The 57,671-nt window shown below is 39.8% G+C and carries 54 protein-coding genes and 3 pseudogenes (2 of these 57 cut by a window edge); 25 read left to right on the forward strand and 32 right to left on the reverse strand.

Annotated features, from left to right (window positions below):
• The 8 genes from leuS to CDG59_RS00600 all read left to right on the forward strand — a co-directional run.
• Positions 1-1,756, forward strand: partial view of a leucine--tRNA ligase gene (leuS, locus tag CDG59_RS00565; protein ID WP_087542911.1) — the 3' portion only. Its footprint begins 869 nt before the window's first position; only the last 1,756 of its 2,625 coding nucleotides appear in the window; its start codon lies off the left edge, out of view; it ends in the stop codon at positions 1,754-1,756.
• A gap of 89 nt (positions 1,757-1,845) precedes the next feature.
• Positions 1,846-2,355: an LPS assembly lipoprotein LptE gene (gene lptE, locus CDG59_RS00570; RefSeq protein ID WP_005218406.1), complete on the forward strand. Its 510-nt coding sequence runs from the start codon at positions 1,846-1,848 to the stop codon at positions 2,353-2,355.
• Positions 2,356-2,364: 9 nt separating this feature from the next.
• A complete protein-coding gene (gene holA, locus CDG59_RS00575) occupies positions 2,365-3,360 on the forward strand; it encodes a DNA polymerase III subunit delta (RefSeq protein WP_087542912.1) in 996 nt (331 codons plus the stop codon).
• Between the two features lie 24 nt (positions 3,361-3,384).
• Positions 3,385-4,215, forward strand: coding sequence for an SIR2 family NAD-dependent protein deacylase (locus tag CDG59_RS00580; RefSeq protein ID WP_087542914.1), 831 nt, complete (start codon positions 3,385-3,387; stop codon positions 4,213-4,215).
• Positions 4,216-4,323: 108 nt separating this feature from the next.
• Positions 4,324-5,658: a MacA family efflux pump subunit gene (locus CDG59_RS00585; RefSeq protein ID WP_087542917.1), complete on the forward strand. Its 1,335-nt coding sequence runs from the start codon at positions 4,324-4,326 to the stop codon at positions 5,656-5,658.
• Between the two features lies 1 nt (position 5,659).
• Positions 5,660-7,651 (forward strand): MacB family efflux pump subunit, encoded by a 1,992-nt coding sequence (locus tag CDG59_RS00590; protein ID WP_087542919.1) that lies wholly within the window; start codon positions 5,660-5,662, stop codon positions 7,649-7,651.
• Positions 7,652-7,662: 11 nt separating this feature from the next.
• Positions 7,663-9,063, forward strand: coding sequence for an efflux transporter outer membrane subunit (locus CDG59_RS00595; RefSeq protein ID WP_087542921.1), 1,401 nt, complete (start codon positions 7,663-7,665; stop codon positions 9,061-9,063).
• Positions 9,064-9,303: 240 nt separating this feature from the next.
• Positions 9,304-11,055: a DUF262 domain-containing protein gene (locus CDG59_RS00600; RefSeq protein WP_004906541.1), complete on the forward strand. Its 1,752-nt coding sequence runs from the start codon at positions 9,304-9,306 to the stop codon at positions 11,053-11,055.
• A gap of 141 nt (positions 11,056-11,196) precedes the next feature.
• Here the strand turns inward: CDG59_RS00600 and CDG59_RS00605 are convergent, their stop codons facing one another.
• The 13 genes and pseudogenes from CDG59_RS00605 to CDG59_RS00665 form a co-directional block, all read right to left on the reverse strand.
• Positions 11,197-12,000, reverse strand: coding sequence for an enoyl-ACP reductase (locus CDG59_RS00605; RefSeq protein WP_087536345.1), 804 nt, complete (start codon positions 11,998-12,000; stop codon positions 11,197-11,199).
• A 141-nt stretch (positions 12,001-12,141) separates the two neighbouring features.
• Positions 12,142-12,876 (reverse strand): Bax inhibitor-1/YccA family membrane protein, encoded by a 735-nt coding sequence (locus tag CDG59_RS00610; protein WP_005162633.1) that lies wholly within the window; start codon positions 12,874-12,876, stop codon positions 12,142-12,144.
• A gap of 363 nt (positions 12,877-13,239) precedes the next feature.
• The gene (locus CDG59_RS00615) at positions 13,240-13,518 is read right to left on the reverse strand and encodes a hypothetical protein (RefSeq protein ID WP_005162636.1); all 279 of its coding nucleotides are present in this window, start codon (positions 13,516-13,518) and stop codon (positions 13,240-13,242) included.
• Between the two features lie 111 nt (positions 13,519-13,629).
• Positions 13,630-14,133, reverse strand: coding sequence for a DUF6586 family protein (locus CDG59_RS00620; RefSeq protein ID WP_087543111.1), 504 nt, complete (start codon positions 14,131-14,133; stop codon positions 13,630-13,632).
• Positions 14,134-14,205: 72 nt separating this feature from the next.
• Positions 14,206-14,514: pseudogene (locus CDG59_RS00625) on the reverse strand (ASCH domain-containing protein).
• 57 nt (positions 14,515-14,571) lie between these two features.
• The gene (locus CDG59_RS00630; protein WP_004802550.1) at positions 14,572-14,817 is read right to left on the reverse strand and encodes an RNA recognition motif domain-containing protein; all 246 of its coding nucleotides are present in this window, start codon (positions 14,815-14,817) and stop codon (positions 14,572-14,574) included.
• Positions 14,818-14,873: 56 nt separating this feature from the next.
• Positions 14,874-16,853 (reverse strand): ATP-dependent helicase, encoded by a 1,980-nt coding sequence (locus CDG59_RS00635; protein ID WP_087542925.1) that lies wholly within the window; start codon positions 16,851-16,853, stop codon positions 14,874-14,876.
• Between the two features lie 122 nt (positions 16,854-16,975).
• Complete coding sequence (locus tag CDG59_RS00640) at positions 16,976-17,548, reverse strand: HdeD family acid-resistance protein (RefSeq protein ID WP_087542927.1); 573 nt, start codon at positions 17,546-17,548, stop codon at positions 16,976-16,978.
• Between the two features lie 178 nt (positions 17,549-17,726).
• On the reverse strand, positions 17,727-18,485 hold the full coding sequence (locus CDG59_RS00645) for a hypothetical protein (RefSeq protein WP_087542929.1): 759 nt from the start codon (positions 18,483-18,485) through the stop codon (positions 17,727-17,729).
• Positions 18,486-18,573: 88 nt separating this feature from the next.
• Positions 18,574-21,213: a type I DNA topoisomerase gene (topA, locus tag CDG59_RS00650; protein ID WP_087542930.1), complete on the reverse strand. Its 2,640-nt coding sequence runs from the start codon at positions 21,211-21,213 to the stop codon at positions 18,574-18,576.
• Between the two features lie 33 nt (positions 21,214-21,246).
• Positions 21,247-21,696: a hypothetical protein gene (locus CDG59_RS00655; RefSeq protein WP_087542932.1), complete on the reverse strand. Its 450-nt coding sequence runs from the start codon at positions 21,694-21,696 to the stop codon at positions 21,247-21,249.
• 66 nt (positions 21,697-21,762) lie between these two features.
• On the reverse strand, positions 21,763-22,743 hold the full coding sequence (locus CDG59_RS15385; RefSeq protein WP_227519094.1) for a PIN domain-containing protein: 981 nt from the start codon (positions 22,741-22,743) through the stop codon (positions 21,763-21,765).
• A gap of 61 nt (positions 22,744-22,804) precedes the next feature.
• The gene (locus tag CDG59_RS00665; protein WP_087536336.1) at positions 22,805-23,050 is read right to left on the reverse strand and encodes a SlyX family protein; all 246 of its coding nucleotides are present in this window, start codon (positions 23,048-23,050) and stop codon (positions 22,805-22,807) included.
• A 32-nt stretch (positions 23,051-23,082) separates the two neighbouring features.
• Here CDG59_RS00665 and CDG59_RS00670 point away from each other — a divergent pair, with 32 nt between their 5' ends.
• Positions 23,083-24,990, forward strand: a complete 1,908-nt coding sequence (locus CDG59_RS00670) for an ATP-binding cassette domain-containing protein (protein ID WP_087542933.1) — start codon at positions 23,083-23,085, stop codon at positions 24,988-24,990.
• Positions 24,991-25,049: 59 nt separating this feature from the next.
• Here CDG59_RS00670 and CDG59_RS00675 read toward each other — a convergent pair whose 3' ends face one another.
• Positions 25,050-25,580, reverse strand: a complete 531-nt coding sequence (locus tag CDG59_RS00675; protein WP_087542935.1) for an O-acetyl-ADP-ribose deacetylase — start codon at positions 25,578-25,580, stop codon at positions 25,050-25,052.
• A gap of 129 nt (positions 25,581-25,709) precedes the next feature.
• Here CDG59_RS00675 and CDG59_RS00680 point away from each other — a divergent pair, with 129 nt between their 5' ends.
• Positions 25,710-26,645 carry a lauroyl acyltransferase gene (locus tag CDG59_RS00680; RefSeq protein WP_087542936.1) on the forward strand — a complete coding sequence of 312 codons (936 nt, stop codon included), beginning with the start codon at positions 25,710-25,712 and terminating at the stop codon, positions 26,643-26,645.
• Between the two features lie 282 nt (positions 26,646-26,927).
• On the opposite strand, the gene CDG59_RS00685 is transcribed toward CDG59_RS00680, so the two are convergent.
• Positions 26,928-28,037, reverse strand: coding sequence for an endonuclease/exonuclease/phosphatase family protein (locus CDG59_RS00685; protein ID WP_087543113.1), 1,110 nt, complete (start codon positions 28,035-28,037; stop codon positions 26,928-26,930).
• Between the two features lie 189 nt (positions 28,038-28,226).
• Between CDG59_RS00685 and asd the strand changes: the two genes are divergently transcribed.
• From asd to truA, 5 genes are all read left to right on the forward strand, one after another.
• Positions 28,227-29,345, forward strand: a complete 1,119-nt coding sequence (asd, locus tag CDG59_RS00690) for an aspartate-semialdehyde dehydrogenase (RefSeq protein WP_004659097.1) — start codon at positions 28,227-28,229, stop codon at positions 29,343-29,345.
• A gap of 141 nt (positions 29,346-29,486) precedes the next feature.
• The gene (locus tag CDG59_RS00695) at positions 29,487-30,989 is read left to right on the forward strand and encodes a FimV family protein (protein WP_087542938.1); all 1,503 of its coding nucleotides are present in this window, start codon (positions 29,487-29,489) and stop codon (positions 30,987-30,989) included.
• A gap of 61 nt (positions 30,990-31,050) precedes the next feature.
• Positions 31,051-32,241, forward strand: coding sequence for a FimV domain-containing protein (locus tag CDG59_RS00700; protein WP_087542939.1), 1,191 nt, complete (start codon positions 31,051-31,053; stop codon positions 32,239-32,241).
• Between the two features lie 44 nt (positions 32,242-32,285).
• Complete coding sequence (locus tag CDG59_RS00705) at positions 32,286-33,254, forward strand: asparaginase domain-containing protein (RefSeq protein ID WP_171294955.1); 969 nt, start codon at positions 32,286-32,288, stop codon at positions 33,252-33,254.
• A gap of 16 nt (positions 33,255-33,270) precedes the next feature.
• Complete coding sequence (truA, locus tag CDG59_RS00710; RefSeq protein WP_087542941.1) at positions 33,271-34,068, forward strand: tRNA pseudouridine(38-40) synthase TruA; 798 nt, start codon at positions 33,271-33,273, stop codon at positions 34,066-34,068.
• A gap of 41 nt (positions 34,069-34,109) precedes the next feature.
• Here truA and CDG59_RS00715 read toward each other — a convergent pair whose 3' ends face one another.
• On the reverse strand, positions 34,110-35,117 hold the full coding sequence (locus tag CDG59_RS00715) for an AraC family transcriptional regulator (RefSeq protein WP_087542943.1): 1,008 nt from the start codon (positions 35,115-35,117) through the stop codon (positions 34,110-34,112).
• 229 nt (positions 35,118-35,346) lie between these two features.
• Between CDG59_RS00715 and infA the strand changes: the two genes are divergently transcribed.
• Entirely contained in the window at positions 35,347-35,568 is a 222-nt protein-coding gene (infA, locus tag CDG59_RS00720) for a translation initiation factor IF-1 (protein ID WP_001284370.1), read from the forward strand.
• 61 nt (positions 35,569-35,629) lie between these two features.
• Here the strand turns inward: infA and CDG59_RS00725 are convergent, their stop codons facing one another.
• Entirely contained in the window at positions 35,630-36,001 is a 372-nt protein-coding gene (locus CDG59_RS00725; RefSeq protein ID WP_004659107.1) for a lysozyme inhibitor LprI family protein, read from the reverse strand.
• Between the two features lie 189 nt (positions 36,002-36,190).
• Here CDG59_RS00725 and CDG59_RS00730 point away from each other — a divergent pair, with 189 nt between their 5' ends.
• Positions 36,191-36,571 carry a hypothetical protein gene (locus CDG59_RS00730; RefSeq protein WP_087542945.1) on the forward strand — a complete coding sequence of 127 codons (381 nt, stop codon included), beginning with the start codon at positions 36,191-36,193 and terminating at the stop codon, positions 36,569-36,571.
• A 67-nt stretch (positions 36,572-36,638) separates the two neighbouring features.
• On the opposite strand, the gene leuB is transcribed toward CDG59_RS00730, so the two are convergent.
• The 4 genes from leuB to leuC all read right to left on the reverse strand — a co-directional run bounded on the left by leuB (position 36,639) and on the right by leuC (position 40,568).
• Positions 36,639-37,718, reverse strand: a complete 1,080-nt coding sequence (leuB, locus tag CDG59_RS00735; RefSeq protein ID WP_005162683.1) for a 3-isopropylmalate dehydrogenase — start codon at positions 37,716-37,718, stop codon at positions 36,639-36,641.
• A gap of 45 nt (positions 37,719-37,763) precedes the next feature.
• The gene (locus CDG59_RS00740; protein ID WP_087542947.1) at positions 37,764-38,339 is read right to left on the reverse strand and encodes a hypothetical protein; all 576 of its coding nucleotides are present in this window, start codon (positions 38,337-38,339) and stop codon (positions 37,764-37,766) included.
• A 147-nt stretch (positions 38,340-38,486) separates the two neighbouring features.
• The gene (gene leuD, locus CDG59_RS00745; protein ID WP_087542949.1) at positions 38,487-39,137 is read right to left on the reverse strand and encodes a 3-isopropylmalate dehydratase small subunit; all 651 of its coding nucleotides are present in this window, start codon (positions 39,135-39,137) and stop codon (positions 38,487-38,489) included.
• 12 nt (positions 39,138-39,149) lie between these two features.
• Positions 39,150-40,568 carry a 3-isopropylmalate dehydratase large subunit gene (leuC, locus tag CDG59_RS00750; RefSeq protein ID WP_005218472.1) on the reverse strand — a complete coding sequence of 473 codons (1,419 nt, stop codon included), beginning with the start codon at positions 40,566-40,568 and terminating at the stop codon, positions 39,150-39,152.
• Positions 40,569-40,838: 270 nt separating this feature from the next.
• Here leuC and CDG59_RS00755 point away from each other — a divergent pair, with 270 nt between their 5' ends.
• On the forward strand, positions 40,839-41,045 hold the full coding sequence (locus CDG59_RS00755; protein ID WP_087536325.1) for a DUF2061 domain-containing protein: 207 nt from the start codon (positions 40,839-40,841) through the stop codon (positions 41,043-41,045).
• A 53-nt stretch (positions 41,046-41,098) separates the two neighbouring features.
• Positions 41,099-41,962 (forward strand): LysR family transcriptional regulator, encoded by an 864-nt coding sequence (locus CDG59_RS00760; RefSeq protein WP_087536324.1) that lies wholly within the window; start codon positions 41,099-41,101, stop codon positions 41,960-41,962.
• Positions 41,963-41,978: 16 nt separating this feature from the next.
• Here the strand turns inward: CDG59_RS00760 and CDG59_RS00765 are convergent, their stop codons facing one another.
• The 5 genes from CDG59_RS00765 to CDG59_RS00785 form a co-directional block, all read right to left on the reverse strand.
• A complete protein-coding gene (locus CDG59_RS00765; protein WP_087542953.1) occupies positions 41,979-42,740 on the reverse strand; it encodes a hypothetical protein in 762 nt (253 codons plus the stop codon).
• A gap of 81 nt (positions 42,741-42,821) precedes the next feature.
• Complete coding sequence (locus tag CDG59_RS00770) at positions 42,822-43,568, reverse strand: sporulation protein (RefSeq protein ID WP_087542955.1); 747 nt, start codon at positions 43,566-43,568, stop codon at positions 42,822-42,824.
• A gap of 50 nt (positions 43,569-43,618) precedes the next feature.
• Positions 43,619-45,052, reverse strand: a complete 1,434-nt coding sequence (locus CDG59_RS00775; RefSeq protein WP_087542957.1) for a DUF2252 domain-containing protein — start codon at positions 45,050-45,052, stop codon at positions 43,619-43,621.
• 103 nt (positions 45,053-45,155) lie between these two features.
• Entirely contained in the window at positions 45,156-45,398 is a 243-nt protein-coding gene (locus tag CDG59_RS00780) for a hypothetical protein (protein WP_087542959.1), read from the reverse strand.
• A gap of 66 nt (positions 45,399-45,464) precedes the next feature.
• Positions 45,465-46,124, reverse strand: a complete 660-nt coding sequence (locus CDG59_RS00785) for an HAD family hydrolase (protein ID WP_087542961.1) — start codon at positions 46,122-46,124, stop codon at positions 45,465-45,467.
• 183 nt (positions 46,125-46,307) lie between these two features.
• On the opposite strand from CDG59_RS00785, the gene CDG59_RS00790 reads away from it, so the two are divergent.
• The 4 genes from CDG59_RS00790 (at position 46,308) to CDG59_RS00805 (ending at position 51,760) form a co-directional block, all read left to right on the forward strand.
• Positions 46,308-46,778 carry an RNA pyrophosphohydrolase gene (locus tag CDG59_RS00790; protein ID WP_005162709.1) on the forward strand — a complete coding sequence of 157 codons (471 nt, stop codon included), beginning with the start codon at positions 46,308-46,310 and terminating at the stop codon, positions 46,776-46,778.
• A 98-nt stretch (positions 46,779-46,876) separates the two neighbouring features.
• Complete coding sequence (ptsP, locus tag CDG59_RS00795) at positions 46,877-49,171, forward strand: phosphoenolpyruvate--protein phosphotransferase (protein WP_087542963.1); 2,295 nt, start codon at positions 46,877-46,879, stop codon at positions 49,169-49,171.
• 454 nt (positions 49,172-49,625) lie between these two features.
• Complete coding sequence (locus tag CDG59_RS00800; RefSeq protein WP_087542965.1) at positions 49,626-51,146, forward strand: catalase; 1,521 nt, start codon at positions 49,626-49,628, stop codon at positions 51,144-51,146.
• A 206-nt stretch (positions 51,147-51,352) separates the two neighbouring features.
• Positions 51,353-51,760, forward strand: a complete 408-nt coding sequence (locus tag CDG59_RS00805; protein WP_087542967.1) for a DoxX-like family protein — start codon at positions 51,353-51,355, stop codon at positions 51,758-51,760.
• Here the strand turns inward: CDG59_RS00805 and CDG59_RS00810 are convergent.
• Positions 51,747-52,799, reverse strand: a complete 1,053-nt coding sequence (locus CDG59_RS00810; protein WP_087542968.1) for an MBL fold metallo-hydrolase — start codon at positions 52,797-52,799, stop codon at positions 51,747-51,749. The two genes, CDG59_RS00805 and CDG59_RS00810, sit on opposite strands and share 14 nt — an antisense overlap.
• A 384-nt stretch (positions 52,800-53,183) precedes the next feature.
• On the opposite strand from CDG59_RS00810, the gene CDG59_RS00815 reads away from it, so the two are divergent.
• A complete protein-coding gene (locus tag CDG59_RS00815; RefSeq protein ID WP_087536313.1) occupies positions 53,184-54,092 on the forward strand; it encodes a LysR substrate-binding domain-containing protein in 909 nt (302 codons plus the stop codon).
• 110 nt (positions 54,093-54,202) lie between these two features.
• On the opposite strand, the pseudogene CDG59_RS00820 reads toward CDG59_RS00815, so the two are convergent.
• The 5 genes and pseudogenes from CDG59_RS00820 to CDG59_RS00840 all read right to left on the reverse strand — a co-directional run.
• Positions 54,203-54,519: pseudogene (locus tag CDG59_RS00820) on the reverse strand (hypothetical protein); the annotation flags it as partial.
• A 52-nt stretch (positions 54,520-54,571) separates the two neighbouring features.
• Positions 54,572-55,007: pseudogene (locus CDG59_RS00825) on the reverse strand (helix-turn-helix transcriptional regulator).
• 77 nt (positions 55,008-55,084) lie between these two features.
• A complete protein-coding gene (locus CDG59_RS00830; protein ID WP_005162725.1) occupies positions 55,085-55,759 on the reverse strand; it encodes an HAD-IA family hydrolase in 675 nt (224 codons plus the stop codon).
• Entirely contained in the window at positions 55,756-56,688 is a 933-nt protein-coding gene (locus tag CDG59_RS00835; protein ID WP_087536311.1) for an RluA family pseudouridine synthase, read from the reverse strand. Before CDG59_RS00835 ends, CDG59_RS00830 begins: the two co-directional genes overlap by 4 nt.
• Positions 56,689-56,750: 62 nt before the next feature.
• Positions 56,751-57,098, reverse strand: coding sequence for a hypothetical protein (locus CDG59_RS00840; RefSeq protein ID WP_004659153.1), 348 nt, complete (start codon positions 57,096-57,098; stop codon positions 56,751-56,753).
• Positions 57,099-57,478: 380 nt separating this feature from the next.
• Here CDG59_RS00840 and CDG59_RS00845 point away from each other — a divergent pair, with 380 nt between their 5' ends.
• Positions 57,479-57,671 carry the start of an Rne/Rng family ribonuclease gene (locus CDG59_RS00845; RefSeq protein ID WP_171294956.1) on the forward strand. Its footprint extends 3,176 nt past the window's final position, so the window shows 193 of its 3,369 coding nt (coding positions 1-193); it begins with the start codon at positions 57,479-57,481; its stop codon lies beyond the right edge, outside the window.

A 57,671-nucleotide genomic window follows, 5' to 3' on the forward strand; every position in this document is an offset into this window, starting at 1 on the left:
TATCGAAGAATGTCGCATGGGATCAGTGGCTGAAGCTGATTTAGCCACTGCCGAAAAGAAAGGCATGGCAACAGGTTTATTCGTAAAACATCCTGTAACTGGTGATGAGCTTCCTGTCTGGATCGCAAACTACGTATTAATGTCATACGGTTCGGGTGCTGTGATGGCTGTGCCAGCACACGACGAACGTGATTTTGAATTTGCCAACAAGTTTAATTTACCAATCAAACAAGTGATCGATGCTAAAGGCACTGATGATGCTGAATACTCAGTTGCTGAATGGCAAGAATGGTACGGTTCTAAAGATGGCAAATTGGTGAATTCTGGCGAGTTTGATGGTTTAGCATTCCAAGCCGCTTTTGATGCCTTCCTTGCAAAATTAGAACCACAAGCTTTGGCAAATTCTAAGGTTCAATTCCGTTTGCGTGACTGGGGTGTTTCTCGTCAGCGTTACTGGGGTTGTCCAATTCCAATGATCAACTGTAACAACTGTGGTCAAGTCACCGTTCCAGAAGATCAATTGCCAGTGGTATTACCGACCGATGTGGTTCCAGATGGTTCGGGTAACCCATTGAACAAGATGCCTGAATTCTATGAAACCAAATGCCCAAGCTGTGGCGGCGATGCGCATCGTGAAACAGATACCTTGGACACCTTTGTAGAATCCTCTTGGTATTATGCACGTTATGCATCTCCAGACTTTACTGGCGGTATGGTAAAACCTGAAGCAGCACAAAGCTGGCTACCGGTGAATCAATATATCGGTGGTGTAGAGCACGCAATTCTGCACTTACTTTATGCCCGTTTCTTCCATAAATTGATGCGTGATGAAGGTGTGGTACAAGGTAACGAACCATTTACTAACTTGCTCACTCAAGGCATGGTGTTGGCAGACACCTTCTACCGTGAAGCAGAGAATGGCAAGAAAACTTGGTTCAACCCTGCTGACATCGAATTAGAGCGTGACGAAAAAGGTCGTATCCTTTCAGCGAAATATTCAGGTGATGGTCAGGAAGTTGTGATTGGCGGACAAGAAAAAATGTCTAAGTCGAAAAACAACGGTATTGATCCACAAGCGATTATCGACCAATACGGCGCAGATACCGCACGTGTCTTTATGATGTTCGCTGCACCACCTGATCAATCTTTAGAATGGTCAGATGCAGGTGTTGAAGGGGCTAACCGCTTCTTGAAACGTGTATGGCGTTTGGCTGCTGGTTTCTTGGAAAAAGGCAATCAGGCAACGGCAATCGATAGCGCAAATCTTTCTACAGATGCACAAGACTTACGTCGTAAAACCCACGAAACCATCCAAAAAGTGGGTGATGACATCGAACGTCGTCATGCGTTCAATACTTCTATTGCTGCATTAATGGAGTTATTGAATGCGACCAACAAGTTTGAAGCAAAAGATGACAATGATGTAGCCGTTGCACGTGAAGCAATTACAACTTTATTGACTTTACTTGCCCCATTTGCACCACATTTAAGTCAAACACTTTTAGCACAGTTTAGTATTGATATTAATACAACACTGTTTCCACAAGTGGATGAGTCAGCGTTAACCCGTAATACGCAAACGATTGTTGTACAAGTGAATGGTAAACTTCGTGGTAAGTTAGACGTCGCAGTCGATATCTCAAAAGACGAGTTACTGTCTTTGGCAAAAGCACTGCCAGAAGTTCAACAATTCTTAACTGGTCCAACCAAGAAAGAAATTGTAGTGCCAAATAAACTTGTTAATTTAGTTGTTTAATAATTCTTTCTAACCTCTCTTAAATATAAGAGAGGTTTTTAATCCTCTACCAAAGAGGAATTAGAATAGATTTGATTAGAGGAATAAATATGCACTTAGCACAACGTTTAGCTGCTATCGTTTTAACTTTAGGTCTAAGTGCAGGCTTAGTTGGCTGTGGCTTTCATTTAAAGGGAAGCTATCCAACGGCAACACCGTTGGTTTATAACAAACTAACTTTGGTTTTACCTGACAATACCGATGAACTCGAGAATCGTCTCAGCATCTATCTCAGTGCTACGGGCGTACAACTCAGTAATGCCAATGATGCCTATGTACTTCGTATCTTAGATTATACCCCTCGTCGCCAGTTATTGAATGGTAAATTGACTGAAGTACTATTGCGTTTAACCGTGACTTTCCAAATTGAAGATCGTCAAGGCAATAAAATCACAGAACCACGTACACTCACTGCATCTCGCACGTACCAATATGATGTGGCAACTGTAAATACAGATAACCAACAAGAAGCGTATCTGAACCGTATCATTATTGATGATATTGCCCAGCAAATTACGCGTCAAATTGCAGCGAATCGTTTACCCAAAGCTCAACCATAATTACTTTTTATGAAGTTAGATTATGTTCAAGCATTAAAACGCATTACAAAAGCCCGTGGTGCATGGATCATTCATGGGCAAGAACCTTTGCTTGAGCAAAACTTACTCGATGGATTTCGTAAAAGTTGGCAGCAGCATGAAGTTGAACGTCAGCGTTATGACATCAGTAGCGTCAATGATTGGAAAAATGTTTTTAATGCGCTGAATAGCTTATCGCTGTTTTCTCAGCAACTCGCCATTGAAGTACATGGCAATATCAAGCCTGATGCCAATGGCTTAAGACTGCTGAAAAACTATATTCAACAGAATGAACATAACTTATTGCTCATCGTTTTACCTAAACAAGACAGCAGCAGTTTAAAGTCTGCCTTTTTCCAAGTCGTGGAGGCCAATGGTGTTGTGGTTTCTTTGACCGCAACTTACCCACAAGACCGACAAAAAATCTTAAATTTAGAAGCAGAAAAACTAGGCATTCAACTAGATCATGATGCTTGGCAATGGCTGATGGAGCACCATGAACATAATCTATTGGCTGCGAAAAACAGCCTAATGCGTGTTGCAGATACCTTTCCCGATATCAAACAAATCCAGATTGATCAACTCTATGAGTGTTTACAAGATCAATCACGCTATACCACCTATGATTTAAGTGATGCATTATTAACAGGAAATTTAGCTCAATCCGTTAAAATCTATCAGTATCTTCTTGCTGCTGGCGAACCAGATAGTTTGATCTTATGGACACTCAGCAAAGAAATGCGTCTACTCATGCAACTTTTTGAGCAGCCACAGAATGCATTGCAATTAGGGATTTGGAAAACTAAAGTTTCGCTTTATCAGCAAGCATTACGCCGCTTAAACCCTCGTCAGTTTTTAAAATGGCCTGAACTTTTATTAGCAATTGATGCTGCAATTAAAGGAATGTCTAAAGAAAACTCAGAACATCTGATGCTTCAAGCAATCAGTGAACTGTGTGGTACAACTTTATTTCCAAGCTTTTCTTAAAGATAAATAAAAAAGGATGACTTTATGTCATTGGATTTAACCACAATCCAGAAAGAACAAATCAAAGATATACTTTCGCGTGCTGATGCTCTTATTATCAGCGCAGGTGCTGGCATGGGTGTTGACTCTGGGCTACCTGATTTTCGAGGCAATCAAGGCATGTGGCGAGCTTATCCAGAACTCGGTAAACAACGTATCGACTTTACCGAAATTGCCAATCCAGCAGCGTTTAGACAGCAACCACGTTTGGCTTGGGGTTTTTATGGACATCGTTTGGCACTATATCGTCAAACCTTGCCGCATCAAGGCTTTCATTTACTCAAACAACTCGCTGAAAAATTAGCACTCCCCTACTTTGTATTTACTTCGAATGTTGATGGGCAATTTCAAAAAGCAGGTTTTGATCCAAACCAAATTTATGAGTGTCATGGCTCGATCCACCATCTTCAATGCTCAGAACCTTGCCAACTCACAACATGGTCAGCAAATGAATTAACACCTGAGATTGATCATCAAAATTGTCAATGGTTAGGACAACTCCCACTATGCCCACATTGTGGCAAGTTATCCCGTCCAAATATTTTGATGTTTAATGATTATGCTTGGGTCAGCCAAAGACACACGCAACAAGCGAGGCGCTTAGAAAATTTTTTAGAAGCCCACAACCAATCTATTGTCATTGAAATAGGTGCAGGCACAACTATTCCAACCGTTCGTTATTTCAGTGAACGCTTCGCACCACAACTCATCCGCATCAATCCTCGTGAAGCAATACTTCCATCCAAGGGTGGAGTTTCAATCGCAGAAAATGCAGTCATTGGTATTCAAAATATTTATCAGATTCTAGTCGAGTAATTTCAATAAAAATTTGATAATAATTATCATTATAGATTAAAAATATCCACGTTTTATCCTTATTTCGCTTTTATACTGGTTTGAGTTTCCAAATCTCGATCTGTTGCCATGCCCAAAACAAGTTCTAAAAAAATACCATTCAGTAAAATAATAATGATCGCTATCGGTGTCGCGATTATTGCAGCCGTTGCATGGTTTTTCTTTAAACCTAAAGATCAAGCACCACAATATATTAGTGCTGAAGTTTCCAATGGTGATATTGAGGATTCAGTACTCGCAACGGGTGTACTGGAAGCAACCAAGATGGTCAGTGTGGGTGCTCAGGTTTCAGGTCAAGTGAAAAAAATGTATGTTCAGTTAGGCGATCAAGTCAAACAAGGTCAACTGATTGCACAAATCGACTCGATTCGCCAAGAAAACGAATTAAAAACAGCCAAAGCGAATATTCAAAATCAACAGGCTCAATTGGCGGTACAACAAGCCAATTTAGCAAAAGTGGAAGCTGAATATAAACGCCAACAGGCTATGTTTAGCCAAGATGCAACTTCACGCGCAGAACTTGAAACAGCATTAGCAAACTTTAAAACAGCACAAGCTCAAATTGCAGCAATCAATGCGCAAATTGAACAATCTCGTTTAACACTCGCAACTGCACAAGAGAATTTAGGTTATACCAGTATTATTGCACCAATGGATGGGACAGTGGTTGCCATTGTGACCGAAGAAGGTCAAACGGTGAATGCCAATCAAACCGCACCAACGATTGTGAAATTGGCGAAATTGGATACGATGACAATTAAGGCTCAAATTTCTGAAGCCGATGTTATGAAAGTTGAAAAAGGTCAAACCGTTTACTTCACGACATTAGGTAATAGTGAAAAAAAACATTACGCACAGCTACGTCAAGTTGAGCCAGCACCAAACTCTATTAATACCGAAACAACCAATACTAGTTCATCATCATCAAGCACAGCCGTGTATTACAACGCTTTGTTTGATGTTCCAAATGAAGACGGTAAGTTACGTATTGATATGACTGCACAAGTCTATATTGTTTTGGCTGAAGCGAAAAATGTACTAACAATCCCTGCCGCTGCCATCCAAACTAAACGTTCAAACAAAAAAGAAAATGGCAATAATTCGGTTGCAACAGATAAAGCAAAAAATGCAGATACTCAGAAAGCGCAGCATCCTAAACGCCTAGATTTGACTGAAGCTGAAAAAGCCTTAATTGCTCAAGGTAAAGCATCCACAGGCATGGTTCGTGTGTTACAAGCGGATGGAACTGCTCAACCTCAACCTGTGTTAATCGGCCTTAACAATCGTGTTACTGCACAAGTGCTGAGAGGTTTAAAACAAGGTGATCAAGTGGTGATTGCCGATGCAACTGATAGCTCAAACGAATCAGCAAAACGTAGCAATCAACGTCCAATGAGAATGTAATATGACCCAAGATCAAACGCATTCTTCACAGCCATTACTTGAGGTTAGTGACCTCACCCGTGAATTCCCTGCGGGTGAAGGTACAGTACAAATTCTCAAAGGCATTGATTTAAAAATTTATGCAGGTGAGTTGGTTGCCATTGTTGGACAATCAGGCTCAGGTAAATCGACCCTGATGAACATCTTGGGTTGTCTGGATAAGCCCAGCGCAGGAAGTTACAAGGTCAATGGTCGAGAAACACGCCAACTAGAACCAGATGAACTGGCACAACTGCGCCGTGAATATTTTGGTTTTATTTTCCAGCGTTATCACTTACTGGGTGATCTGAGTGCTTCTGGTAATGTTGAAGTCCCAGCCATTTACGCAGGCGTAGACAGCCAACTTCGCCAACAGCGTTCGGCTGAGCTACTCTCAGAACTCGGACTTGAAGAACGCTTACATCATCGACCAAGCCAGTTATCTGGTGGTCAGCAACAACGTGTTTCAATTGCCCGTGCATTGATGAATGGCGGTGATGTGATTCTTGCCGATGAGCCAACAGGTGCATTGGATAAGAATAGTGGTGTTGAAGTGATGCGTATTTTGCGTGAGCTGAATGCCAAAGGTCATACCATTATTCTGGTCACCCACGATCTGAATGTTGCCAAGAATGCGACCCGTATTATCGAGATCAGTGATGGTAATATTATTTCAGACCGTGCCAACGTGCCTGAGAATGCAGATTCAGATTTAGAACATCAAACCCTGCAACGCACACCACAAAAGAAAACCTCAACGTGGCGTTCTTTTTTTGACCGTCTCGGTGAAGCATTCCGCATGGCACTGCTTGCCATGAATGCCCACCGTATGCGGACTTTCTTGACTATGCTTGGGATTATTATCGGGATCGCATCCGTGGTCTCGGTGGTTGCACTTGGGAATGGCTCACAGAAGCAAATTCTAGAAAATATCAGTAGCCTCGGCACCAACACCATTACCGTGTATCAGGGGCGTGGTTTTGGTGATAACTCGCGTGCTTCACAAGTCAAAACACTGGTGCCTGCCGATGCCGATGCACTGGCGGAACAACCCTATGTGGATGGAGTCAGTCCCTCTGCCAACACCAGCGTCACCTTGCGTTATAAGGATACCGAAGCATCGGCAACTGTAAATGGTGTCAGTGCAGATTTCTTCTATGTCCGTGGCATGACCTTTAAATCAGGACAGCCTTTTGACAAAAACAGTGTTACTCAGCGTGCCCAAGATGTGGTGATTGATACCAATACGGAGAAAACCTTCTTTGCAGATGGGACCAATCCTGTCGGTCAAGTACTGCTATTAGGCAGTGTACCCAGTCGTATTATTGGCGTGATTGATGCTCAACAAGGTTTTATGGGCAACTCTGACAGTTTGAATGTTTACTTGCCTTATTCGACAGTCATGAGCCGTATGTTAGGTCAGTCTAATGTGCGTAGCATTATTGTTCGTATTAAAGATGAATATCCAAGTAGTGCCGCTGAAAATGCCATTTTGACTCTACTTGAACAACGTCACGGCGCACAGGACGTATTTACCCAAAACTCTGACAGTATTCGTGAAACCATCCAGCAAACTACAGCCACCATGACCCTGTTAATTTCTGCAATCGCGGTGATTTCTTTGGTCGTTGGTGGTATTGGGGTCATGAACATTATGCTGGTTTCTGTGACTGAACGAACCCAAGAGATTGGTGTACGTATGGCGGTTGGCGCCCGACAAAGTGACATTTTGCAGCAATTCCTGATTGAAGCAATTCTGGTCTGTTTATTGGGCGGTATACTCGGTGTACTACTCTCTTTAGGGATTGGACAAGTCATCGGACACTTTGCCAAAGGCATTATTGAAATGAGTTATTCGACCACCTCGATCGTAGCGGCCTTTGTCTGCTCAAGCATGATTGGTATTGTATTTGGCTTTTTGCCAGCACGAAATGCGGCACAACTCGATCCAGTTGCTGCTTTAGCGAGAGAATAAGGAATTTGAGTATGTCTTTTCAATTCACAAAATTAGGACTCGCACTGGTACTCACTGGCTCCTTAGCTGGCTGTTCTGCTGTGGTGAAAACCCCCTATAACACCCCAACAGTCCAAGTGCCACAACAGTTCCAATACGATGCACAAAAAAGTAAAAGCATCAATTTAACTGATCAATGGTGGACGTTATTTAATGATACTCAACTTAATCAGTTGGTCGATCAGGTTCTCTCTAAAAATAGTGATTTAACTGTTGCCGGAATCACCCTTAAACAGGCCCGTTTACAGGCAGGACTGGCGGAAAATAGACAAGGCATTCGCACCAGTTCGAGTGTATCAACAGGTCATAATTATGAGCTACGCTCTGGAGAAGGAAGTGACCGTGGTTTATCAGCAAGTGTCGGTGTTAGTTATGAAGTCGACCTATTCGGTAAACTGGCCAACCAGACCGAAGCCAGTCGTTGGGAAGCTCTAGCCACTGAACAAGATTTGCAAGCCACAGCACAAAGTCTGGTTGGAACCACAGCGAAACTGTACTGGCAGCTTGGCTATCTGAATGAGCGCTATCAAACCATTCAGCAGAATTTGGCTTCGACCCAAAAAACCTATTCTTTGGTACAGTCGCAATATAAAGCGGGTGCGGTTTCAGGCTTAGATTTAACTCAAGCGGAACAATCGGTACAAAGCCAAAAAGCCAGTCTGAGTCAGATTGAACAACAACGTGTCGAAGCACGTACTGCGATTGCTGTATTGCTACATGAACCTGTTCAACAACTGAATATTCAAGAGCCTACACAACTACCTCGCAATGCTCTGCCGAATATCGCTGTGGGGCTACCTGCGGATATTTTGTCGCGTCGCCCAGATTTACAAGCTTCAGAATTACGTCTACGTAAAACACTATCGAATAAGGATGCAACCAAAGCCAGCTACTACCCTTCGATTAATCTCACAGGTAATTTAGGTGCTTCGAGTACATCGCTGACACAACTTTTGAAGAATCCTGCACTCACTTTAGGTGCGAGTTTAAGCCTACCCTTTCTTCAATATAATGATATGAAGAAAGATATTGCGATTAGTGATCTGGAATATGAAAAAGCGATTATTCAATATCGCCAAACGCTATACCAAGCATTCGCTGATGTAGAAAATGCATTGTCGAATCGAACACAACTGAATCAGCAAGTACAGTTACAGCAACGTAATGTAGAGTTAGCTAATAAAACTGAGCGACTTACCAAAGTGCGTTATCGCAATGGTGCAATCGCCTTAAAGAACTTACTAGATGCCCAAGAGACTACACGTAATGCACGACTGAGCTTAGTTGAAACCAAGCAGAGTCAATACAATGCTTATGTGACCTTAATGCAAGCACTAGGTGGAAGTCCTGTGAAAGAATTACTTGTGCAATAACACACGAGTTGTTATTGTTTACTTTCTTACAGTTTTGGCTCATTTTTAATGAGCTGAGAATTTTTGCATTGATTTCACATAGTTTTTTTATTGACGCAAATATTACTGTTTTATATGCTAATTAAAATATAGTTAAATCAAATAGAAATTAAATTGATTATACAGCATTTTCATTTTGGTTATGCGGCAAATTTGCCGTGTAACTATAGTTATAAGAATAGATCAAACGGAGTAAATTGAATGGCATTTGTAGAGCCTATAACAATCAAAGAAGCTATTGATAATGTACATAAAAAGAATTATTTGCTTCCAGCTATTCAGCGAGAATTTGTTTGGGGGACAGATCAAATTGAACGACTCTTTGATTCATTAATGAGGGATTACCCAATAAGTTCTTTTCTATTTTGGGAAGTCGAGAAGCAGAATATAAGCAATTTTCAGTTCTATGAGTTTGTTCGCGAATACCATGAACGAGATAACACGCATAATCCAAAAGCAGATATAAGTGGCGAAAATGGAATTACCGCTATACTGGATGGTCAACAGCGTCTTACATCTCTTTATATAGGGCTAAAAGGGACGTATGCCTATAAACTTCCTCGAAAGAGATGGGATAATGATTCCGCTTTTCCAAAAAGAAAACTATGCCTGAATCTGCTTTCACATGCAGAGGATGCAGACTTTATATTTGACTTTAAGTTCTTGACGAAGAAAGAATATCAGCAGTCTGATAGTAATCATTTTTGGTTCTTAGTTGGCGATATTCTCGACCTAGAAAAGCCTGCCGACATAAATAAATTTTTAATCAAAAATGGCTTACTTAAGCTGGAGGAAGACAAGGCAGAATTTGCAAATGAGGCTTTATACAAACTGTGGGAAGTTATCCATAAAAGTAAGTCTATAAACTTCTTTTTGGAGAAGGGTGAAAGTTTAGACAAGGTTCTGAACATATTTATTCGCGTCAATAGTGGTGGGACACAATTAAGTTATTCTGATCTTTTGCTTTCAATAGCTACTGCACAATGGAAAGAAAAAGATGCTAGAGAGGAAATCACAGCATTCGTTGACGAAATAAACACCATAGGAGATGGCTTCAATATTAACAAAGATTTTGTATTGAAAAGCTGCTTGGTTATATCTGGTTTTAGGGATATCGCATTTAAAGTTGATAACTTTAATCAAGAAAATATGCTCACAATTGAGAAGCACTGGGATGAAATAACGAAAGCAATCAAGTCTGCAATCATTTTAATTTCAAGTCTTGGCTATCACAGAGAGACATTAACCTCAAACAATGCCCTTATACCTATAGCTGGTTATCTATATAAAATTGGTAGTCCAGATAATTTTTCTGAATCATCGAAATATCAAAATGATAGGCAAAAGATCTTTAAGTGGCTTGTAATGGTGCTCTTGAAAAGGACATTTAGCGGGCAGCCTGACAATGTTCTTAGACCGATTCGTGAAACGATCAACTCTTCTGAAGATGGGTTTCCATTGCTTGAGATTGTGAATAAATTAAAAGGTGGAAATAAGGCAATATCATTTGATGATGATGAAATAGACAATCTTTTGTATTATCAATACTCTCAAGCATATACTTATTCCGCCCTTGCATTTATCTATCCATCTCTCGATTTTAGAAACAAGTTCCATCAAGACCACATATTCCCCAAGAAGTTATTTACTAGAAAGCGGCTTGAAAAACGTGGTATAAAAGCTGAGGATATCGATTTTTATCTCGAAAACTATAATTATCTGGCCAATTTGCAGCTGCTTGAGGGCGTCCCTAACCAAGAAAAATCTGGGAAGGATTTTGATGTCTGGCTAAATGAAAAATATCCGAATGAAAAGGATAGAAAAGCATATATGGAAAGACACTATATCCCAGACACTGATCTTAAATTAGAAAACTTCAGGCAGTTTATAACAGAAAGAGAAAAACTACTCGTAGCGGAATATAAGAAGTTGCTAACACACAAGATCGCATAACAAAGTACCGCACGCAGATAAATCACTTGCTACGCTCACAATTTACCTGTGAGCACGGAATTATAATTTACAGAACCCACCCTCCTTAAAAAACAAAGCCGCTATAAAAGCGGCTTTATTCAATAATTTAGATTAATCTAATTATTCATCATCCATCATTGACTGGCTCATACCGACAGTATTGAAACCACCATCAACATAAAGGATTTCACCCGTAATACCTGAAGCCCACGGTGAGCAAAGGAACAATGCTGCATTACCCACTTCTTCAATCGTTACATTACGTTGTAGCGGAGCAATCTTTTCATTAGCATCTAACATTTTACGGAATGATTTAATACCAGAAGCTGCCAATGTACGGATTGGACCCGCAGAGATCGCATTCACACGAATCCCCTCTTTACCCAAGCTTAGTGCTAAATAACGAACACCCGCTTCTAAAGACGCTTTAGCCATACCCATCACGTTATAGTTTGGCATCACACGCTCAGAACCTTGATAAGTCAAGGTCAGTAAACAACCTTTACGTGCTTGTAATAAAGGCTTTGCGGCACGAGCCATCGCAACAAAGCTATACGCGCTAATGTCATGTGCGATTTTGAAACCATCACGGTCAGTCACGTCTGTAAAGTCACCATCCAGCGTATGTGCAGGTGCAAAACTAATCGAATGCACAACACCATCTAAACCATCCCAGTGTTTTGCCAACTCAACAAAAGTATTGTCAATTTCTGCATCAATCGCTACATCACAAGGGAAAACGAGAGTTGAACCAAACTGTGCTGCAAAGTCATCAACACGCTTTTTTAGCTTTTCATTTGGATAAGTAAATGCTAACTCTGCGCCTTCACGGTGTAATGCTGCCGCAATACCGAAAGCAATTGATAATTTACTTGCAATACCAGCGATTAAAAAACGCTTACCAGCTAAAAGTCCTTGTGACATCTTATTCTCACTCGAAAAATTTTCACCACATCATGCCAACATTCCTGATTTTTTGGAATTGCATAATCCACCTTTTTTACAATCTTGCATAAAAAAATCGCCTTCATATGAAGACGATTTATGTTTTATATCAATTCAAATTTAATCATCACCTTGAATTAGGCTTAACAAACGCATAAATGAATAGTACATCCACACTAAAGTCGCAAGTAAAGCAATCGCACATACCCATTCAAATGCTTTAGGAGCGCGTTGTGCTGCTGCATTTTCAATAAGATCAAAATCCAAAATTAAGTTCAGTGAAGCAATTACAGCAACAAATCCAGCAAAACCAATACCTAACCAATTGCTTTCAAAAATATAAGGAATACTTGAACCAAAGATCAAACGTAAAACAATCTGAACAACAAAAACTAAAGCAATCGCAATAGAAGCTGAAATTACAATTGCCTTAAATTTTTCAGTCGCACGAATAATTTGGAATTTATATAACGCAAATAAAACCAAGGTTGTAACAAAGGTCGCAAGCAAAGCTTGTAAAGGAACACCTGGAAACTTCAGTTGAAAAATAAAAGAGATACCACCTAAAAATGCACCTTCAAATAATGCATAAGGAATTGCTAAAGCTGGTGCAGTGTTTGATTTAAAAGTGGTAATCAAAGCTAAAATTAAGCTCCCAATAATTCCAACAATTGTTGCAGCATAGGCAATTGAAAGATTAGCAGTAATTGCACAATAGAAAAATAGCGCCATTCCCAATACAGCTGCAATCACTGTCAATAATACTGACTTCTGAATAGCACCTTGAATGGTCATTGGCTCGGTTATATCAGTATAGGTTTCCACCCGAGTTAAAATTGGATTATTACTTTGCATGTAAGCTCTCTTTTTATAGTAAGCAAATAAAAATTGAGTTTATGATATTTTTTATTCAATCCCAATATTTTTTACATTTAATAAAGCTTTAATTTTTTTGCAATTTATTGATAGCTAATCCATTAAAAATATATGAAACAAAGTATTTGATTGCAAAATTAAAGCACATTTTATCGCTATAACTTTCATTTCGTAGCGAGAACCATAAGCTTTTATTTACAGTCTAGATCTCTTTATACCAACTGAATCAATTGTAATAAAATCTGTATTCATCTAAGTAACATAAGCAATAAAAAAAGGAGTCGCATTTTAGGACTCCTTTTTAAATCAGTTTTTAGATTAGAGTGAAATATTACAGCCCTTTTAGCTAAAGTGCTGCGGTTGCTCATCAATAACTTCTGCTTGTAACTGATTCATCTGTTTTTCCAACAAACCAAATAAAGCGGCTTGGATCATATGCTGTGCAACGGTTGGTGTCTGATCACCCAAAATCTTTTTAACATCTTCACTAAATTGAATTTTAACCAAAGGCTCTGCTTCCGAACCTGCATTACGCAAGGCAAGCTCTCCGCCTTCAAGTTGAACTAACTCGAGAACGGCTTCTTGGCTACCAAATAACTCTTTTAACTGTTGCATTGACATACATTACTCCATGTTTCTACATGGTGGCAAAGCGCTACTGCACTTTGCAATCTCACGTTTTATTTATATAAGTGCTATTCACTCATATTTCAAGTCTATGTTGTACTCGAATTAAAACTCAACCATTTCATTGCGAAAACCGTCAATCAAATGGCTTAACTCTCTATGCCATTCTCGTAATATTTTCGCATCGGGTAACCATGCTTGAGGACTTTGAGTCACCTTAATAATCAAATTCGATGAGGTCTCATTTTCAGGCTCTGGTGCTGTTGGCTCGGGTGCGTACTGACATAAACGATACGCACGTTTGAGTTCTGCAATAAAACCATCTTTAGAAAGTTGCTGTAATACTGAAACTTCTGGTGAAACTTGTCCTTTAACTGCCATCTGTTCTTCAATCGACTTAAACGTCGGTTGCAAATCATTTAAACGATAATAGCGCACCAATTCTTGTAAAAACGCTAAAATTGCCCCGTGTAAATGAAACACTGCTGCCTCACGATATGCCTGCGCTTGTTGAATATGTTCAGTTTGCTCAGCTTGTTGACATGCAAGTCGGGCAAAATACAATTTTTGATTGGTACGATCAGCATGGTAGCGAGCAACACGAGACATAATAAATCCCTTTTTCAGTTCATTTAAATCAAGACTGATTGTAAAGCGAATTGATGCTGAAACAAATAGCACTCACAACATCAATTCAATACGATAAAGTTTTCGCTTGGCAATGACTTGAATCGGTGGATCAATCGGACGAATATTGCGATTGCCCCAAGCCAAATATCCTTCAGCCCAACACGTTGCACAAGCTGCATCAACTTCATTAGATTGCCATGGATGCACTGATTCAATATCCACCAATGCAACGGCAAAACCAACGTCTTCATCCTCATCATTCAAAAGAAAGTGTTGATTCTCTACAATCATCAAATCTTTCAGTGGCAACATTCGAGGTTGCTATGAGCGAACCTCAAGCGTTTTAATTTTCTTGGCTATTCATTCAGCATTTGGTGCAACCATTGATAAAGCAGTATATTGCTTTAACATTGATAATTAAGCTTTATCATCCGCAGCTTTGACACGAATGCCTTGGCTTTTTACCTTCAAGGTGTTTAAACCTTTGATGGCTTTAATCGCTTCACGTGGATTTGGCATTTCAACAAAACCGAAACCTTTCGATTTACCCGTTGCTTCGTCTTTGACCACGACACAAGACTCAACTTTTCCATATGCTTTAAATAAGTCGAGAATTTCCGCATCAGTCACATTACGGTCTAAATTACGAACTAAAATTTTCATGCTAAAACCTAAAAGATGATTCATTGTAGAATCAAAAGAATTTGAATCTGCCTAGTTTAATCGAAATCAATCCCAAAACCTAAATTGATTGTAGTCGTACGAGAATGATTGCTTTGGTCGTAGGCACGTGGAATATCCCGATGAATCTGAACATCGACTAAATGTTGAGGTAAATCATTGAGGAAGTAACTTTCTATTTTTCTTCCTAACTCATCATATTGATCTTGTGACCATAAATTTAAATTCTGTTTGGTCAAAATCAATTCATCTTCTGCACGTGTTAACGCAACATATAGCACACGACGCTCTTCTTCGACATCATCAAAATCGCCTTGTGCGCGTGCATGAGGATATTGATTCGGAGAAACATGTGGGACATAACAGACTTTTTGTTCAGCTCCTTTTGCAGAGTGAATCGTAATCAAAGTCACTAAGTCTTGGTCAGGTGTTTTATCAATTTCTGAAACAGAAATTGGATCAAGTACATATTCTTCTAAAAATTCACCAAGTGAATGATGCTTACGTGCTAATTGTTTCACCAAATCAAAATCTTTGACTCGGCGTTTCCAGTCTTTGCTTTTATAATTATTTTCCAGCTGTTCATTTAGCGCATCCAGTGCGAGACCAATACAAGCTTCAACATGCTGCTGCAATACATCCAGTTGCATCAAAATTAAAATCGCCTGTTGCGGTACTTTGCCATGCCGCTCTAAACGTTGGCAACGGGCTTCGATATCAGGCAGTTGAATCAGCTCTTGCGCCAACTTACTGGCGCCCACATCGCCGACGCCATCCCAAAGCGTCAGGAAACGCATCCAGGCTAAATCATCTTGTGGGTTAACGCTGACCCGAAGTAAACTCAATACGTCTTTAACATGTGCAGACTCAAGCAGTTTTACCCCGCCAATAAAACGATAAGGGATATTGGCTGCAATTAAAGCACCTTCCAAATAACGCCCACTAAAACCTGAGCGCAGCAACACCATATGTTCTGCCCAAGCCGCACCTTGCATATGACGACGATTCAAATCCTGAATAATCCAATTGGCTTCTTCAAACTCATTACTCAAGATATGCAGTTGTGGCTTTAAACCTTTACCTCGATAGGCCTGTAGATGCTTGTCATATTCAATTTGGCTCTGCTCCAGCAACCAATTGGATAAATCTAAAATGTCTTGGGTCGAACGATAATTCATCTCCAAAGTCAACACTTCGGCATCGGGTACACGTTCTTTAAAATGATGAATATTTTCAAAATCTGCACCACGAAAGCCATAAATGGATTGTGCATCATCCCCGACACAAAACAGTTTCACCTTGCCAACTAAAGGCTGAAGCAAAGCCCATTGCAGTGGATTAGTATCCTGCATTTCATCGACCAATAAGGCGGAACAAAAACCAGTGACCCATTGCACTAGCTCTGGTGAACTTTGCAGATGTACGGCAACAATAGATAGGATGTCATCATAATCCAGAAAATTACGTTCTTGCTTGCGTTGCTCATAGGCTTTCATCAATTCAGCAATTTGGGCTTTATACTCAAGCGCTTGGGGTAGCTGCTCAACTAAAGCATCCGATAGTTTGGTTTTGGTATTACGAGCATAGGAATAGAGATCACACAATTCGGCCGCTTTCGGCAATACATTGCCCTTGTCTTTACCCCGTAACAGACGGAACATCAGCAATTGATCATCCCGATCAATAATACTGAACTGGGTTAGACCAAACGCACGTGGATTACGACGTAGTAAATACATACAAAAAGTATGAAAGGTTGATGCGCGTAAACCTTTGGCCTGTGCGCCCATATGCTGCTCAACCCGCGTCACAATTTCACTTGCTGAACGTCGGGTAAAAGTTAGAATCTGAATTTGTTGTGCAGCTAAACCTTGATCAATTAAGTATGCTGCTTTTGCCACAATGGTTTTGGTTTTACCACAACCTGCTCCAGCCAAGACCAGACAATTTTGTGCTGTCGTTGTGGCTGCTTGTTTTTGTTGTGGATTCAGTTCATCAATTAGCTTGGCAAGCGTCATACAATCGATCAATTAAAAGCGAAATGCTATTTTAGCAGACTCAAGCCATTGAAATGTTTCTCGCTACAAAAACAAAAAGAGCATGTACGACACATGCTCTCACTTGTCAAATGAACCATAAATTAAACTGTGGTTGAACTATGGGGTAACTGTTTAATCGCCCCTGCAAAGGTTAGATAGTTAATTCCCTGAAATAAAATATCAATCGCAAGGAACATCCCCAACACCCAAAACGGTGAATCAGGTGATGATAAGATCAGGACACCTGTTAACAGGGTGAGTATGCCCGAGAAGAGTACCCAGCCCCAGCCTGAAATTGGTCTCAGGATAAATGCGTTTACACTACGGATAATCCCCGCAATAATCAGCGCAACTGCCAGCAAGCTGGTCAACACAACAGCAGTAATTACAGGCGTGGTAAATGCAAAGTAACCTGCCACCAAATACAGTACGCCAAACAACGCCCACAACCAGCGTGTACCGCCCTTAAACACCGTAAATGCCGCAACAAAATGCAGGACACCCCCTAACATCATCAACAAACCAAACAGCAATACGGCGGACAATGTTGCAAATGGTAACGCTGCTAAAAGCACTAGGCCAAAAATAACCAATAACACACCCAATAACAGATACCATTTACGATCAGCGTGTAGCTGATTGCGAACCAGATCATTACCCACCGTTTTCATCATGATTTACTCTTTTATCATCAATGTGCTATGTATATATTGAGCGTGTTTTAGACCTAACTCTGTATAAGGCATGTTGACAATTCATGACAAAATGTTGAAAAACCAGTGTTTTATTTCATAATTTTTAATTTAGTCTGTTCTTTTTGGGGCTATGGATAAACCGGAACTTATCCACAATTTACTTGATCCAGCCAATTTCCTGCGCGGTCAGCACACTAATCACGGTTTGTTCCAAGTCATTTGGCATTTTACTTTTATGCTCTGAAAGTGGGATACGCCCTCCCATGATTTCCGCCTCAGTTTGTGGATACAAAGGTTGCTTATCCGCCTGTGCATAACCAATCGGAAAAATAGGTTCACCATTGTTCAAATTATATTTATCGGTCGCGCCAAAACCGTGCAATAACTCATGCACTAACACTACATTATTTTGCTGTGTCTGTTTAGCTGAGGCAAACAGATTGACTGAACCAATTCGTCCACGTTCCAGCGCAGTTGAGTGCTTGAGTTCCCGATTTTGCTTCGGATCATAGAAATTCAGATATAGAGTTAAACTTGGTGAACCATCAATCGATTGATGCTGCTTCCATGCATAAAAGCGAAACTTTAGGCTCCATAGAATATTATCCAGAATACTTGGCTGCTCAGACATCTTCGGTGGTGCTTGTTGCAATTCCCTTCCGATTTGAACCATAAAGTAGCTGCTTTGCCCTCGATATTGCTGGCTATTTTTTTCTAGATACTGCTTCACCTCAGCAAAATCATCTTGCTGCAATGTTTGAATATACTGCTGTGTTGTAGGCAACCCATCGGCATTAATCGGATGCAACAATACATTAATCGGCTGATTCCAATCCTGATTTTGATCACGATAAGCATTGACTGCAACAATCAACAACACCAGTAGTAAGCAAGCGACTCGAATATTTTTCCACATGCATTTCACCCCAATCAAAATTAATTTTTCTTTTTATTTGTTCAATAAAAAATGCCAGCAATCGCCAGCATTTTTTAAACTTTAATGTTTAAGCTTCTACCCATTTCCCATCTTGGAAAACCAGACTCCACTTGGTTTGCTTGCCTTCAGCGGTTTCAGAACCCACATATTGTGCTTGGTTCTTACGGCTGAATTTCACTACCGTTGGATTACCTTCAGGATCAACATCTGGTGCTTCTAACAAGAACTGATATTTCGGATCAAGTTGATCTGCAACACTACGTAGCTCGGCCACTTTCGGTGCACGCGTTTCACGAATTTTCGGGAATTTGCTGGCAGCCAAGAACAAACCAGCAGCACCATCACGTAATACAAAGAAGTCATCGTGTTTGGCTGAACGTAAGTGTTCCATTTTGATCGGATCAACACGCGGTGGCGCAGGCTGACCACTCTTTAATACTTTACGGGTATTGTCACAGCTTGAGCAGGCAAAGTAAGGTCCAAAACGACCTGTCTTTAACTGCATTTCACCATCACATTTATCACATGGAATGGTTGGACCATCATAGCCCTTAATCTTGAATTCGCCTTCCTCGACTTCGTAACCATCACAATCTGGGTTATTACCACAGACATGCAATTTACGACCACCATCGACCACATAACTATCCATTGCTGTACCGCATTTAGGACAACGGTGTTTCGACATCAAATCAGCAGTTTCAGCACCATCATCATCCGACAATGCCGCCAAAGACTCGACTGGTGTTAAGTTGAGTGTGCCTTTACAACGCTCTTTCGGTGGCAGGTTATAGCCAGAACATCCCAGAAATACACCTGTAGTTCCTGTACGAATCTGCATTGGACGTGAACATTCAGGACAAGATACATCCGCCACTTCGACTGGCTGATTACGGCGCATGCCGCTTTCACCCTGCGCATTGGTTAAACGTTTCTTAAAATCACCGTAGAAGGTATCTAGTAACTCTTTCCAATTACGCTCACCCATTGCGACACGGTCTAATTGACCTTCTAAATCTGCGGTAAAGGCGTAATTCATCAAGTTATTAAAACTTTCATCCAAACGGTCTGTAACGATCTCCCCCATTTTCTCTGCAAAGAGACGACGGTTTTCCAGTTTTACATAACCACGTTCTTGAATCGTTGAAATAATTGCAGCATAAGTCGATGGACGACCAATCCCTTTTTTCTCTAATTCTTTCACCAAAGACGCTTCAGTAAAGCGTGCAGGTGGTTTGGTAAAATGCTGGCTCGGATCAAGTTTTTCTAACGTAAGGACTTCACCCACTTTTACCGCAGGCAATAAAATATCATCATCAGATTTATTGGCACCACGAACACGGGTAAAACCATCAAATACCAGTGTACGGCCTTTTGCCTTTAACTCAACATTTGATGCTTCAACAGTCAAGGTTGAAGATAAATATTCTGCTGGTGTCATTTGACAGGCAACAAATTGACGCCAAATCAAATCATATAAACGCTGTGCATCACGCTCTACGCCCGCCAGTTTATCGCCAGTCAAACCAACATCTGATGGACGAATCGCTTCATGCGCTTCTTGCGCACCTGCTTTATTGCCATAACGATTTGGCTTGGCAGGAACGTATTTTTCACCAAAATTTTGCTGAATATGATTACGCACCATATTCACCGCGTCATCGCTCAAGAAAGTTGAGTCGGTACGCATATAGGTAATAAAACCACCTTCATACAAACGCTGTGCCAGCATCATGGTTTTCTTCACAGAGAAACCTAAACGCGTACTCGCCGCTTGTTGTAAGGTTGAAGTAATATACGGTGCACTCGGATTAACTTTGGTTGGTTTGTCTTCACGCAACGCAACTTTATATTCAGCATCTTTCAAAACACTTAATAGTGCATCTGTTTCAGCTTTATTTTTAAGCTTAAGTGTTTTACCTGCTTGCTTAACCGCTTCTAAGCGAATGTCTTCTTTCTTGGAAATGGTATCTGCAAAAACTTGCCAGTATTCTTCTGGAATAAATGCACGAATTTCACGTTCACGTTCAACCACCAGTTTCACAGCAACGGATTGCACACGTCCTGCCGATAAACCACGGGCAATCTTTTCCCAGAGCAATGGCGAGACCATAAAGCCCACCACACGGTCGAGGAAACGACGCGCCTGTTGAGCGTTCACACGGTTTAAATCAAGTCGTGTTGGCTGTTTAAATGCTTCTTGAATGGCATTCTTGGTAATTTCGTTAAAGACCACACGATGGTAGCGACTATCATCCCCACCAATCACTTCTCTTAAATGCCAAGCAATCGCTTCCCCTTCTCTATCCAAGTCCGTTGCAAGATAGATAGCATCTGCATCTTTGGCGAGTTTTTTTAGTTCGGCAACCACATGTTCTTTGCCTGGGAGCACTTCGTAATGTGCGATCCAGTCATGCTCGGGATCGACACCCATACGATTAATCAGTGCGGACTGGGCTTTTTCGGCTTTCTGTTCATCGGTCAGTTTAGTGCGAGTTGCGGGCTTCTTTTCAGTGGATTTCGCCCCGCCTCCTGTCGGTAAATCACGCACATGACCCACCGATGACTTCACCACATATTGTGAACCCAAATATTTATTAATTGTTTTCGCTTTTGCAGGCGACTCCACAATCACTAAGGCACGTTTCTTTGCAGCAGGTGTAGGAGCTGCTGTGCTTTCTGAAGCAGAGCGTGGAGTATTCGCCATAATAAATCGTTTTTCCTATAATTAATCAAATAATTAGCGCTGAGCTAATTCATGTAAATATGCTTTGATTGCTTCAAGCTGAGTGGCTCTTAAATCAGTTTCTTCATCCCAATATAGCCCGACACAGTTTGCCTGCATATCAATAGCATAAACTCCTTTTAATGCAATGGGTAAATCATTAAATTTCTGATCACCCTGCACCACCTGAAGTTTTCCATCAACCACGCGCGCGCGCATAAGTGCTAAGCGAGCATCCGGAATAAGCACACTATAATAAGCAACCATACTGGCGCGTTTTTCAGATGCCATTGGAATTTTCGTCCACTCAGGCGCAACGATAAGTCGTGGGTGTAATCCCATTTTTCGAGCTTGATCGCGCATTAAACCGAGTGCTTTTTCTCTTGGACTCACACGTAAGCCAAAAATAGAGCCAAGTACAAATAGTACAATGGCAACAGTTATCCAAATTCCAACATTACTCATTAAAGGTGCCCAAAACTTCCTTTTATTAGCGTTACATAAGTTGAATGAAAAAGGCAAGTTCCAAATTTAAGGCATCAACAATCTTGGACTATATTCAATCTCTCTCTGATTCACTTTTAACCATTGGTTATGTTCTAAACGATTCAATAAGTCTTCAGCATTTTGTTCAGGAAAATTTTGTTTTAAGAGCAAAGTAAAGCCTGCCACATATTTAGGACGTAAGTGTGCAGCAACATTTAATCTTCTCGCTAAAGTTAAACGAATATTTTCTAAATCAAATGAAGTATGGTCTTTCTGAATGATTGGCAATAACATTTGGTTTTGCCCAACTTGCTCTTTTTTCTTTTCATTCTCAATCATTTCTGGCAGAACCAAGTTCGCCCATACCATTAGATTTTTTTCAAAATAAATGACTTTTAAATCATCCTTTTGAATAATTTTATAATTCATCAATAAACTAAAGATTAAATTTTCATCAATCTGTTCTCCTTGTACTTTTGTTCGAATTGTATTTTTTAAACTCTCAATTTTTGTTGGTTTATTGGTTGGAATTTTTGCTAAATATTCACAGAATTTTTTAAAAACAACCAAATGTGGACGTTGAGAAAATTGTTCGACATCAGGAATGACTGTTGTAGGTTCTTCAAGTGAAATTGGTTTTAATATTTCTCTTGACTGTTCAATCACTGTTTTTAATTGTGTTGCCTGAAAACCCATAACTTTCAGTAAATCAACAATATATTCTAAAGCCCCATCATTAGACATAACATCAAAACAAGTATTTTTCTTATCCATTTGAATTGAAAGTTGCCCTGCTAAAAATGCTAATCCAAAATCGGCAGCATCTTTACCAACTTTAGGCATTTTAATAATAACTAATTTCTTTTCTACAACAAAAGGGGAAAACTTAATCAGTGCATCTAAACTTAAAGTCACAGGTGATTTTGCGTAAACTAAATATACACAAGCATAAGTTTTCAATAAGTGTAATAGCTCTTTTTCAGTTTTATGAATATTCTCAATATCCAAAAGCAAAATTTTTTTCACTTGTATCCTTAAAATATAAATTCCCCCAATTTCATCACTCTAGCCTGTCATGTCTATCTTTTCAATAATGCGGTGGTTTGTTACTCATTGGATCAAACGGTGCAATTCCTTCTGACAAGTCTGAAGACTCAACGCGTTGGTATAAAAGCTGCATTTGTTTCTTCAAAACTGCTATTTCTTGTGTCTGAATTGCGAGCTGTTGATTGAGTTGCTCAACTAAATCATCTAAAAATGCAATTCGCACTTGCAAATCTTCAATGGGTGCGGACAATGACGCGTGATCATCAAATTTTTGTGGTTTAGTCATTTCAGACCTCATCTGAACTCTTAGGAAACATTATGGCCTACATTACTTTAAGGGATGTCCATCTCGCATTTGGCGGACCAGCCCTACTCGACGGCGCGAACTTTAACCTAGAACGTGGCGAACGAGTCTGTTTAATTGGTCGTAATGGCGAAGGCAAGTCTACTTTATTAAAACTGATTGAGGGAAGTTTATTACCTGATACAGGTGAAGTTTCGATTCAAAATGGTTTAACTGTTTCAATGTTAGCCCAAGACGTGCCGATGGATTCAGGCAAAGTGGCCGATATTGTTGCTGATGGCGCAGGAGAAGCTGCAACCGTACTCAAAGCCTATCATGAAGCAAGTGATGCCTGTGTATTAGGTGATATGGAAGCTTGTGATCGTATGGGCATGTTGCAGCATAAACTTGATCAGCTCGATGGTTGGGCACTTGAAAACAAAGTAAATACCATTTTAGGTAAAATGGGGCTAGATCCAAATGCAGATTTAGCAGACCTATCAGGTGGACGTAAACGTCGTGTGCTCTTGGCACGTGCCCTACTTACCCAACCGGATGTGTTATTACTGGACGAACCAACAAACCATCTGGATGTTGAAAGTATTGAATGGTTAGAAAAGTTCTTACTTGATCAAAATAATCTAACTCTTTTATTTATTTCACATGACCGTTCTTTCGTAGATAGCATTGCAACACGTATTGTTGAACTCGATCGTGGTGTTTTACGTGGTTATGAAGGCAATTATTCACGCTATTTAGAGCTCAAAGCTCAGCAAATGGAAGCTGAAGAAAAACAAAATGCTTTATTTGATAAAAAATTAGCAGAAGAAGAAGCTTGGATTCGTCAAGGGATTAAAGCACGCCGTACCCGTAACGAAGGCCGTGTCCGTGCCTTAAAAGACTTACGTGAACAATCTAAAGCGCGTCGTTCACAGCAAGGCAAGGTCAGCATGGCGACACAAGAAGCTCATCGTTCTGGTAAGCTGGTGTTTGAGATTGAGAACCTAAGCGTTAGTTATGGTGAGCAGCCGTTAATTAAAGACTTCTCAGCAATCGTATTACGTGGTGATCGTATCGGTTTAGTCGGCGATAATGGTGTGGGTAAAACCACCCTGATCAAAGCGATTTTAGGTGAAATCGAACATAGCGGTGCGGTGAAAACAGGTACTCAACTGGAAGTGGCTTATTTTGACCAACTGCGTAATGCACTTGATCTTGAAAAAACCGTGATGGCCAACGTGTCTGAAGGTTCTGATTTTGTCGATGTGAATGGTAACCGCCGTCATATCTATAGCTATTTACAAGATTTTTTATTCTCACCAGAACGCGCTCGTACGCCAGTCAAAGCACTGTCTGGCGGTGAGAGAAACCGTATCCTATTAGCAAAACTATTACTCAAACCATCGAACTTGATCGTGATGGATGAGCCAACCAATGACTTGGATATGGTGACACTTGAGTTGCTTGAAGAAATGCTGTCTGACTACAAAGGTACTTTGTTACTAATCTCGCATGACCGTGCTTTCATGGACAATGTCGTCACTTCGACTTGGGTATTCGATGGTAAGGGCAATATTGATGAGTACATTGGCGGCTATCAAGATTACTTGGAACAGCGTCCTGACCAAAAAGTGGTTGACCAGAAAAGCGATGTGAAAAAAGCACAAGCCAAAGCTGAAGCAGCGGCTGCCGCAGCATCAGCACCAAAGAAGGTCAAGCTGAGTTACAAAGATCAGCGTGAGTTAGAACAACTCCCCGCTGAGATGGAAAAGCTAGAAAAAGAACAAGCCGAACTTTCAGCAAAACTTGCAGATGGTTCTTGGTTTGTCTCTGACGCTAATGCTGCAACTTTAGCGAGTCAACGTTTAGCAGAAATTGAAGAATCTTTGCTTGAGAAGTTGGAACGTTGGGACATCTTAGAAAATATGTCGAAAGGCAATTAATCAGATGATGAGCATCTATCCATGAAATGATAGATGCTCTATTAAAATCCAATGAATGCTTAGATTTCAAAATCATCTTTTAATGACTGATAAATATTAAAATTTTCATCATCAAAACAAACAAAAATTACTTCTTGGACTGACTGACTTTGCTTTAACTCGTCATTAATCACTTTAAACGCGATTTGAGCAGCAAGCTGTTTAGGAAACCGATAAATTCCTGTTGAAATATTTGGAAAGGCGATTGTTTTTAAACCCAGATGATCAGCGAGTTTAAAACTATTACGATAAGCATTTTCTAATAAAATTGGTTCGTTTTTCTCACCATTGAACCATGTTGGTCCAACAGTATGAATCACATATTTTGCTGGTAGATTTCCTGCGGTGGTGATCACCGCTTCACCTACTGCACAACCACCTTGTTTGGCACGGATTTTTTGACACTCTGCCAAAATCGCGGTACCTCCACGACGATGAATTGCACCGTCCACCCCACCTCCACCTAAAAGTGAGGTATTTGCTGCATTGATGATAGCATCCACTGCGATTTGGGTAATATCTCCCTTAAGTATGCTTATCTGTTTCAACATGGTCTCCTGATCAAAATATTTATTTATCTATACACAAAAAGGCTGTGCTTTATCTTTTAGATTTAAAGTCGTAAAACTGACTTCATGTTACACTGCTTCAAAATTCAATATCATTCATATTTCTAGTTTATGAGCCAACAATCGTCTTATATTCCTGGTGAGTTTCAATGGGAATTTTTACTCCCTAAGTATTGGAAAATCTGGATCGCCATCACTTTTCTCATGCTCTTAGCAATCTTACCTTGGGCAATTCAATGGCGCTTGGCACATGGTTTAGCCTCATTATGCTGGCACTTGCTCAAATCACGTCGAAAAACCACAATCAGAAATCTGGAAGTTTGCTTCCCTGAATGGTCTCCTGTTGAGGTTAAAGCACAAGCAAAACAAGTGTTTGTCGACATGATGTTGGGTGTATTTGAAACATTGAATGCTTGGTATTGTCCAAATTGGTTTAAAGGACGCCATAGTATTGAAGGGCTAGAGCACATCAACTCAGCCAAAGCTCAAGGCAAAGGTATCTTATTGCTAGGTACACACAGTACTTTATTGGATGCCGGTGGTTATATTTGTGCTCAATATTTTGAGCCTGATGTGGTCTATCGTCCTCAGAATAATCCGATGTTGGATATGCTGATTTATCGTTGTCGCGCAACCATTTATCAACAGCAAATTGATCATGATGATATGCGAGGCTTAGTTCGTCGCTTAAAAGATGGCGGTGCGATTTGGTATAGTCCAGACCAAGATTTTGGCTTAAAACAAGGTGTCATGGCGCCTTTTTTTGGTGTTCCTGCTGCCACTGTTACTGCACATCGTCGTCTATTAAAAATCTCCAAATCTGTTGCAATCCCGCTTTATTTTTATCGTTATGGTGATGTTCGTAATCCACAATACAAAGTTTTGATTGAGCCTATTGTTGAAAATATGCCGAGTGAAAATGAACTCGATGATGCAATTCGGGTGAATAGAATTATTGAGGCTCAATTGCGCATTGCACCAACTCAATGGATGTGGTTTCACCGTAGATTCAAAACCCGAGCAGAAGGTTACGAAAAAATTTATTAATATTTAGAGAAAATTAAAGCCCGAGTTTCGCATCCTGCAAAACTCGGGCAAATGAGGTTGTGCTTTCACATCTTTGTTATTATCTTGCTTCCATCGCATGCATCATATCCATAATGCTTTTTCCATCTCAGCATTGTTATCCTTAAACGGAAATCCATTCCTGCGTCCATGTGCTGATGTATTTAGAATAAATCTTTTGATCAAACTCGACTATTCGCCGTAGACTTAAATCAATGTACGATATTGCTTACATCACGATATTTGCCATTTCATTCTATTGAGTCACTTATAAGGCTGAGCCAATTCATCAACAACTTGCTTGTGCTCTTGTTCTGCTTTTTCTATACCATCCCGAATCGCTTCTTGAGCCTCTTGTTCATCTTCAGCGCTTTGTTCTAGTTCTTCCTGCTGTTGCTCAAAAATACGACCCGTCTGTAAAACGACATAAATTGGAAAATGATCAGAACCTATATGAGATAAACGTTTCATTTCCACTAAGCCAAAGTCGGTACTATGAAAGATATGGTCTAAAGACCAACGTAAAAGCCGATAATCTGCGTGAAAAGTATTCATGAAATAGCGACCTACCCGTGGATCTAGCAAACCACTGATTCGTTGAAATAATCGCGTGGTGCGTGACCATGCCACATCATTAAGATCCCCCATGACAATACAACTTTCATCCAAATCTTTTATTCGATCGCCAATAATTAAAAGCTCGGCATCTCTTAAAGTTGAATCTTTAGCTTCAGTTGGGCTTGGTGGTTTAGGGTGTAAACAATATAACTGTACTTGGATACCTGAACGTAATGTTACCGAAGCGTGTATAGATGGAATTTCATCACTTAAGATAAATTTCACTTCTGTATCGTGCAATGGCAAGCGGCTATATAGATGCATACCATATAAGTTATCTAAAGGTACGGGCACGCGATAAGGATAATCTTGTTCAATGTGAACTAACGCATTTTGCCAACTTGAATCTGACTCTAATGTCAGCACAACATCAGGTTTTAGTGTGTCTATATGCTCAAGCAATAGATGATATTTATCATTTGGCGTCAACACATTGGCAACCAGCAATGAGATTTGCTGGTTTTCATTGATTTGCTCAGGCTTAACTTTTTGAACTTGTTTTTTCCAAATCGGGGTATATGGAAGAACCATTTTCAACTGATAAGCGATTGCTGCGACCAGTCCAACAAACAGCAACTGGGTAGTCAAGGTCCATTTGGGAATGGCAAATAACATTGCAAAAAAGGAGAAGAGACTGAGTGCCAGAATCTGTAAGCGCGGAAAGTCCGCACCTCTAAACCACCACTCATCTCTGGGGATTAATGACCAAAACGAAAGCCATATAACTAATACTGCACAAATCTGAATCCATATCATGTTCATTTTTCTCGAGGGGATGTCTTAGATTCTCAATAAAGTTATGGCTTTATCAATTTTCTATCTAATACAAACAAATTATTTCACTCAATTAAATTATCGTTTTATTTACGTAAAGCTTGCAGTTGTGGTCGCTTTTGATACACTCAAACCCCTTAATTTTTTTTTGAAATACCGAGGCACAATGACATGAAAGTAGGTCTGGTCGGTTGGCGTGGGATGGTGGGTTCTGTCCTTATGCAACGTATGGTTGAAGAGAATGATTTTGCTCATATTGAGCCATTCTATTTTTCTACCAGTAATGCAGGTGGCGAAGCGCCTTCATTTGGTGGTAAGACTGCACCAGCACTTATGGATGCGTCAGACATTAACAGTCTGAAGCAAATGGATGTCATTTTAACCTGTCAAGGTGGTGATTATACATCTGAAATTTTCCCCAAGCTAAAAGCTGAAGGTTGGGATGGTTACTGGATTGATGCAGCATCTACACTACGTATGGCAGATGATGCGATCATCGTACTTGATCCAGTCAATTTAAACGTGATTAAAGATGGTTTAGTCAACGGCACTAAAACTTTCGTTGGCGGTAACTGTACAGTTTCTTTAATGTTGATGGGTTTAGGGTCTCTGTTCCAAAATAATTTAGTGGAATGGGCAACTTCGATGACTTATCAAGCAGCTTCTGGTGCGGGCGCGCAAAACATGCGTGAATTGATCACTGGAATGGGCTATTTATATAACAATACTAAAACGTTATTGGATGATCCAAAATCTGCAATTCTTGATATTGATCGTCAAATTGCCGAGTTGCAACGTGGCGAAGGTTTTCCAAAATCTAACTTTGGTGTGCCATTAGCAGGTTCATTAATCCCATATATCGATAAACAGCTTGAAAGTGGTCAATCAAAAGAGGAATGGAAAGGTCAAGTTGAAACCAACAAGATCTTAGGCAATCAACAGATTGTTCCTATTGATGGTCATTGTGTTCGTATTGGTGCAATGCGTTGTCACTCTCAAGCCATTACTTTGAAGTTGAAAAAAGATGTTGCGCTTGATGAAATCGAAGATATGATTCGTCAATCAAGCCAATGGGCTAAAGTCGTTCCAAATACTCGTGAAGCTTCAATGACTGACCTGACGCCTGTTGCAGTAACAGGTACTTTAACTGTTCCAGTGGGTCGTTTACGTAAGCTCAATATGGGTAAAGAATATTTAGGTGCATTTACAGTAGGCGATCAGCTACTTTGGGGTGCTGCTGAACCTTTACGCCGTATGCTTCGTATTTTAGTTGAATACAAGAACGCTTAAGCAAAAACATTTAAAAAACAAAAGCCGATCACATTTGATCGGCTTTTGTTTTTTATCAAACATGAATATTTTACAATTCATTTACATCACGGTAATGTATACTTTTGAATTGACTAAAACATCACTTTTGCATGGATCGAGATGACTGTTTATAACAAATTAAAAGTTGCCATTTTAGCCATCATTTCTTCGCAACACCTTTATGCGATTACACTCGATCCATTGCAAATCCAATCTGCACCTGGTGAATTACTCTACGCAGAAATGAGTTTTCATCAAGCTGATCCTACCGCAAAATTAGATGTAGGCTTAGCAACACCTGAAGATCTTTTCATGATGGGTGCTGCTCATCAGCCTCCGAGTGGCCTAAATTTTTATACACGTCGCAATTCACAAGGTGAAGGGGTGATTGTGATCACTTCTACACGTCCAATGATAGACAGTGAACTTAATATTATTCTTAAAATACAAGAAAGTGGTGCAGCACATTTAAAGCATATCAAGCAACCTATAGGACAAAGTTCGAGAGCGATATCCGCTAAAGCAGCTGCAAATGAAAAAACGCTTTCTCCTAAATATATTGTCAGTGAAAAAGATATTGCGCTCAATTTACCCGAAAGCACTCGCTTCAGTTCACCAATTGGAACAAATGTAAAAGAGCTTAATTTAAAACAAGAAAATTTATTAAATGTCTCCTCAGCTTTACCACCAGTATTAAATAGCTCACAATCAAAGCAAAGCTCTCCAGTAGCAATATCTGTTGTTACAACGCCGATACCAAGCCAAAATCAGGACACTGCAACTGCAAAAATTAGCCCTAAAATCGAAACAAATAATATAAATACGACTGCACCAGTAAAAGTTGAATCAAATCCAACTGCTACCATAACTAAACAGCCGATTGTTCAAGTCGCAGCTCAGCCAGTTCAAACTGCGAGTCAACCACCAACACCAATCAAAAAAGAATCAAAACCACTCGATACAAAGCCAGCCGAACCACAAGAGAAATTTAAAAAACAACAACCTACACAAACTGCACAACAAGCTAAAAAGAAAGCACCTGCCACAAATAGCAATTCCATGACTGCATCTAATAACTCAGCTCAACAGCATGTCGTGCAGCGTAATGAATCTTTGTGGAGTATTGCGCAACAAATCGCATCACAAACACAACAGCCTGTTGCTAAAGTTATGAATCAGATCAAAGCACAGAATGAGCATGCTTTTATTGGTGGCAATGCAAATCGTTTAAGACAAGGGTCTCGTTTAAATTTCAATCTAAATACAACACCATCTCGTCAGAATACAGCTATAAATCAAATAGCAGCACAGACAACACATCCTCGATCAGGTCAAGCCAAATATCGCCTGCAGCAAGCTGAAATGTCACTGGTCGCTGAAAGTAACCAAGATTCAAGCAATGGAAGTGCGAAAAAAGACACATTACAGCAAAAAACCAGTGCAGATTTATCATTAAAAGTTATGACAGCACGAGAAAAAACCGTTACATTACAAAGAAACGTAACACAGTTAGAATTGGCATTACGCAACAAGGAACAACGTATTCAGCTATTAAATGCTCGGCTTGCAGAGTTACAAGATCAGTTGAAAGTGCAGCAGGAAACTAAAAAGCCAACACGCTAGGTTACGAGAAGATTCTCATAAATTTGCAACAAAGCGGCTCTATCTTTAAGGGGTATAGATCATGTCAACTATAATAATTGTACTGCTAATCGTTGCATTAGTTGTTGCAATCGTTTTAAAAAAACGCAGTGACAATCAAACTACTGCAACATCTAAAAAAGGTGCTACAGCAAAATCAGCGAAGAAAGCAGCTACAACTAAAACTTCACGTACGACATTAGCACGTGAAGAACAGGAATCTGTTCCAGCCGCCGCAACCGCGATTCCAGAGTCTTTACGCCAGAAAATTGAACAGCAAATTCAAAGTGGCAATTATCAAAGCGCAGAAGCACAAATCAATCAGATTTTAAAACAAGATAACTCCCAACATGAGTTATATTTATTTCTCCTTGATATTCACTTAGCTCAAAAAGATGATTTTGCAATTGATCAATTGATCAAACATATTCATGCTTTGAAACTTGATGATATTGCTGAAGCTGCTGAAGCAAAACAACGTGAATATGAAAAAAATAAACAACCTGATGCAATTGAGTTCAGTTCAAGCTCAAGCCATTTTCAGCAAACCAGTACATCAGATAGTTTAGCAAAAGAGCAAAACAACGCAGATTTTGACGCATTAGCGGCATCAAAAACGTCACAATCATTTGATGACTTACAATCTGGATATGTTGCACCAGCAGAAGAAGCTAAACCAGTTGAACCAGTCCCAGAAGTTCAGCCATTAGATTTTAATTTTTCCTTTGAGAAAAAGGAAACAACCGAAGCTACGCCAACAATCGAGCAACAAGAGAATAAAGAGCCTGCTCCTTTAGAATTCTCATTCAATTTAGATGCTGCACCTGCATCCCCTCCTGTAGTTGAAGAAGCAAAACCTGTATTAGATTTCAATTTTTCAAACTTAGAAGTTACAGAACAAAAAACTGAAGCAGCACCAACGTTAGATTTTAGTTTTGAACCGACAGAAAGCAAGCAATTTGAAGTTACAGAAACAGTTACGGAATCAGTTGTTGAACTTGAACCTATTCAAACCTCGCCTCAAACTACATCTGTTGCAATCAATGACCCTCTTGTACAATCATTTCCTGATTTACAACAGCTTGATGAAGCACAGCTCAATCTAGAACTTGCTGAGCAATATATTGAATTGGGCGCTTATGATTCTGCACGTGAATTATTAAAAAATAGCCCACCATTTAATGCAGAGCAACAACAACATTCACAAAGTTTACTGAATAAAATAGCTTCCTGAATTTGATCGGTCTAATATAAGCAGTCTCTCAGACTGCTTTTTTTATGATGAAAAAAATCGCTTTAATTTATATGGGTGGGACGTTTGGTTGCGTTGGCGAACCATTGATGCCGATGCCAGAACAGGATTTTCTACCTTTACTAGCTAAGATCATTCCACCTCATTTACAGGTCGAATGCTTCGCTGCGCCTAGTATCAAAGACAGTAGTGCCTGCACCGCAACGGATTGGCTAAAGTTGGTACAACAAATCCAGCAATTGCAACTCAATAGTTTTCAACATTTTGTCATTATTCATGGGACAGATACTTTAAGTTACGCTGCAGCAACACTTGCTCGTTTCTTGGGACATTCTTGTCATGCCATCATTACAGGTAGCCAATACCCATTATTGAATGTTGAAGGCAATGATACCCGTGAATTTACAGATGCCACAGGCAACCTATATTTAGCATTAGAGCAAGTCCTCTCTTTGCCAACGGGTGTTTATCTGGCGTTCCATGAACAAGTTTTTCACGCACAAACGACCTTAAAAGCACATACCACTGAGTTGGATGCTTTCGTCGGTGTTAAAGCAGATCAAAGATGTCAAACCACAGCAGATTTTCTTGTTGTTCAAAATGAATATATTCAGCAAGCAACTGAACTCAGCATCCTAAATTTGATGTTGCAGCCGATTGCAAAAGAACAACTCATTCTACAGTTAAAAAATATTCTGCTTAACCCACCAAATTTCTTGATTCTACAAGGATTTGGCACAGGCAATATTGCAGTAAATGACGAAATTCTGATACTGTTTGAGCAACTGTATCAAAAAAAATGTCTGCCTATCATCAGCACCCAAGTGACCTTTGGGCAACTAGATCAACGCTATGCCGTCAGTTCATGGATTCAATCTGCCAAAGTTTTAATCAATGATTGCCATAGCCATGCTGATTTATATGCAAAAGTCTTGCAAATCTATTTAAAATATCCGAGCCACGAACAATGGTTCGCGAATTGGCATCAGCATTAATATTTGAGGTTAAAACATGCAACGTTATGCAATCGGTATTGAATTTTGTGGCACGCAATACCGTGGTTGGCAAACCCAGCAGCCTGGCGTTGTAACTGTTCAAGAGACCATCGAGAAAGTACTGAGCCGTATTGCCAATGAGCCCATTATTTTGCATGGTGCTGGACGAACTGATGCTGGTGTACATGCAACCAATATGGTGGCTCATTTCGACACCGAAGCCATTCGCCCAGAGCAAGGTTGGATTCGTGGCACCAATAGTCAACTTCCAAAAGATATTTCAATTCAATGGATTAAATGCATGGATGAGAACTTCCATGCACGGTTCAAAGCCACTGCACGACGTTATCGTTATGTCGTCTATAACGCACCCACCCGTCCTGCACTATTGTATAAACAAGTCACTCATCTTTATCAAAAATTAGATGTACCGAAGATGATTGTCGCTGCAGCAAAATTTGAGGGAACGCATAACTTCGAGACCTTCCGAGCTGCTGCCTGTCAATCCAATCAACCCATACGTCATGTAAAACACTGCCGTCTATTTGAACATGGACGCTATTTAGTATTAGATATTCAAGCCGATGGATTTTTACATCATATGGTACGGAATATCATGGGATGTTTACTAGAAATCGGACAAGGTATGTACGAGATTGATCATATCGATACCATGTTTGCCGCAGAAGACCGTACAGCGGCAGGCATCACCGCCCCACCTGATGGTTTATATTTTATTCAGTCCTATTATCCTGATGAGTTTGATTTACCACAGCTGCCTTTAGGTCCCCAATGGTTAAATCTGCCTGAATAAAAAAAGCCTTATCGGGAGATAAGGCTTTTTTCTTAGAAAAATTAACGCTGTTTACGCTTACGATATTCGACAGGGGTTTCATTCGTCCAACGCTTAAATGCACGATAGAACGTACTTGGTTCAGAAAAACCCGTTAAATACACAATTCTTTCTACACTTTCATTGGTATTCGCCAATAATTTCTTCGCTAGGCGGCAACGATAATCTGAAAGGATTTGCTGGAAGCTTGTATTCGCCTCGCTAAGCTGTGTTCTTAAGCGTCGTGGCGTGATGCTTAATTGAGCTGCAACTGTTTCTAACGTAGTTTCACCACTTTCTAAAGTTGAACCAATGGCACGGCGAACTTCACCAACCAAATCATACCGTGCAAGCTCTTGTAATTTCTCAATCGCTAGTTGTTCATGTAATTGTAGTAGTTCTGGTTCAGCTTGCCATAATGGATAATCAAGCACGGCATCATCAAAATAAAGGCGGGTTTCTTTTTGACCCAGACTGACAGGACAGCCATATACTCGGAAATATTCATCATCATCAGCACCATCACTAAAATTAAAGTCGATGTAAATTGGCTGAAACTGACCTTCAGTAATAAATTTAAAGAAACGTAAGATGCCCGACATCGCACATTCAGAGAAATGGCGATTGACTAAATTATCTGACCAAAACTGTTCACCGTTGGTGAGATAACAACGACCATCTTCAACTACGAGTTTTGCATCAAAAGCATCACTGATCAAACGCTGATAAGCTAAAGCTCGTTTTAGACCCTCACCAAATGTTTCACTACTAATAAATAGATGCTCAATCACCTGACCACGATAGAGTGGTAAATGCTCACCTAAATGCAATCCAATATCAGGATCATTGCTAACTTCCTGTGCAGCAATCCAAAATGCATTTTGCGCACTTAATGGCGTTCTGGCATTGGTATCAATTTGATTTAGCGCTACCCCTGCTTTTGTTAGAATCTCTTCAGTTGGCAATCCCGCTTTACGAATTGCCTGATAACCAAAGCGCAATACAACTGATGCATCTGTTAACTGACCCACTCAGTGCCCTTCCCTGTAGATACGTTCTTGTAACAATAACAACAATTTTAGATTAACGTTGATTGACCAAACTGACAACAATATTCTGCTTCTTTTGTTAAAAAAGATTGTCAATTGTCCGACAGTTTTTATGAATAAAGATCTAAAAGGTTTACATACGCTTCACCTTGTAAAATTCAAATAAATTGACTATAATTTGCCCCTTTCCAATTTGATCATCAGGTAGGCTATGGCCAATAAAGAGGAACTCATTGAGTTCGAAGGCGTTGTCACCGAAACGCTTCCTAATACGATGTTCCGTGTACGTTTAGAAAACGGTCACGAAGTTATTGCTCACATTTCTGGTAAAATGCGCAAACACTATATCCGTATTTTGACGGGTGACAGTGTAAAAGTAGAAATGACACCTTATGACTTAACAAAGGGTCGTATCACTTATCGCGCGCGCTAAGAGATTCGTGAATGCAAAAAAGCCACATTTTGTTTGTGGCTTTTTTTATGCTTGATTCTTATTACTCACTCAAACGTGTTGTTTTACACCCTACCGTTTGACACTCACGTAATCTTTCCTCTAACCAATGATTACGCTCTTGTGTCGTCGTAAGTCTACATTGCACGCTTACGCTATTTTTTTGATCATCAGTACATTCTGCATCTCGATGATGAATCCATGCGAGCTGGGACTTTTTAAGAATCTTTTGTTGTGTCTCATTGAGTTGGTGACGCAATTGCTGGTAATTTTTATTTAAATCAGCATCAGCACTCGCATAAATTTTATTCGTGCAATAAATATCATCATACGTATTGCGTGCCTTATCACAATTATCTGCATGACTGAATGTTGCTAAAGCGCCACACATCAGTCCAAATATAAATTTGTGCATCAAGTTTTCTCAATCGCTTAATATCCTATCTATGTAAGCACATTTGAACTCAATTGAATATTGCCTAAAAATAGACTAGTTTGTATATTTTTATCAATTCACACAAATGAACTCGACACCAACATCATTTAAGGATTGAATAAACATAGATGAGAGGATAAGGATTAATCAAAATAAAAATTTAAGTATTTGTTATTTCTAATCATATTATCTTTACAAGCATATACCACTGCATACCAAAATCGAACCAGCCTACCTGATTATTTACAACTTTTTATCGGGCAATCTGCAACCATAATCCAACAGCAGTTCGATTTAAAACCTCTAGGTTTTCGGACTATCGCCCAACCAATCAAACAAAGCAATCAGCTGATTTACACTGTCATTCGCCCAATTCGTATTCCTATTTCTATCGCTCAATCGGCTGAACTTGGTGCTCAAAATATACCAATTCAAAGTGCTGGCAATACAGATAGTACTTATGATCTCAATTTAAAATGTCACATCATTTTTGAGCTAGACCAACAGCAAATTGCTCGCTCTATTCGCTATGAAGGCAAGGCTTGTTAGTTTGCTTATATACCATTAAGTTATAAAAAAACGCAGCCCAAGCTGCGTTTTTTATTGGCTATAATTCTTAGTTTAGTGCTGAAACTACAGCTTCACCCATAGCATCTGTACCAACTTTTGTCATGCCTTCAGACATAATATCTGCTGTACGCAAACCTTGATCTAATACTTGACCCACAGCATCTTCAATTGCTTTTGCTGCAGCTTCTTCACGGAAGGTATAACGTAACATCATCGCAACTGAAAGAATAGTTGCCAATGGATTAGCAACATTTTGACCAGCAATATCTGGTGCAGAACCATGACATGGCTCATACATGCCTTTGCCATTTTCATCTAAAGATGCAGAAGGCAACATGCCGATCGAACCTGTCAACATTGCTGCTTCGTCAGATAAGATATCACCAAATAAATTACCTGTAACGATCACATCAAACTGCTTTGGTGCACGCACTAACTGCATTGCGGCATTGTCAACATACATATGTGAGAGTTGAATATTTGAATATTGTGCTTGCTGTAAATCAGTAACCGTTTGCTTCCACAATTCAGTCACTTCCAATACATTGGCTTTATCAACCGAGCATACTTTGCCACCGCGCAAGCCTGCTAACTCGAATGCAACTTTGGCGATACGCTTGATTTCACTTTCTGAATAAACATCAGTGTTATAGCCTTGTTTTTCGCCATTTTCTAATTCGCGAATACCACGTGGTTGACCAAAGTAGATCCCCCCCGTTAATTCACGAACAATGAGGATATCCAAACCTGCAACGATTTCTGGCTTCAAACTTGAAGCATCAGCCAATTGTGGATAAAGAATCGCAGGACGTAAATTTGCGAATAAATTCAATTCGCTACGAATTTTAAGCAAACCACGTTCTGGACGAATCGAACGTTCAATGGTATCCCATTTAGGTCCACCAACCGCACCCAACAAGATTGCATCGGCTTTTTTCGCCTGTTCACTAGTGACAGCTGGGTAAGGTTCACCATGTGCATCAATCGCAGAACCACCCAACAAACCATGTTCCCATGTCAAACCTAAATTAAATTTTTGATTCACCTTAGTTAGTACTTGCTCAGCTGCACCAACAATCTCAGGACCGATACCATCGCCTGCTAAAATTAAAATATGTTTAGACATTTATTCTTCCAGTTTCATATATGCAGCGTTCATACTGCAAGCCGATTAAATCTTTTTCTCAACAAATTCACCCAAACCTGTGCTCACATCATATGGGCGACAGAATCGACGAATCGTATGCTGTTCTTGTTGCAAATCCACACATAAGGGTTCAGGTATAGAAACATTTAATAAACTACCCGAACGATATGCACGGTCTCGGTACATTTTAAAGGTATAGCTTTGATGCGGCTTGAACGCATGAATCACATGGAAGGTTTCAGCTCGGTCTGGTGAAATAGGATAAAAGCGAATGACTACTTCATATTGTTTGGCTGGTACATTTAAGTAGACTTGTTGTTTTCTACTAAAAACCGAACCATGCAATCGTACAATCCCTTGCTCCATCGCCTGTTGGCTAATACGGTGCGATTTGGCATCGATCACGGCAATATCATTGATTCGTTCAAACTCACAATTTTCGACGCCTGAACAATACAAAGTTGCATTTTCTGCTTTATTGCCTACTGTATTTTGGGCAATACGAACCTGATCAACCATATTCGTAGAATTCTGACATGCGGTTAATGTCATACCAACACCTAAACACAGCAAAATACTGCGAGGGAGTCTTCTTTTCATTATTCAAGCCCAGTCCTATATCATGCAAACATGCAAGCGAATATATCTACTCGCATGTTAGCAAGAGTTCCATGTCCGCGCTATGGCTATATTTAAAATGTACTAAAACATTAAGCTATGTTTATATTGATGAGATATAAATAAAACTTAAGCTTCTATCTCTTGAAACACCCAAGGACGCGCCTGTTTGGCTTTTTCTTCATAGGCACGAATATCATCTGCCACTTGCAAAGTTAAGCCAATATCATCCAAACCATTTAATAAGCAGTGCTTACGGAATGGATCAATTTCAAATTTAAATGCTTCACCTGTTGGCGTGCGCACTTCCTGAGCTTCTAAATCGATGGTCAATTGATAACCTTCTGTTTCAGCACATTCCTTGAATAACTGATCAACAATCTCTTCAGATAAAATCACAGGCAACATGCCATTTTTAAAGCAGTTATTAAAGAAAATATCGGCAAAGCTTGGCGCGATCACGGTACGGAAACCATACTCATTCAAAGCCCAAGGCGCATGTTCACGACTAGAACCACAACCAAAGTTAGTACGGGCCAATAAAATCGTTGAACCTTGATAACGCGGTTTATTCAACACAAATTCAGGGTTAATTGGACGTCTGCTAATATCTTGCCCTAAATAACCTTCATCTAAATAACGCAATTCATCAAATAAGTTGTCGCCAAAACCTGTGCGCTTAATTGACTTCAAAAACTGTTTTGGAATGATTAAATCAGTATCAACATTTGCACGATCTAAAGGTGCAACAATACCTTGTTCTACAGTGTATTTTTTCATGATTTTGCTCCTTTAGAATGAACGTACATCAACAAAATGACCTGCAATTGCAGCCGCTGCAGCCATTGCTGGGCTCACCAAATGTGTACGACCACCGTTACCCTGACGACCTTCAAAATTTCGATTCGAAGTAGATGCACAATGTTCACCTGGTTGTAATTTATCAGCGTTCATTGCTAAGCACATTGAACAACCTGGTTCACGCCATTCAAAACCAGCCTCCAAGAAAATTTGATCCAAGCCTTCTTGTTCTGCTTGTTGCTTCACCAAACCTGAACCCGGAACGATCATCGCCTGTTTAATACTAGATGCAACTTTACGCCCTTTCACGACATCTGCCGCAGCACGAATATCTTCAATACGAGAATTGGTACATGAACCAATAAAGACACGATCTAATTGAATATCAGACAACGCTTGACCAGCAGTTAAACCCATATATTGATAAGCACGAGTCCAGTCATTACGCTGAACATCATCTTTTGCTTGTTCTAAAGTCGGTACTGCTTGCGAAACAGGGATCACCATTTCTGGAGAAGTTCCCCAAGACACTTGTGGCTCAATCTCAGCACCATTCAATACGACGACTGCATCAAATACAGCATCTTCGTCTGAATGTAAGGTATTCCAGTATTCTACGGCTTGATCCCACTGCTCACCTTTAGGCGCATAGTTACGATCTTTCACATAAGCGATGGTTTTGTCATCAACAGCAACCATACCTACGCGCGCACCCGCTTCGATTGCCATGTTACATACGGTCATACGCCCTTCGATCGACATATCACGGAACACTTGACCACCAAATTCAATGGCATAGCCTGTACCACCAGCCGTTCCAATTTTGCCGATAATTGCTAAAACAACATCTTTCGACGTCACGCCTTTGCCTAATACACCATCGACACGAACAAGCATGTTTTTCGATTTTTTCTGTACTAAACATTGAGTTGCTAACACATGCTCAACTTCTGACGTGCCAATACCGTGTGCTAAACAACCAAATGCGCCATGTGTAGCTGTGTGTGAGTCACCACAGACCACGGTCATACCCGGCAAAGTTAAACCTTGCTCTGGTCCTACCACGTGGGCGATACCTTGACGAATGTCATTAATACCAAATTCAACGATATTAAAAGTCTTACAGTTATCATCTAAAGTTTGGACTTGGATACGAGAGGTATCATCTTCGATTCCAGCAATGCCTTGCTCACGCTCTTTTTTAGAAGTTGGAACGTTATGGTCAGGTGTTGCGACATTGGCACTTAAACGCCATGGCTGACGATCAGCAAGTTGTAAGCCTTCAAATGCTTGAGGGCTAGTCACTTCATGTAATAAATGACGATCAATATAAATCAAGCTTGAACCATCATCACGTTGCTTAACTAAATGGTCATCCCATAATTTGTCATATAATGTCTTGCCTGCCATGTCGTAGCTCTCCAACGTGCTTGTCATAGGACTGGGTAACTAAATCTTAAATTTATTATAGCAATGCTTTCACATAAATCTAATTTATCATTTTTATTAGTTATCAAACTTTTTGGAATAAATAATTCATTTGTGCATCAATTTTTTTCAATAAAGAGATAAATGCTTATCTATCTAAAAGTTCGATCATCGAGAGTAGAAATTTCTTTTTTACTTCTTAAATGATAATCATTACTATTTAATTAAATAGAATTTGAAATGGTGCGCGATATGGCAAACATTCAGCAATTCGTGATTAACAATCGACGGACTTTAAAAAAAACCTTGAGTTACTACATCATGCATATTAGTGTTGCGATGATAGTTGCCTATATGATTACGGGAAATTTAATCATGGCTGCAACCTTAAGTTTAATTGAACCAACCGTACAAGCTTTTGCCTTTTTCTTCCATGAAAAAGTTTGGAATTATTTCTAATTTTCAACATCAATATCTGAGCACATATTTTAAAGTTATTTGAGTAAGCCTGTATGAATCTTGCTGCATTTGAAGCATTTTTAAAAGTGATGGAAACAGGATCAATTTCGATTGCAGCAGAACAATTATTTATTACTCAACCTGCGGTGACCAAACGAATTCATACGCTTGAAGAATATTTTGGAGTAAAACTATTTGAATCCGCAGGACGCGGTATTCAACCGACCCATGCAGCACATTCTTTATTACCGAAAGTGAGAACATGGCTCAATGAATTAGGTGAAATTCATCATACGCTGAGTCATGAGCAGAATCAGGTACAGGGTCGTTTAAAAATTGGGACGAGTCATCATATCGGATTGCATCATCTCGCAGACCCACTGAAAGCTTTTGTACAATCTTTTCCACAAGTCACTTTAGATGTGCATTTTGTAGACTCAGAACAGGCGCATGAACAAGTTTTAGCAGGTGAACTCGAACTGGCCTTTTTAACCCTCCCTCCCATTGGAGATGAACGACTAAGCTACTTGACGATTTGGAATGATCCTTTGGTTTTTGTGACCTCACCTTTTCATCCTTTAGCGCAACAATCACAACTTAAATTAGAAGATTTGATTGCTTATCCTAGCCTTTTACCCGCAGCACACACTTATACCAGTCAAATCACATTAGCAGAGTTTGAAAAAAAGAGCTTAAAACCTAAAATCAGCATGAGCAACAATCCTTTAGAATCAATCAGGATGTTAGTTTCTATTGGTTTAGGTTGGTCGGTATTACCTAAAACGTTGGTGAATCAAGATTTAAAACAACTTGATCTGAATCTCGATATGCAACGTCAACTGGGTATGGTGTGGCATCCTGCACGGATTCAATCTAAAGCAGCGGAAGAATTAATCAATATGATGCAACTTGGCTAGGCTAGCTAAAGCTAAGTTAGTCACCGCCTCCGCCACAACTGCTACAGCTACTGCCACAACTGGATGAAGATGATGATTGATCTTGCATATATTTTGCAAAATCTTTAGTCATTTGCTCCAGTTTAAACGATTGTCCATTTTCCCAACCCAACACCTGATCAACCGCAAATAGTCGTGGCAATTGCATCGTATTGCTTGGATTATATCCATGTAACATACAGCTATATTTCCAAGCTTCAAATAATTGCTTTGCTTGTTCTTCTGGTCTCGTTGTTCCGTCATAAGGGCTATGATTCAACGTTCGACCTATGGTTTGCTCACATAATTGCTGATACTGGATCGGATATTGCAACATCACATGCCATAAAGCATCGACTGCATGTGAAGGCATGGCATAGGCTTGTTTTTGCATCACATGTAATGCCAAATAATCCTTAAATCCAAGTTCAATCAGCCGACGTTGTTTTAAGCTCAGTTCGGGATATTGTTGTTTTAATTTATTCCAAAATATTGGATCAATGTTGAGTTGCTCAATCTTCTCTAATTTATTCCTTCGAGTCTTGGCGATCAAAACATGGTTTAAAACACTAATTGTCCATATTAATGGGAGTAAAACCCAAGCGGTAAAGATCTGCTTTTGCCAGCTATACATGAGCAGTAAGACTAAAATCGGCAGGATAATCCAGCGTGTTTTTATCATCGGTTGCTGGCGTTCTAATTTGAGTAATGCATTAAGCATGTTGGAAGTATGTTCTTCCTGATTTGTTTTTATTTTCATACTGTCATCTTAAGAACAAAAGATGACAGTTATATGACATTAAAACCTCCCAATAATTATGGGAGGCATCGACGATATAGATTATCCTATTTTTAACAAACGGCGAATTTGTTGCGTCACTTGACCCACATCTAATTGCTGATTTGAAAGTGTCATCGTCAATAGCTGATCTGAACGCAAAGTTCGATCCACTTCTAACATCACATGCGTTTGATGTGCTTCTGCAACAAATGATACTTCGACCTCATTAAAGCCACTGAACAGATGTGAAGAAACAAACTCTAATTCTTGGTAGCAACCAATGGTTGATCGAAAATTACGTGCCGTGAGTTGTCCTTTTTCTACATCGACACTCGATAAGACAAAACCACATTGTTGCATTGCTTGTAAAAACACTTGCATGGTTGGTGTGGGTAACACACTTAAATAATCACGATCAGTTGCATCTAGTCCCCAATCAACATCCATATGTGTATTGATCCAAACGCGAGTCCCATTACGGCGACAAGAAACTTCAGTGATAGGCGTTTCATATGGGATTTGCATCGTAAATGGAATATGATGGGATTGATGTGCAGCTAATAAAAAATTTGAACTGATTAACCACTGATCCAAAATCAAAGGTTGATTAAATTCATGATCCCCTGACTCAACTTCGGCGATGGTCATCAATTGTAAATACAAACTATTGATTTCTTTATCAGATGAGCCGCCTTTAAAACTAATTTCCCCTTCTAATGTTCCACCCGCTTGTAAAGTTGGATTATGCAAATGCGTTTCTACAGTTACCCCTTGAATACCTAAACTTGACATCATTTTTTTAAACATGTTTCGACCCTTTTGAATTATTTCGTTAAATCTATAACTGGCTACTTATTTTAAAGTGCTTCATCCCCAGCGATTTGAAGCTTGCCATCTGCTATTTCGTTCATAAATTGCTGATAATCATTCAAATTGCGCTCAGCATATCGCATGGCATACTCTTGCAAAACATCTACAATCTTGTTGCCTTCACCTAGATAGCCCATCAAAACATCGGCATTACCAGATTTTGCATGTGCATGCGCCAACGCTAAGCCACAACTTTCAGCATATTCATAAAAATATTCGTCATCCATATCTGTTAAATCCACAGAAATCTTCATATCTCTAAGCTGACGGATGTGGAAATGTTTATCTAATGTAGAAAATCCTAAGAAGATATCACTAGCAGCCTGCATTAATTGTTGACCATGAATGACTCGCTCACCTTCATGCTTCACTTTTTCAGGGAATAATGGACTTAAAATAGAGGGGCTGGCTTCTTTCATCTGTAAAATTAACGGTTCACGATCTGCATCTTGAAACAGCGCAACAGCAGAGCGTGTACCCACACTCCCCACCCCAACCACTTTGAGTGCAACGTCTGTGCGTTGATAACGATCAAATAAAACTTGTCGATCAAATTTCAATGAATCTCGATAACACGAAAAGAATTGATCAAGATTGTGGGCAAAAGGTTCATTTGTTTGGGGGTGCCATAAAAGTGGCTTGTCATCAATAAAATACCTAAAACCCGTATCCTCATTTTTTTCAGTTAACTTTGGTAAAACAGAATGTGCATTTCTTTTTTGTGCTGAATCAAGATGCTTCTCTCGCTTCTTTCTCAGTTTTCGACATTCCGTATTTTCTAACAACGTACTGGCATCGACTTTGTCATACCAAACTTGTAACGGTGATAATTCAGTATTTTGCAGTAGATGTTGGCGATAACTATTTAGCATAGTTTTAATGGCTTTTAAACCGACTTTATCAGCAAGATCAATATCACGTGCTGCAATCACAAAACTGGTTGCTAAACGTTTTAAATCCCACTCAAATGGCGCAACTAAAGTTTCGTCAAAATCATTAATTCCAAATAACAGATTACGTTCAGGGCTAGCAAAACCACCAAAATTGCTTAAATGACAATCCCCACAAATTTGCTGGAATAAACCTGAGTTAAACTGCTCCCATGCTTGATCAAACAACATTAAAGAAGGCATACCACGATAATAGGTAAATGGAGAAACACTCATACGTTTTGCACGAATCGGCTTAAGCCGCTCTAAACGTCCTTGATTACTCCAATCATAAATATTTAAAGCCGTTAGACCTTTAGGTCGTTGCGATAGTTGTGACAACTGTTCACGTGAAACTTTTTGACGTTGCGCTTTTCCTAATTTAAAACCTTCGGTTTTTGTCAGTAACTTACCTTGATAACTATGCCGAGTAAGATCAATGCAGTCTTCTGTCCAAAGTTGTTTTGGCAGTTTAATTTGTTGTTTTTTCATAACACCCCCGACATAAATTCAGTAGTGTTATAACAATAAATTGAATGGATCAGATAAATAATTTTTATTTTTCACTCAACTCATGGTGTTGATCATTCATTTTTTATTTTTTCACAAATTTCCTAACAACATAATAAAGCAGCATCACAAAGGGTAAAACCAAAAATAATGCGCCAAATCCAAACGTTATGCAGGCAAAAATAATGCCGCCTATTGCACCCCCAAATAAAAGGATAATCAAATAGAATAACAATTCACTAATCAAGGCATCAAAACCTTGGCTAAGGAACTGTTCACCCCAATCTGAGCGGCGATATCGTCTACGCTCTAAATTCTTATTATTCACGATATTTCCGATTCACATAATACCTATTCTTCTAACATAATAAGTACTATGTGAGCAAAGTAAAGATTATACGGATACGATCGACCAGTCTTGAATATCCCAATCTTGATCTTGCGCCAATTTTTCTAAACGATCATCAGGATTCACTGCAATTGCATGGGTTGCATATTCAAGCAAAAAACGATCATTGATTGAATCTGAATACGCCCAAGACTCATCAACTGCTCTTCCCTGTAACCATTGATCTAAACGAGCAAGCTTACCTTTCTGATAACAAGGTAAACCTGTCACCTTACCCGTATACTTCCCATCAAGAACTTCGGCATTGGTGGCAATAATTTCAGTAATACCAAATTCACGAAAAATCGGAGCCGTAATAAAATCACTGGTTGCAGTAATCCCAACAATCGCATGACCTAAATCTTGATGCTTTTTAATTGCATCAAAACCTTTCGGACGCATTTGGGGACGAATCACTTTTTGCATAAACAACTGGTGTAGTTCAGTTAAATAAGTATTGTCATGCTTGGTCAAAAATTCAAAGACAAATTCGTTATAGGCAATCGGATCAAGTTGTCCTGCCTTATAGTCCTCGTAGAATTTATCATTCATTTGACGATGATGAACTGGATCAACCAAACCTTCATTCACTAAAAACTCACCCCATGAGTGGTCAGAATCGGTATTTAACAGGGTGTGATCTAAATCAAACAAAGCCAATTTCATATAAATGCTCATTTAAATGCAAATTAAAGAAAAAAAACGTAAATCTATTTCCGTAAGTGACTAAAAATTCGTTAAGATCATAGCAATTTTAAACATTTTACTTTGACCTTTTTCGAGTTGGACGTGAAGAGTGACTGTCCCCGAGATCAAAGTCAACGATATAGAGAAAATTTAGGTAGCCAAATGATCGATTCAGAAGGTTTCCGACCCAACGTCGGGATCATTTTGGCAAACGATGACGGACAAGTTTTATGGGCAAAACGCATTGGTCACAATGCTTGGCAATTTCCACAAGGAGGTATCCAGTTTGGAGAAACCCCTGAACAGGCACTTTATCGTGAACTGAGAGAAGAAGTCGGTTTATTGCCCGAACACGTCCAAATAGTAGCGCAGACTAAAAGTTGGCTGCGTTATCGTTTGCCCCATCGGTACATTCGGTCAGATTCTGATCCGGTATGTATTGGACAAAAGCAAAAGTGGTTTTTACTGAAATTAACGGCATCGCCGCATCATATTCAGTTAAATCTATCAGACCCACCCGAGTTCGATCAATGGCAATGGGTGAGTTACTGGTATCCATTAGGTCAAGTAGTGAACTTCAAAAGAGATGTTTACCGCAGAGCCATGATGGAGTTGTGTTTACAATTACCGTAGCGTTAATCGTCAACAAATCATCACTTTAAGCAATGATTTTTGATCATAGAGCTGTTATAACTAGACCGATAACGATTTATAAATTGGAGTAAACATCCATGTCAAACATGCAACTCGACACGCTTAGACGCATTGTGCAAGAAATTAATGCGTCCGTCAGTTTGCATGATTCTTTGGACATTATGGTCAATCATGTGGCTGAAGCGATGCATGTCGATGTATGCTCCATTTATTTATTGGATGAACGAAATAAACGCTATGTGCTCATGGCTTCAAAAGGTTTAAAACCTGAAGCTGTTGGACATGTTTCTTTGAGTGTTGGTGAAGGTCTCGTCGGTTTAGTCGGTAACCGTGAAGAAATTGTAAACTTAGATAACGCACCTAAGCATGAACGCTTTGCTTATTTGCCTGAAACAGGTGAAGAGCTATTTAACTCATTTCTTGGCGTACCCGTGATGTATCGCCGTAAAGTGATGGGCGTTTTAGTTGTTCAAAATAAAGAACCTCAAGACTTTAGTGAAGCGGCTGAATCATTTCTCGTTACTTTATGTGCGCAACTCTCAGGGGTAATTGCCCATGCACATGCGGTCGGAAATATTGATGTTTTCCGCAAACCAACGAGTGGTTCATCTTACAAAACCTTCCAAGGGGTTTCAGGTGCTGGAGGGATTGCATTAGGTCGCGCCATCGTGCTCTATCCCCCAGCCGATCTTGCTGCAATTCCCGATCGTGAAGCTGAAGATATCAGTGATGAACTCGACCTATTAGATCAAGCGATTGCTGCGGTACGTTTAGAGATCCAATCTTTAGATGAGAAAATGCAAGACTCATTGATGTCAGAAGAACGTGCGTTATTTAGCGTGTTCTTGCGGATGTTAGATGAAAATGCCTTACCAAGTGAGATTAAAGATCACATTCGTGCAGGCAGTTGGGCACAAGGTGCGGTGCGTAAAGTCATTGACAAGCATGTGGCGCTGTTTGCACAAATGGAAGATGACTACCTGCGTGAACGGGTTTCTGACCTTAAGGACTTGGGACGGCGCATTTTGGCCTGCCTACAGGAGGCGGATTCCAGCCATCGTGAACTTAGCCCAGACAGTATTTTAATTGGTGAAGAAATTAGTACGGCGGCTTTAGTTGAACTTCCTGTTGATAAAATCGCTGCGATTGTGACTTCTGAAGGCGCTGCCAATTCACACATGGTAATCGTGGCACGCGCTCTGGGGATTCCAACCGTTGTGGGTGTCACCGAATTGCCAATCAACACCCTTGATGACATTGAGATGATTGTCGATGCCTATCAGGGACGTGTTTTTGTTAACCCACCACGTCGATTACGTCAACGATATAAAGAAGTCCAGAAAGAAGAAGAGCAAATCGCTAAAGATTTGAAGCAATATGAAACCAAAGATGCGATTACACCTGATGGTATCTCTATTCCTTTATTCGTAAATACAGGTTTGATGATTGACGTTGTTCGTGGCGTGCAACGTGGTGCGAAAGGTGTTGGTTTATATCGCAGCGAAATTCCGTTCATGCTACGCGAACGATTCCCAGGTGAAGAAGAACAACGTGCCATCTATCGTCAGCAGTTGAGCCATTTTGCCAATAAGCCCGTGATTATGCGAACTCTCGATATCGGTGCGGATAAAGATTTGCCTTATTTTAGTATTGAAGAAGAAAACTCGGCATTAGGTTGGCGTGGTCTACGCTTTACTCTGGATCACCCTGAAATTTTCTCAGCGCAAATCCGTGCCATGCTAAAAGCTAGTATTGGTTTGAATAATTTGCATATTTTGTTACCGATGGTGACAAGTGTCAGTGAAGTTGAAGAAGTCTTGTATCTGTTGGAACGAGACTGGTTAGCTGTACAAGAAGAAGAACAAGTCAAAATCACTAAGCCTAAAATTGGGATCATGGTTGAAGTACCGAGTGTACTTTTACAAATTGGTGAGTTTGCTGAGCTGGTCGACTTCTTTTCAGTTGGTTCCAATGACTTAACCCAATATTTATTGGCTGTTGATCGTAACAATCCTCATGTAGCTAACGTATATTCGCACTTTCATCCGTCTGTCTTACGTGCTTTAAACCGTTTAGTAGAAGATTGTCATATCTATCAAAAACCAGTCAGTGTCTGTGGTGAAATGGCAGGAGATCCATTATCTGCCATTCTACTGATGGCGATGGGTTTCAATACACTTTCTATGAGTTCTAGCAATATATTAAGAGTTCGTAAAGCGATTTGTCATGTCCCAATGAGTGATGCAAAACAACTCTTAGACGATGTTTTACACATGAATAACCCTCTGGTCATTAAAAGTTGGCTTGAACACTACTTTAAAACGCATGGTCTTGCAGATATGGTCAAATCAAATCGTTTGGTCAGTGCCTAGAAAATAACTAGGGCATCCTTTCAAGGATGCCTTTACACAACTGCAACAGGTGAAAAACCTCCTGTTTTTATATATGAGCATACAAGCTGAATTTGGGAGTTGATTATAAAATTACCCTTAACGAACTATTCAACTCCCTTTAATTGGTTATTTTAATGGGACTTTTTCAAATTTTAACAATTTATTGCTCAACAATTCTCATTGCCACATTTAAGATTTAAACAGCTTCAATCGGATAAAGCATTTATGACATCAACTTTAATCCATTGGAAAAAAAACTTTCATCAATCTAGAGTAAAAATACAACGGATGTAAACCACATCATTACAAATCAGTTTAGGCATCTTCATTTTTGATACCCATTTTGTAGCTGATAAGGTTGAACATTCATATCTTTGAACGGTCAAACAGTTCGGATGACCCAGCTCACAGGTCATCTTGATGGAGATAGAACATGAGCCAAGACGATAAAAAATGTCCTTATAGCCACTTAACCACTGATTTTGGTGCACCCGTGGTGGATAATCAAAATAGTATGACAGCAGGTGCTCGGGGTCCTTTATTAGCCCAAGATTTATGGCTAAATGAAAAACTTGCCAACTTTGTCCGTGAAGTGATTCCTGAACGTCGTATGCACGCTAAAGGTTCTGGTGCATTCGGTACATTTACAGTTACCCATGATATTACTCAATATACTCGCGCTAAAATCTTTAGCGAAATCGGCAAAAAAACAGAAATGTTTGCTCGTTTTACCACGGTTGCAGGTGAACGTGGCGCAGCGGATGCTGAACGAGATATTCGTGGTTTTGCCTTAAAATTTTATACTGAAGAAGGTAACTGGGATATGGTAGGTAATAATACCCCTGTATTCTTCTTACGTGATCCACGCAAATTCCCAGATCTCAACAAAGCAGTAAAACGCGACCCAAAAACCAATCTACGCAGTGCTACCAATAATTGGGATTTCTGGACTTTATTGCCAGAAGCCCTGCATCAAGTCACGATTGTAATGTCAGATCGCGGTATCCCTGCTAGCTACCGACATATGCATGGTTTTAGTAGTCATACCTATAGCTTCATTAATGCAGCCAATGAACGTTTCTGGGTGAAATTCCACTTTAGAACGCAACAAGGCATTAAAAATCTGACTGATGCTGAAGCCGAAAGCATTGTAGGGAAAGACCGTGAAAGCCATCAACGTGATTTATTCGATGCGATTGAAAATGGTGATTATCCAAAATGGACGCTTTTTGTTCAGGTTATGCCAGAACAGGATGCGGAGAAAGTGCCCTACCATCCATTCGACCTGACCAAAGTTTGGCCGCATGGTGATTATCCATTGATTGAGGTCGGTGAGTTTGAACTTAATCGCAACTCTGAAAACTTCTTCCTAGATGTTGAACAATCTGCTTTTGCACCAAGTAACTTAGTACCAGGTATTAGTGTTTCACCTGACCGTATGTTGCAAGCACGCCTATTTAACTATGCGGATGCGCAACGTTACCGTTTAGGCGTGAACTATCAACAAATTCCAGTGAATGCTGCTCGCTGCCCTGTTCACAGTAATCACCGCGATGGTCAAGGCCGTATCGACGCCAACTATGGTGGTTTACCACATTATGAGCCAAACAGCTTCGGTCAATGGCAAGAGCAGCCGCAATACAAAGAACCACCATTGAAAATCAATGGCGATGCAGACTTCTGGGATTATCGTGAAGATGATAATGACTACTTCAGTCAACCTCGTGCCTTGTTCGAGTTAATGACACCTGAACAGCAAGATGCCTTATTTGGCAATACAGCACGCGCGATGGGTGATGCGTTGGACTTTATCAAGTATCGTCATATCCGAAACTGCTATGCTTGCCACCCTGCTTATGGCGAAGGTGTTGCAAAAGCACTTGGTATGACTGTTGCTGATGCGCAAGCCGCCCGTGAGACTGACCCTGCTCGTCACTTACCAAGCTTTCTTTAAACCCTAAAACATCCAAATAAAAAGCCATCTTCGGATGGCTTTTTTGATGGAATTGGGTAACAATTTAGTCAATCTCTTATAGAAAAATAATCATGTCAAAACAATTAGATCAACTGATTCAAAGCCATAATATTATCTTGTTCGGAGGATTGTTATGTGATTCAAGCAAGTGATAAACAGCATTTTTTATTGGATGATGTTTTAAGATGAGAAATGCTGAACTTACAATTGCACAGATTTTAAAATTCTGTCAGCTGATTATTGCCTTTCTTTGGATTTATCAAGGTTTAATTCCTAAATTAATTTTTCAGGTAGAGGGTGAACAATACGTTTGGCAACAATTACATATTCCTGATGTGTATATACCATGCTTAGTCTCGCTTTCAGGGATTGGCGAGGTCATTTTTGGTATTCTCTTTCTGTTTATAAGACATCAATATTTGCACTGGCTCAGCATTTTGAGTTTAGTTGGGTTATTTATTTTGATTCTATTCATTTACCCAAATCAAATTTACCAAGCATTTAATCCCGTCGTGATGAATATTGCATTAGGGAGTCTTTCGCTGATTTCAATCTGGTGCCTCAACGCAAAGACTCACACTAAGCCCGAATGAAATGTCCTTCACGAATACAATAAAATGGATTAACTAATTTAGATGAAGATTTCATTGCTTGTTGTAACTCATGTTCAGGAGCATTGCGATCTTCATCAGTAAGTTGGAAAGTTCGAAAATGAATGGCCAATGAACGATGCGCATGCAAATCTAAATGCGCGTGAAAAGCATCTTGTGGATTCATATGCACATATCGCATTAACTTTCGTGGCTCATAAGCACCTATGGGTAATAGTGCAATACGTGCATCACCATATCGCTCATGTATTTGTTTGAAGTGCCCTGCGTAACCTGTATCACCCGCAAAGAAACAATGTCCTGTCTTTGCTAGAAGCGAAAAACCACCCCATAAAGCTCTATTTTGATCCCGTGCCCCACGTCCAGAAGCATGTTGTGCTGGGGTATAGGCTATCTTGATTTCGTCATGAAAAGGAATCTCTTGCCACCAATCCATTTCAATCACATGTAAATGTTTTGCTAAGTAGTAACCATTACCTAAACCCGTATAAATCGGCATTTTAAATTTCTGATGCAGCCACTCCAACGTTGCCAAGTCCATATGGTCATAATGATTATGGCTTAGTAGTACTGCATGAATCGTTGGAAGCTTTTCTAAAGCGATGCCTGCTGGGCAAACTCGTTGCGGGCCTTGACCTTGCTTTGGGCTCACATAGTCACACCAGACAGGATCGGTTAAGAAGTTGTAAGGGCCTATTTGGATGAGAACGGTTGCATGTCCTACAAACCAAATCTGCCAATTATTTAAATCTGCGTGTAGTCTATTTTGTGGTAACTCAAGCATTTGATTACGCAAATTAGCTTCATGTGCGCGATCAACATTCCAAGTATAAGATTTTCGTGTCGCTAGCCATTTAAATAAACCTTTACGGTCAAACGGTGTAAGCGGTTTTTCTAAATTATAAAAACGATCAATACCACAATGATCAGAAGGTTCATGTGGAAACGGAGGTTTCCCCCAAGTATGGCTCAAGCAAGATTGGGTCGGCAATTGATAGGTTAATGTCGGCTTATCTTTCATGTACTTCTTCTTTGCTGGAATTGAATCGCACAAAATTCCGATAGGATTGGGATAATGAGCAGTCCTTTACTCTAACTTTTAAAATCAATCTAATTGTATGATTTTTTTAGAGGGTTTAACTGTCTCTAAACAATCGAACTTGATCCTAACATAAGCTTGTTAGTTATGCTGATTTTATCCAGTCGAGTCAATACAATTTTAGGGAACATATCAAACTTTTCCACTATATACCTTATATAGTTTTTTTATTTCTCTAATACATTTTTTATATTTTAAGAGAAAGTATATTGTTTAAAAAAACAGCTATTATATAATACACATCGAGAAGTACTTTCTAACACTCATACTATTACAATAATAGTAAGACATATTTGGATCAGTCTAATGGAATTACGCCATTTACGTTACTTTATTACTGTTGCTGAGGAATTAAGCTTCAGTAAGGCTGCGGTAAAACTGCATACAGCTCAACCCTCTTTAAGCCAACAAATCAAAGATTTAGAGGATGATATTGGTGTTCAATTATTTTATCGCACCAAACGTAAAGTTGAATTGACTGAGGAAGGTCTGGTTTTTTTAGAACAAGCACGCTTAACCTTAACTCAAGCGGACAAAGCCATTACTATGGCGCGACAAGTTGCGGCAGCAAAAGTACAATGCCTAAGAATCGGATTTTTACCTTCTGCTGAAATTAGAATTTTTCCCTATATTTTCCCTAGGTTACGTGTCAAGACACCTAAACTGCAAATCAACACATTAAACTTAAAAGAAAGTGATCAAATCGCAGAATTAAAAAAAGGTGATTTAGACATTATTTTTATTAATCAAGACTTTCAAAATGAATATTTTGCCAGTCAATTGGTTTTGAAAGAACCGTTAATTTTTATCTTGCCGAAACAGCATCCTTTAGTGGAGTTTAATGCATTAAATATTGAACAACTGAATGGATTAGAACTGACCATCCTATCACATAAACTTTCTCAACCATTGGCTCAAACGATTCTGAAATACAGAGATCAGCATCAAATTAAATTTAAATCGGTCCACGAAACCAACACGATCGCTGAATGTATTCAAGCAGTACAGAGTGGTTCGAGCTGCGCGATTTTACCTTCTTATATGCAAGCGCTTGCGACGGATCAAATCGCTGTTCGTCCATTAAACCACCCTCTGCCGAGTCTCGATGTATTTATGAGTTTCCATCGCACCTCACCAAGCCAAGCAGCAGAACAATTTTTGGAAGAAATTAGACAAGTTTTCGAACTAGAACAGTTAGCACTTTATGCAAGCTAAGAAAAAAGCCGATTTAAACCAGCTTTGAGTTTGTCTACTTAGGCTTGCTCACTAAAAAACGCCACAAATTTTTGATAACTTTCACGCTGTTTTATATTTTCTAAATATCATTCTACTACGGGATGAATCTGTATTTGACCAATTTTCAACTGCCAAAATAGCATTGCTGCAACCATCATATCTACTGTGGTAAATTGTTGCCCGCATAAATATGGATCAGCCTCATTTAAACCCTGAATAAAGGCGTGATAAGCTTCTTGATAATCACCATAGCCAACAAACATTTTCTAATCAGATTTTATCTCTACACCCAACATTTTGTTGGTCGATGCTGCCTCTATTCGCTCACAGGCAACCCCAGTTCAATGAGCAACCAATCAACAACCACACCTCGAGACTGAGTATTTGTATAAAATTTAAGTTCCATTTTTTATATTTCCTTGTTTATTGGTGTTATTAAAATTTAATCGTTCACATTGTCAGTTTTTGTCAGTAGTCGAACGGCATACTTCCTGAGTCCACCATTGTTGAAAAAGTTGTTGTTTGAATTGTGGATAGAGTTCTTGGCTTAAACTTAGATTTTGCATACGATCAAGTCGAAAATTTCGAAAATCATTGCGTAATTCACACCAAGCAGCGAGCACAATCTTGTCATTAAAATAACCAAGCGCAAACAGCTAAACTGTTCTCGCACTGGTGCGTTGCTGTTCATCAACATAATCAAAGAAAATTTTAACTTGAGATCGAATCGACACTCTGACTTGCTCAACCAATATTTGATTGACAGCTAACCATACGTTAAACGCTACGCTGACTGATCTGCAAACGCTCAGCCAAAACGACTTGTGCGGTGACTGGAGAACGATATTGTCGAAGTAATTGTAATAAATTCAGTAATCGAATAGCACGACTCATGCTATCCCTATTGTTATTATTGATGATGAGAAAATCAGCTTTCTCACCATCTTATCTTTGCAAATAATGTGAATCGCTTAACTTTCACTAATCGCTGCACGTTCTAAGATTGTTTGCAAATAAGCATGTAAATCCTGCACATTATGAGCAATCGTTAAAGGCTGGTATTGTTGCAAAGTTTCAATACTATGCACCCCATAGCTGACGCCAATACGTTGCATATTCAGATTTTCTGCCATTTCTAAATCGTAACTGGTATCCCCCACCATAATGGCGCATTCAACTGCTACATCCAACTCAGCAAGAATCTCCTGCAACATCAATGGATCAGGTTTAGACTTGGTTTCACTGGCTGCACGAGTAGTATCAAAAATCTGATGACTATTGGTTTGACTTAATACACGATCTAAACCTTTACGACTTTTACCCGTCGCAACTGCAAGCTTGATCCCTTGTTGTTTTAAGTCAGCCAACAACTCTGCCACACCACTAAACCATGCATCGCCTTTTGAATTTGCAACATAATGATCTGCATAACATTGCAAAATATCTTGCTGCAAATCTGGAACCTGCGGAAATAAGATTTGCATGACTTCGGGCAAACCCAAGCCAATGATACTTTTTGCGGCATCATCCGTTAAAGGTTGCTCAAATTGCTGTGCTGCATATTGCAGACTTGCTACGATTTGTCCAACCGAATCGAATAAAGTGCCATCCCAGTCAAAAATCACCAGTTCGATATTTTGACTCATTTCTGTTTTCTCAATTCATTGATCACTTGTTGCATATCTTCTGGCATTGGCGCTTCAATGCTTGGATAGTTTGGAATGTCTAAACGCATGGCATGTAGGCATAAACGACGTGCTTCAGGGCCTTTATAGTCTGTGTTATGTCCATATTTATCATCCCCAACTAAAGGATGACCAATACTTAAACCATGTACACGGATTTGATGGGTACGTCCCGAAAGCGGTGACGCATGCACCAAAGTTGCTGTCTTAAAACGTTCAACCACTTTCCAGTCAGTCTTACTCGGCTTACCGTCTTTGGTCACACGGACACGACGCTCGCCATTCGCCAGTTCATAACGTAATAAGGGCGCATCAATCAATTGCTGATCCAAACTGACTTGTCCTTTGACAATCGCCGCATACGTTTTTTGAATTTTATGCTCGCGTAGTAAATCCTGAAGCAGTTTTAAGGTACTACGTTTCTTACTGATCATGACCAAGCCTGAAGTATCTCGGTCAATACGATGGATCAGTTCCAAGTATTTTTTACCTGTTGCGGCACGCAAGGCTTCGATTAAACCATAAGCCACACCACTGCCGCCATGAACAGCAATCCCAGACGGTTTATTCACTACTAATAAGCCTTCATCTTCGTAAACCACACGACTAAGCAGGCTTTGCGCCACGCCATCACTCACTGGTGCCGCACTTTCATCCTTTTGTTCATAACGAATTGGTGCGACACGAATCTGATCGCCAATATTCAAACGTGTTTCTGCTTTTATTCTTTTTTTGTTTACACGTACTTGTCCTTCACGAATCAAACGGTAGATTCGACTTTTCGGAACACCTTTTAATCGGGTAAATAAAAAATTATCTATTCGCTGCCCGTCTTGATGCTCATCCACGTCAAACCAAGTGACACTTTGCCATTGTTGTGTAGAATTCATACGCTCGATTAATCCAAGATTTGCTAAATATGATTAAAAATTGATCATTTAGCTAAGTTATTTCACAAGAAACCTAAACTTAGCCCATAGGCAGATGCCGCAAGGTTTGATATATTCAGCGCACGGATACCACCGTAAGTGAGCATCAGATCAGAAATTTTATTTAGATAAAATTTTAAATCGACGAGATACTCACCAATAACTCGGATAGGTCCTAAAGAATTATGCCGACGCCGAAGGCTTATTATATCGGCAAAATGACAAACTGTTGCGTTTAATTGTGCATCAGCACATACAGTTTGTTCAGAAAAAATATGTTGCCAACAAATTTGTTGGTTATTAAACGTAAACTGATCCACATCAGACAATTTGCTCCCTGATGTCGCATTCAGGCTAAAGCGTTGATGCATTGGAACTGCTAAGCAGAGATACGATGATCATTCCGTATCACGAGACTTCCAGGTGGATCGACTTCAATGCTTAATGACAGTGAAAGTCACCATCCAATGCACCGCTCACCCGCCAGTGAAGCGTCTAGGAACTTTGATTATGCTGGGTCTAACGATATTTCACAGATGCAAAACATGGATGAAATATCATTAGACTGAAGATTAAGGCACTATTGCTGACATCGAAATAAACGTATCAAAGCACAAACTGAATATTTACAGTCAGTGGTTTCAGAGCATCATGTACAAAGCTGCTTCTGAATCTTGATCGCGCCAATTTGATGTTTGCTCAAAAGTATCGGGCTGATTGTTTGTGTGCATCACTATTAGGTGTCACACCCATGAAACGTATGTTGATTAATGCAACCCACGCCGAAGAAGTTCGCGTTGCACTGATTACTGGTAATCGTCTTTACGATTTCGATTTAGAAAATCGTACTCGTGAACAAAAAAAATCAAATATTTATAAAGGTCATGTCACTCGCGTTGAACCTTCTTTAGAAGCAGTTTTCGTTGAGTACGGCGCACAGCGTC

Source organism: Acinetobacter sp. WCHA29 (genome assembly GCF_002165335.1).
In the GTDB taxonomy this organism is placed as follows: domain Bacteria; phylum Pseudomonadota; class Gammaproteobacteria; order Pseudomonadales; family Moraxellaceae; genus Acinetobacter.

Bases quoted from the DNA above. Each gene is read 5' to 3' on its own strand.
- CDG59_RS00700 (WP_087542939.1), top strand. From the start codon at position 31,051: ATGTCAACTATAATAATTGTACTGCTAATCGTTGCATTAGTTGTTGCA.
- CDG59_RS00755 (WP_087536325.1), top strand. From the start codon at position 40,839: ATGGCAAACATTCAGCAATTCGTGATTAACAATCGACGGACTTTAAAA.
- CDG59_RS00685 (WP_087543113.1), bottom strand. From the start codon at position 28,037: ATGATATGGATTCAGATTTGTGCAGTATTAGTTATATGGCTTTCGTTT.
- ptsP (WP_087542963.1), top strand. From the start codon at position 46,877: ATGTCAAACATGCAACTCGACACGCTTAGACGCATTGTGCAAGAAATT.
- lptE (WP_005218406.1), top strand. From the start codon at position 1,846: ATGCACTTAGCACAACGTTTAGCTGCTATCGTTTTAACTTTAGGTCTA.
- holA (WP_087542912.1), top strand. From the start codon at position 2,365: ATGAAGTTAGATTATGTTCAAGCATTAAAACGCATTACAAAAGCCCGT.
- CDG59_RS00770 (WP_087542955.1), bottom strand. From the start codon at position 43,568: ATGTTTAAAAAAATGATGTCAAGTTTAGGTATTCAAGGGGTAACTGTA.
- CDG59_RS00630 (WP_004802550.1), bottom strand. From the start codon at position 14,817: ATGAAAATTTTAGTTCGTAATTTAGACCGTAATGTGACTGATGCGGAA.
- leuC (WP_005218472.1), bottom strand. From the start codon at position 40,568: ATGGCAGGCAAGACATTATATGACAAATTATGGGATGACCATTTAGTT.
- CDG59_RS00635 (WP_087542925.1), bottom strand. From the start codon at position 16,853: ATGACGCTTGCCAAGCTAATTGATGAACTGAATCCACAACAAAAACAA.
- CDG59_RS00610 (WP_005162633.1), bottom strand. From the start codon at position 12,876: ATGCAAAGTAATAATCCAATTTTAACTCGGGTGGAAACCTATACTGAT.
- CDG59_RS00605 (WP_087536345.1), bottom strand. From the start codon at position 12,000: ATGTCACAAGGACTTTTAGCTGGTAAGCGTTTTTTAATCGCTGGTATT.
- CDG59_RS00585 (WP_087542917.1), top strand. From the start codon at position 4,324: ATGCCCAAAACAAGTTCTAAAAAAATACCATTCAGTAAAATAATAATG.
- CDG59_RS00615 (WP_005162636.1), bottom strand. From the start codon at position 13,518: ATGTCAATGCAACAGTTAAAAGAGTTATTTGGTAGCCAAGAAGCCGTT.
- CDG59_RS00815 (WP_087536313.1), top strand. From the start codon at position 53,184: ATGGAATTACGCCATTTACGTTACTTTATTACTGTTGCTGAGGAATTA.
- infA (WP_001284370.1), top strand. From the start codon at position 35,347: ATGGCCAATAAAGAGGAACTCATTGAGTTCGAAGGCGTTGTCACCGAA.
- CDG59_RS00665 (WP_087536336.1), bottom strand. From the start codon at position 23,050: ATGACTAAACCACAAAAATTTGATGATCACGCGTCATTGTCCGCACCC.
- CDG59_RS00740 (WP_087542947.1), bottom strand. From the start codon at position 38,339: ATGAAAAGAAGACTCCCTCGCAGTATTTTGCTGTGTTTAGGTGTTGGT.
- CDG59_RS00580 (WP_087542914.1), top strand. From the start codon at position 3,385: ATGTCATTGGATTTAACCACAATCCAGAAAGAACAAATCAAAGATATA.
- CDG59_RS00675 (WP_087542935.1), bottom strand. From the start codon at position 25,580: ATGTTGAAACAGATAAGCATACTTAAGGGAGATATTACCCAAATCGCA.
- truA (WP_087542941.1), top strand. From the start codon at position 33,271: ATGCAACGTTATGCAATCGGTATTGAATTTTGTGGCACGCAATACCGT.
- CDG59_RS00655 (WP_087542932.1), bottom strand. From the start codon at position 21,696: ATGAGTAATGTTGGAATTTGGATAACTGTTGCCATTGTACTATTTGTA.
- CDG59_RS00600 (WP_004906541.1), top strand. From the start codon at position 9,304: ATGGCATTTGTAGAGCCTATAACAATCAAAGAAGCTATTGATAATGTA.
- CDG59_RS00790 (WP_005162709.1), top strand. From the start codon at position 46,308: ATGATCGATTCAGAAGGTTTCCGACCCAACGTCGGGATCATTTTGGCA.
- CDG59_RS00775 (WP_087542957.1), bottom strand. From the start codon at position 45,052: ATGAAAAAACAACAAATTAAACTGCCAAAACAACTTTGGACAGAAGAC.
- CDG59_RS00835 (WP_087536311.1), bottom strand. From the start codon at position 56,688: ATGAATTCTACACAACAATGGCAAAGTGTCACTTGGTTTGACGTGGAT.
- CDG59_RS00840 (WP_004659153.1), bottom strand. From the start codon at position 57,098: ATGCATCAACGCTTTAGCCTGAATGCGACATCAGGGAGCAAATTGTCT.
- CDG59_RS00765 (WP_087542953.1), bottom strand. From the start codon at position 42,740: ATGAAAATAAAAACAAATCAGGAAGAACATACTTCCAACATGCTTAAT.
- CDG59_RS00800 (WP_087542965.1), top strand. From the start codon at position 49,626: ATGAGCCAAGACGATAAAAAATGTCCTTATAGCCACTTAACCACTGAT.
- CDG59_RS00705 (WP_171294955.1), top strand. From the start codon at position 32,286: ATGATGAAAAAAATCGCTTTAATTTATATGGGTGGGACGTTTGGTTGC.
- CDG59_RS00620 (WP_087543111.1), bottom strand. From the start codon at position 14,133: ATGTCTCGTGTTGCTCGCTACCATGCTGATCGTACCAATCAAAAATTG.
- CDG59_RS00760 (WP_087536324.1), top strand. From the start codon at position 41,099: ATGAATCTTGCTGCATTTGAAGCATTTTTAAAAGTGATGGAAACAGGA.
- CDG59_RS00670 (WP_087542933.1), top strand. From the start codon at position 23,083: ATGGCCTACATTACTTTAAGGGATGTCCATCTCGCATTTGGCGGACCA.
- CDG59_RS00590 (WP_087542919.1), top strand. From the start codon at position 5,660: ATGACCCAAGATCAAACGCATTCTTCACAGCCATTACTTGAGGTTAGT.
- CDG59_RS00805 (WP_087542967.1), top strand. From the start codon at position 51,353: ATGAGAAATGCTGAACTTACAATTGCACAGATTTTAAAATTCTGTCAG.
- CDG59_RS00695 (WP_087542938.1), top strand. From the start codon at position 29,487: ATGACTGTTTATAACAAATTAAAAGTTGCCATTTTAGCCATCATTTCT.
- CDG59_RS00595 (WP_087542921.1), top strand. From the start codon at position 7,663: ATGTCTTTTCAATTCACAAAATTAGGACTCGCACTGGTACTCACTGGC.
- CDG59_RS00645 (WP_087542929.1), bottom strand. From the start codon at position 18,485: ATGTGGAAAAATATTCGAGTCGCTTGCTTACTACTGGTGTTGTTGATT.
- CDG59_RS00830 (WP_005162725.1), bottom strand. From the start codon at position 55,759: ATGAGTCAAAATATCGAACTGGTGATTTTTGACTGGGATGGCACTTTA.
- CDG59_RS00810 (WP_087542968.1), bottom strand. From the start codon at position 52,799: ATGAAAGATAAGCCGACATTAACCTATCAATTGCCGACCCAATCTTGC.
- CDG59_RS00680 (WP_087542936.1), top strand. From the start codon at position 25,710: ATGAGCCAACAATCGTCTTATATTCCTGGTGAGTTTCAATGGGAATTT.
- topA (WP_087542930.1), bottom strand. From the start codon at position 21,213: ATGGCGAATACTCCACGCTCTGCTTCAGAAAGCACAGCAGCTCCTACA.
- CDG59_RS00725 (WP_004659107.1), bottom strand. From the start codon at position 36,001: ATGCACAAATTTATATTTGGACTGATGTGTGGCGCTTTAGCAACATTC.
- asd (WP_004659097.1), top strand. From the start codon at position 28,227: ATGAAAGTAGGTCTGGTCGGTTGGCGTGGGATGGTGGGTTCTGTCCTT.
- leuD (WP_087542949.1), bottom strand. From the start codon at position 39,137: ATGAAAAAATACACTGTAGAACAAGGTATTGTTGCACCTTTAGATCGT.
- CDG59_RS00785 (WP_087542961.1), bottom strand. From the start codon at position 46,124: ATGAAATTGGCTTTGTTTGATTTAGATCACACCCTGTTAAATACCGAT.
- CDG59_RS00640 (WP_087542927.1), bottom strand. From the start codon at position 17,548: ATGATGAAAACGGTGGGTAATGATCTGGTTCGCAATCAGCTACACGCT.
- leuB (WP_005162683.1), bottom strand. From the start codon at position 37,718: ATGTCTAAACATATTTTAATTTTAGCAGGCGATGGTATCGGTCCTGAG.